The 57671-nt window shown below is 63.7% G+C and carries 24 protein-coding genes (2 of these 24 running past the window's edge); 11 read left to right on the top strand and 13 right to left on the bottom strand.

Going from position 1 to position 57671, the window contains the following annotated elements:
* Together CRO75_RS18440 and CRO75_RS18435 are read right to left on the bottom strand one after the other, a co-directional pair.
* Positions 1–2051: the 5' portion of a membrane-bound PQQ-dependent dehydrogenase, glucose/quinate/shikimate family gene (locus CRO75_RS18440; RefSeq protein ID WP_097137358.1), read on the bottom strand. Its footprint begins 406 nt before the window's first position; 2051 of the gene's 2457 nt are visible here — the first part of the coding sequence; the start codon lies at positions 2049–2051; the stop codon falls past the left edge of the window.
* Between the two features lie 228 nt (positions 2052–2279).
* Positions 2280–3179 (bottom strand): GntR family transcriptional regulator, encoded by a 900-nt coding sequence (locus CRO75_RS18435; protein ID WP_009044321.1) that lies wholly within the window; start codon positions 3177–3179, stop codon positions 2280–2282.
* Positions 3180–3330: 151 nt separating this feature from the next.
* On the opposite strand from CRO75_RS18435, the gene CRO75_RS18430 reads away from it, so the two are divergent.
* The 7 genes from CRO75_RS18430 (at position 3331) to CRO75_RS18400 (ending at position 11258) form a co-directional block, all read left to right on the top strand.
* Positions 3331–4038 (top strand): arylsulfatase, encoded by a 708-nt coding sequence (locus CRO75_RS18430; RefSeq protein WP_092420908.1) that lies wholly within the window; start codon positions 3331–3333, stop codon positions 4036–4038.
* Entirely contained in the window at positions 4025–4774 is a 750-nt protein-coding gene (locus CRO75_RS18425) for a TIM barrel protein (RefSeq protein ID WP_097137356.1), read from the top strand. Before CRO75_RS18430 ends, CRO75_RS18425 begins: the two co-directional genes overlap by 14 nt.
* Before the next feature lie 141 nt (positions 4775–4915).
* Complete coding sequence (locus CRO75_RS18420; protein ID WP_110402611.1) at positions 4916–5032, top strand: hypothetical protein; 117 nt, start codon at positions 4916–4918, stop codon at positions 5030–5032.
* Positions 5033–5493: 461 nt separating this feature from the next.
* Complete coding sequence (locus CRO75_RS18415; RefSeq protein WP_097137354.1) at positions 5494–7269, top strand: type I secretion system permease/ATPase; 1776 nt, start codon at positions 5494–5496, stop codon at positions 7267–7269.
* Positions 7262–8575: an HlyD family type I secretion periplasmic adaptor subunit gene (locus CRO75_RS18410; protein ID WP_097137352.1), complete on the top strand. Its 1314-nt coding sequence runs from the start codon at positions 7262–7264 to the stop codon at positions 8573–8575. Before CRO75_RS18415 ends, CRO75_RS18410 begins: the two co-directional genes overlap by 8 nt.
* A 2-nt stretch (positions 8576–8577) precedes the next feature.
* A complete protein-coding gene (locus CRO75_RS18405) occupies positions 8578–9975 on the top strand; it encodes a TolC family outer membrane protein (protein ID WP_177409764.1) in 1398 nt (465 codons plus the stop codon).
* A gap of 566 nt (positions 9976–10541) precedes the next feature.
* Complete coding sequence (locus CRO75_RS18400; protein WP_097137348.1) at positions 10542–11258, top strand: response regulator transcription factor; 717 nt, start codon at positions 10542–10544, stop codon at positions 11256–11258.
* Between the two features lie 244 nt (positions 11259–11502).
* On the opposite strand, the gene CRO75_RS18395 is transcribed toward CRO75_RS18400, so the two are convergent.
* The 4 genes from CRO75_RS18395 to CRO75_RS18380 form a co-directional block, all read right to left on the bottom strand.
* Positions 11503–20250, bottom strand: a complete 8748-nt coding sequence (locus CRO75_RS18395; protein WP_097137346.1) for a hypothetical protein — start codon at positions 20248–20250, stop codon at positions 11503–11505.
* A 343-nt stretch (positions 20251–20593) separates the two neighbouring features.
* Positions 20594–25183, bottom strand: a complete 4590-nt coding sequence (locus tag CRO75_RS18390) for a hypothetical protein (protein WP_097137344.1) — start codon at positions 25181–25183, stop codon at positions 20594–20596.
* A gap of 272 nt (positions 25184–25455) precedes the next feature.
* Positions 25456–28284, bottom strand: coding sequence for a hypothetical protein (locus tag CRO75_RS18385; protein WP_097137342.1), 2829 nt, complete (start codon positions 28282–28284; stop codon positions 25456–25458).
* 158 nt (positions 28285–28442) lie between these two features.
* Entirely contained in the window at positions 28443–28907 is a 465-nt protein-coding gene (locus CRO75_RS18380; protein WP_097137340.1) for a VOC family protein, read from the bottom strand.
* A 157-nt stretch (positions 28908–29064) separates the two neighbouring features.
* Between CRO75_RS18380 and CRO75_RS18375 the strand changes: the two genes are divergently transcribed.
* On the top strand, positions 29065–30090 hold the full coding sequence (locus tag CRO75_RS18375; protein ID WP_239990607.1) for a fimbrial protein: 1026 nt from the start codon (positions 29065–29067) through the stop codon (positions 30088–30090).
* A gap of 309 nt (positions 30091–30399) precedes the next feature.
* On the opposite strand, the gene CRO75_RS18370 is transcribed toward CRO75_RS18375, so the two are convergent.
* The 4 genes from CRO75_RS18370 to CRO75_RS18355 form a co-directional block, all read right to left on the bottom strand.
* Positions 30400–30789: a YkvA family protein gene (locus CRO75_RS18370; protein ID WP_097137338.1), complete on the bottom strand. Its 390-nt coding sequence runs from the start codon at positions 30787–30789 to the stop codon at positions 30400–30402.
* 75 nt (positions 30790–30864) lie between these two features.
* Positions 30865–32103 (bottom strand): HAMP domain-containing sensor histidine kinase, encoded by a 1239-nt coding sequence (locus CRO75_RS18365; protein ID WP_097137336.1) that lies wholly within the window; start codon positions 32101–32103, stop codon positions 30865–30867.
* A complete protein-coding gene (locus CRO75_RS18360) occupies positions 32090–32782 on the bottom strand; it encodes a response regulator transcription factor (protein WP_097137334.1) in 693 nt (230 codons plus the stop codon). The genes CRO75_RS18365 and CRO75_RS18360 overlap by 14 nt, the downstream gene beginning before the upstream one ends.
* An 84-nt stretch (positions 32783–32866) precedes the next feature.
* Complete coding sequence (locus CRO75_RS18355) at positions 32867–33406, bottom strand: ATP-dependent zinc protease (RefSeq protein WP_097137332.1); 540 nt, start codon at positions 33404–33406, stop codon at positions 32867–32869.
* 331 nt (positions 33407–33737) lie between these two features.
* Between CRO75_RS18355 and CRO75_RS18350 the strand changes: the two genes are divergently transcribed.
* Positions 33738–34406, top strand: a complete 669-nt coding sequence (locus CRO75_RS18350) for a histidine phosphatase family protein (protein WP_143503950.1) — start codon at positions 33738–33740, stop codon at positions 34404–34406.
* Positions 34407–34631: 225 nt separating this feature from the next.
* Here the strand turns inward: CRO75_RS18350 and CRO75_RS18345 are convergent, their stop codons facing one another.
* The 3 genes from CRO75_RS18345 to CRO75_RS18335 form a co-directional block, all read right to left on the bottom strand.
* A complete protein-coding gene (locus CRO75_RS18345; RefSeq protein WP_143503947.1) occupies positions 34632–35138 on the bottom strand; it encodes a hypothetical protein in 507 nt (168 codons plus the stop codon).
* 195 nt (positions 35139–35333) lie between these two features.
* Positions 35334–36767 (bottom strand): AdeC/AdeK/OprM family multidrug efflux complex outer membrane factor, encoded by a 1434-nt coding sequence (gene adeC, locus CRO75_RS18340; RefSeq protein ID WP_097137326.1) that lies wholly within the window; start codon positions 36765–36767, stop codon positions 35334–35336.
* Positions 36768–36837: 70 nt separating this feature from the next.
* Positions 36838–37644 carry a helix-turn-helix transcriptional regulator gene (locus CRO75_RS18335; RefSeq protein WP_097137324.1) on the bottom strand — a complete coding sequence of 269 codons (807 nt, stop codon included), beginning with the start codon at positions 37642–37644 and terminating at the stop codon, positions 36838–36840.
* A gap of 684 nt (positions 37645–38328) precedes the next feature.
* Between CRO75_RS18335 and CRO75_RS18330 the strand changes: the two genes are divergently transcribed.
* Positions 38329–44757 (top strand): non-ribosomal peptide synthetase, encoded by a 6429-nt coding sequence (locus tag CRO75_RS18330; protein ID WP_097137322.1) that lies wholly within the window; start codon positions 38329–38331, stop codon positions 44755–44757.
* Positions 44758–45071: 314 nt separating this feature from the next.
* Positions 45072–57671, top strand: the 5' portion of a protein-coding gene (locus CRO75_RS18325) for a non-ribosomal peptide synthetase (RefSeq protein WP_097137320.1). 546 nt of this gene lie beyond the right edge of the window; only the first 12600 of its 13146 coding nucleotides appear in the window; its start codon is at positions 45072–45074; its stop codon lies off the right edge, out of view.

The following is a 57671-nucleotide window of genomic DNA, read 5'->3' as shown; positions in this document are numbered from 1 at the left end:
AGGGAGGACATCCATGGATCTTTGATGGCGCCGTAAGGCAGCCCGGCCTGGACGCGGAAGCCTTGGCTGTTGCCCGGCGATTCCTGGAACGACTTGGCATTGAGGGCGTCGAGTTGTTCGCGGGGAACCAGCCCCTGCATATAAGGGAGCCGCTGGTTGTTGATGATCAGCAGGCCTCGCTTGAGGTCGACCATCACGCCTCCCCAGTTCAAACCGCCGTGATGGCCAGGGAAAATCAGGCTTTGCTGGCCTACGACCGGCGGGGTGAAGATCCCTTCGTAGCGTGCCTGGCGAAACTCGAGGCGACATTGCATCTGATCGAAAGGCGTCAGCCCCCAGGCATCGGCCTCGGTCAGTACTTCCGGGGTTTTCGATGGGCGCCCCATGGTGCTCGGCATATCGGGCGAAAGTGGCTGGGTGGCCGCGGTGTAGTCTCCGGGCGCGGTTCCCTGGGGCACGGGAGATTGCACGACATCCACCAGCGGTTCGCCGGTGGCGCGGTCAAGCACGAACAATTGGCCGGATTTGGTGGCTTGAATGACGGCCGGGCGTGGCCCCGTGGCGGTAGGGAAGTCAATCAGGCTGGGTTGAGGGCTCAGGTCGTAGTCCCACAGATCGTGGTGAACGGTCTGGAAATGCCATTTGACCTTGCCAGTGGCCGCATCCAGCGCGACCAGGGAGGAGCTGAACTTGTCCTCTTGTTCGGTGCGAGTACCGCCATAGAAGTCGCCGGCTGCGTTGCCGGTGGTGATATACACCAAGCCGAGTTCATCGTCGGCGGAAAGCGGTGCCCAGGAGTTGGGTGTGCTGAGGGTGTAGGTCTCGTCGTCGCGAGCGGGAGCATGGATGTCCGGGCGACCCAGGTCCCAGGCCCATTTCTGTTTGCCGGTGACAGCGTCGTAGCCGCGTACCACGCCCGAGGGGGCAGGGCGTACATCGGAGTCAAGGACTCGGCCTCCGGTGATCACCACTCCGCGAATGATGGTGGGGGCGGAGGTGATACCCGTCGAGCCTTTCCTGAAGGTACCCAGGCCGTCTTTCAAATCCGCAAAACCAGCGTTGCCGAAGTCGGGGCACGCCTGGCCCGTCAAGGCGTCTACCGCGCCCAGGCGAATATCGTTGGTGCCCCAGATGATGCGTGAGGCGCACAGGCCGCTGGCATTGGGCACTTCGAAATAGGAGACGCCACGGCAGTAGGCACCGCCATTGGCGAAGTAATCCGGGTCGACTTTGGAGTCGAACCGCCAGTTCTCCTTCCCGGTGGTGGCATCCAGGGAAATGATGATTTGCTTCGGGGTGCAGGTGTAGAGCGAGTTGCCCACCTTGATCGGCGTGGCCTCGTTCAGGTACTTGGTCTTTTCGCCGGGTTGCTTCACATCGCCGTGGTGGTACTCCCAGGCCTTCACCAGGCCCGACACATTCGAGGGGGTGATTTGCGATGCGGCGGAATAGTGGTTGCCCAGGTTGGAGCCTGCATAGGCGGTCCAGTTGGTCTCGTCGTGTGACGCGGCAATATTGCCGTCCGGTGAGGTCACCGTATTGCGACTGAAGGCTTGTCCGGGGCGCGTCGTGGCGAGCGTCGAGTCGGCAAGGTGAACGGTGTCCGGGAAGAACAGCGGCACCAGGATCGTGCCGCCCATGAGGATCGGCAACAGGCCCATGATGGTGAAGTAATGACTTCTGCTGACGTTGGCAAAGTCACGCCGCACCACCGGCCAGAAAGCCAGGAACGGAACGCTGAGAACGGCCAGCCAGGCCAGGCGTGGAATGAAGGCCCAGCCGTTGTACCCGGACTCCCAGATCGCCCAGGCGTAGGTGGCCAGAGCAGCTGCGCCATACAGGTAGAGGCCGAGGGGTTTTTTCAGGCCGATGAGGAGGGCCGATAGCAACAGGGCGGTGCCCATCATGGCGTAATAGGGTGATCCGCCAGCACTCACCAGGGCGCCGCCTTTATAGGCCAGTGTCACTCCAAGCAGGGCAACCAATACGGTGTACCCCCCGAACAGAAGGTTCGAGACTCCCGCCCCTCTACCCAACGTCCTTTCGTTCATTGCAATCATCCCTGTGTGATTCGATATGGCTACGTTTCCGAGCGGCGCGCATAATTGCTCATTGTGATAATGAAATACAATATGCGACGAAAAATTTAGCTGAATCGTCGGGATGAGCGATATTTTTGTATTTTGTATTGAGTTAAAACAATCGTGGTAAGCTGGCCGGCGGATGATTGGAGCGCTCCGACAAAGCCTCGATCAGTCATCGGGTGTCAGGGGTGCGCTCTATATCCCCTCATCTGGCATGACGTCCTGTTGAGTCTTGAGACGACCTACTTCGTCCAGATGCTTCCAGAGAAATTGCGCGGCTTCTTCGCGCCGATCAGATTCGATGAGGTCGAGCAAATGGATGTGTTCCTGGCATTGCGCCATAAGACGGGTGCGATCGACGTTGGCCTTGTAGCCGATGAAGCGCCTGAGCTGATTTTGCTGGCGTATGGCATCGATGAAAAAGACATTGCCGGAGCACTGCACGATCAGTTCGTGAAACTGGGCGCCCACCTGGAACAGCTGGGCACGGGACAAGGTCTGGATATCCCCGTCGAGCATGGCCTGCTGTTGTTGCCTGGCCTGGGCGAACGCGGCGTGATTGACCTGATAGCCAGGCTCGAGCAGGGCAGCCGGTTCGATGGCCATGCGAAAGCGGTAGCTCTGGATGTGCGCCTGGGCGTTATGCACGAAGTCCTTCAGACCCCATCCTTGCCCCGGCCTGCGTTCCACCATGGCTTCGCTGGCCAGCCTGTTCAAGACCTTGAGCAATTGCCCGCGCGGTACTTCGTAACGGCGCAGCAGCTGGGCTTCGAAAAAGTGCTCAGGTATCTCGCCACCCAGAATGTCGTCGACCACGCGAAGGTAAAAGTCTTCGAAAGGATCGCTGGCGAGCGGGAAGGTCGTTTCTTGAATCTGCCCGGCGTCTTGTTTCAGAAAGTAGCCTCGGTTGGGTTCCTGGATGGCGAGGTCCCATTCAGCGAGCAAGGCAAACACTCGCCGCACCGGCGAGCGCGAAACTCCCAGCGCTTGGGCAAACGTCTGCTCGCGCAACGGCTCACCGGCTTTCATCGAGCGCGCGCGAATCATCTCGATAACGCGGGGGGCCAACTGCAAGGCGAGGTCTTTCTTGATCACAGGCTCTCTCTCGGATGATTGATGTCAGTCCGTTTGCGCTGGGGCGGGTGCCCCCACCGGACTGGAGTTGGAAAATACCATACGAAGGTGTGGGGATCTGCACAAAGCGCACTGGCGGATGGGGCGAACAACCTGGTCGAGGTACATGAGCATGAAGGCTCCACGTATTTTCCTGATCCACGCGACTGCACTGGCGATCGATCCGATCGCGACGGCCTTTGCCCGGCATTGGCCCCAGGCACAGGTGATCAATCTGCTCGAAGACTCGTTGTCCCGGGACCGCGTGGAAGAGGGCGAATTGACCGCGAGCATGAAGGCGCGCTTTCTGACGCTGTCCCATTACGCCGTACAAAGCGCAGCGGACGCGATCCTGTTTACCTGCTCGGCTTTTGGCGATGCCATCGACCTGTGCAAGCCCGAGATTGCCATTCCACTACTCAAGCCGAACGAAGCCATGATCAACCTGGCTCTCACGCAAGCATCGCGTATTGCGGTGCTGGCGACGTTCGAGCCGACCATCCCCTCGATCATGGCCGAGTTCAGGCAAGCGGCTGAGCGCAGTGGCCGAGCGCCGGAGGTGGTGCCCTATTTTGTTCCAGGGGCAATGCAGGCGTTGAGTGAAGGGGACAAGGAAGGTCACGATAGCGCCATTGCACAAATGGCCGCTCAGGTCGACGCCTGCGACCTGATCTGTTTCGCCCAGTTTTCAATGACCAGTGCCGCAGGGCAGGCACAGGCCCGCTCGGGTCTGCCGGTACTGACCACGCCCGACAGTGCAGTGCTGGAGATGCGCAGGATGCTCCAGGCTGATGATTTCATTTCTTCCCAGGACGGATGTTTACCCCATGCTCAAGTTTAATGCTCATCTCGGTTTCCAATTCAATGAATGGCCTTTTCTGCAGCGCATCGAGGCCGCCGCCGCGGCGGGGTTTCGGGCGGTGGAGTTTCCGTCGCCCTATGAGTTCGATGCCAGTCTCTTGGCCGACCACTTGGCTCAGCACAGCCTGTCGCTGATTCAGTTCGCCGCACCGGCTGGGGTGACCAAAGGCATTGCTGCCTTGCAGGGCAAGGAAGAAGAATTTCGCGACGGCTTACGCCAGGCTGTGAGCTACGCCAAGGCGTTGGCTTGTTCGGATGTCCACATCATGTCAGGAGTGACGACACAGGATGAGGCGGCGCTTACCTTCGGGAGCAACCTGGAGTACGCAGTCAAATACTTCGAAGACCAGGGGGTACGGCCGCTTATCGAAGTGATCAGTGCGCAGGCGATGCCGGACTACTACATGTCTGACTTCAACAAGGCGCAGCAGGTGCTGGAGAGCTTTCCGAGTGTCGGGCTGATTCTCGATCTTTACCATGCCCAGCTTCTGACCGGAGATGCAGCCGAGGTTCTGGCCCGGTTTTATGACAGGACCGTCCATGTGCAAATCGCCGACTGCCCGGGCCGTCACGAGCCGGGAACGGGGAGCATGGATTTTGCTGTCTTGTTCGCGGCGCTGGAGCAGCGTGGCTACCCAGGATGGATCGGCTGTGAATACCGCCCCTCCGGCGCGACTGTCGCGAGCCTTGACTGGATCAAGCAGCTAAGTGCCTAGGTTCTGTACGAAACCCTTTGAAAAGCTGCATGGGTAGAATCGCCGCCATCAAAGGCAGAAGCCCCCGATGGCCGAGCGACACGAACCCAGCGAAGCGTCCTGGAAAATGAAATATCGAAGGCCAATCGCATCCAGCTCTACGTGGCGGAGCATCGCTTGATTTACGAAGCGATCGTCTCTGGCGACGAAGAGGCTGCGGCTTTCTACGTTGAAAACCACCTCAAGCGGGTGCAGCGCGGTATCAATACCCGCGAGTGACAGGCGGCTGATCGCAATCAGCCGCTTGCGCACGGAAGCACCCCCTCCCGCCTACCCGATATCCGCGAATGCACCGCTGGTCATCGCAAGATCGGCCGGCCAATTCAGTAACTAGACTCATCGGGATACCCCGGCGCGGCGTGCACTGCAGCTGTCGCTACCGACAATCGGATTCTTCTGTGCGAAGCAGGTGTGCGGCGAACCTTGTCATGTGCCTGGAAAGCCTGTCCCGGCCTCTCGCGGCGCCCCTGCGGCAGCCACCTTCCAACCGCCCACTATGGCGCTAAAAGCCCGTGCCAGAGCTCTCCGGCCTCCAAGCCAAGGGGCTCTTGCGCGTGCTCGCGCGCCGGGCCGTTGCCGGGGGCATGCCGGTTGTCCGGGGCGAACCGGCCAATGGCTGCGCGCAGCTGTCTGGCGTGATCTAAGCTCCACAAAGGCTGGCCTTTCGAGCAGAGGTTTCAATGCAAAGCACACCTGAAAACAGTCTGAAAAATGCGTTGAAGGTCTGTAGAGACAGCTTTGTTTTCGTCGGCTTTTTCAGTTTCTTCATCAATGCGCTGATGCTGGTCCCGACCTTCTACATGCTCCAGGTGTATGGGCGGGTGATGACCAGCGGCAGCCTGACCACCCTGGCCATGTTGACGTTGATCATGACCCTGCTGGTGATCACCCTCGGCTCCCTGGAATGGGTTCGTTCGCGCATCATGGTCCGGGTCAGTACCCGGCTGGATGTGCTGCTCAGTCGCCAGGTCTACAAGGCCAGTTTCAAACGGGCCCTGGACAGCGGCGGCATGGATGCCTCGGCCCAGTCGCTCAACGACCTGACGGGCTTGCGCCAGTTTCTTTCCAGCAGCGGTCTGTTCGCCTTTTTCGACGCGCCCTGGTTGCCGATCTATATCGCCGTGATGTTCCTGTTCCACCCCTGGTTCGGCTGGGTCGCGACGGGCAGCGCGCTGCTGTTGATAGTGCTCGCCTTCGTCAACGAGAAGCTCACGGGGCCGGTACTGGCCCAGGCCAACAGGGAACATATCGGCGCGACCCTCCATACCACCAAGAACCTGCGCAACGCCGAAGTCATCGAGTCCATGGGCATGCTGGACACCCTGATGGATCGCTGGGGACGCCGGCAGAGAAGCGTTCTGCTGCTGCAGTCCCTGGCGAGCGACCGGGGCGGCGTTGTCACCACGCTTTCGCGGACTTTCCGCCTGCTGGTGCAATCGCTGGTGCTGGGCCTGGGGGCCTACCTGGCGGTGGACCATCAGGTGGGGGCCGGCCTGGTGTTCGCCGGGGCCGTGCTGCTGGGCCGGGCACTGGCGCCCATCGACCTGATGATCGGCAGCTGGAAAGGCTTTATCGCCGCCCGTTCGCAGTACAACCGCCTGAACGACATCCTCGGCAAACAGCAGGCGCAACCCGAGCGTCTGTCCTTGCCGGCGCCTGAGGGCCAGGTGCAGGTCGAGAACCTGATTGTCACGGCACCTGGCTCGAGCACTCCAATCCTCAAGAACATCAGCTTCAGCGTACCGGCCGGTTGCGTGGTGGGCATCATCGGCCCGAGCGCCTCGGGCAAGTCGACCCTGGCCCGGGCGCTGATCGGCGTCTGGCCGCCGCAGCATGGGGTGGTCCGGCTGGATGGCGCGGACATCAGCACCTGGGACAAGCATGAGCTTGGCCCGTATATCGGTTACCTGCCCCAGGACATCGAATTGTTCGAGGGCAGCATCGGCGAGAACATCGCCCGCTTCGCCGAGATCGATTCGGCGAAGGTCATCCAGGCCGCCAGGATAGCTGGCGTCCACGAAATGATCCTGCTGTTGCCCGATGGCTACGACACCGTCATCGGCAGCGAGGGCTTCATGCTCTCGGCAGGGCAGCGCCAGCGCATCGGGCTGGCCCGTGCGCTGTACGGCAACCCGCGGCTGATCATTCTCGACGAACCCAATTCCAATCTCGACGAAGTCGGTGATCGCGCCCTGGCGGCCGCCATCGGGCAGATCAAGCACACCGGCGCGACCCTGTTCGTGATTACCCACCGCACCAATATCGTGTCGCAACTCGACCGGTTGCTGGTGATGAAAGCCGGGATGGTCGGCCTCTACGGGCCGCGCGAGGAAGTGCTGGCCGAACTCAGCGGGCAGCAACCGCCGGTACCGAAACACGCCGGGCCAGTACCGGTGGCTACCAATGTGGCGTCGATCGATGCCCGCAAGGACGATGGCGGTGAATCCTATGCCTAGTCGTCAAATCGAGAGCTTTTCCGACCTGCCGGTATCCGATCGCAAGGCCCACCGCCTGGGCATGGGCATTGTCGGCGTGACCTTCGGCCTGTTCGGCACCTGGGCGGCACTCGCGCCCCTGGATGGTGCCGCTTACGCGCCGGGGGTGGTCACCGTGCAGGCGTACCGCAAGACGGTCCAGCACCTGGAAGGCGGCATCGTCAAGTCGGTGCTGGCCCATGATGGTGACATCGTCAAGCGTGATGACCCGCTGATCATTCTGGACGATGCCCAGTTGCGCTCCGAATACGAGGCGACCCAAAGCCAGCTGATTGCGGCCAGGGCCATGGAGTCCAGGTTGATTGCCGAGCGCGATGGCTTGCCGGCGATCGACTTCGGGCCGGCGATCGATCCCGCCAGTGTGCGGGGAGAGGAAGCGCGCCAGGGCGAGACCCAGGTGTTCAACGCGCGGCGCGGCTCGCGGCTGGGCCAGATATCGGTGCTGCGCGAGCGTATCGGCCAATTGCACCAGCAGATCAAGGGCCTGGAGTCGATGATCGCGGTCAAGGTGCAACTCGAGAAATCCTACAGCGGTGAAATCGGCGATTTGTCCGACATGCTCAAGCAGGGGTTCGTCGACAAGCAACGCCTGCTCGAGCAGGACCGCAAGCTGGGGATGCTCAGGTCGGAGGTGGCCGACCATCGCTCCACCATCGACAGGACGCACCTGCAGATCAACGAAACCCAGCTGCAGATCCTCCAGGTCGATAAGGATTTCAACTCCGACGTGGCCAAGCAGCTGGCCGAGGTACAGACCAAGATCTTCGACCTGCAAGAGAAGACCTCGGCCCTGGAAGACCGCCTCAGCCGCATTGTCATCCGCGCCCCCGACGCGGGCATGGTGATTGGCATGACGGTGCACACCATTGGCGGTGTCGTGCGTTCGGCGACGCCCTTGCTGGACATCGTGCCCTCGGTGTCCGAACTGGTCATCGAGGCCCAGGTGGCGCCGGTGGACATCGATCGTGTCGCCATCGGCAAGCGCGCCGATATCCGTTTTGGCGCGTTCAAGAGCTCGACCACGCCGGTGATCGAAGGCGAGGTCAGCAGCGTCTCGGCCGACCGCCTGACCAACGAAAAGACCGGGGCTGGCTATTACCTGGCGCGGGTCCGGGTCACCGAGCACGGCGTGCGTACCTTGGGGGAGCGCAAGTTATTGCCGGGGATGCCGGCAGATGTGTTGATCGTCACCGGGCAGCGCACGCTGTTGCAGTACTTGATGCAGCCAGCCCGGGATGTGATGTCTCAATCAATGATCGAGGAGTGACTGTGGGAGCGTCGTCAGTTCTGCTAGGGAGTGCATTCATGCTTGCAGCGGGGGCCGCCTTGGCGCAAACCGCTGCAGGAACGTCAACCGGGGTCAGCGCCTCGACCTATTCCACCGACCTCATGCAGTTGTATCGCGAGGCACGGCTGGAAGATCCACAGGTCCTGGCTTCTTATGCGCAAGCGCAGGCCGGCAAGGAGCATCAACGCGAGGCCCTGGGGTCGCTGTTGCCGCAACTGTCGCTGAATGCCGGGGCGAATCGGATCCACCAGGAAAACGACCTGATACAGGAGCGCAGTTTCGATAGCGAAAGCTACAGCCTGGTGCTGCGCCAGTACCTCTACAACAAGGCTGCGTGGGAGAACTACCAGAAGTTCAAGAGCCTGGCCAAGCAGTCCGAGTCCGAAGCGCTGGATACCCAGGCCGAGGCCGCGGTGGAACTGGCGCGGCGTTACTTCACCGCGCTGGCGGCCGAAGATGAGCTGGAGCTGGTGCGGGCCGAGCGGCGAACCACGCAAAAGAGCCTGGACCGGGTCAATGCGCTGTACGCAAAACAGATGGCATTGATTACCGACCAGCTCGACCTCAAGGCCCGCGTGGACCTGCTCGCGGCCCAGGAACTGGATGCCCGCAACCAGGCCCGCATCAGCCGCGAGGCGCTGGCGGAACTCGTCGGCCGGCCGGTCAAGGAGAAGCTCAACCGGATTCGCGATGGCGCGCAACTGCGGGTTTCGGCGCAGAGCCTGGAGTCCTGGGTGCGCGATGGCATGGAGCTGAACCCGACCCTCAAGGCCAGCGAAAGCGGCGCCGAAGCCGCGAACGCAGCGTTGCGCAGTGGCAAGGGCGGGCACTATCCGACGGTGAGCCTGAACCTCAGCGCGCAACAGACCAACGAGGGCTACAACAATACCCTGGCGCCCCGCACCGACAGCTATGTCGCCGGCATCGGCGTCCAGGTGCCGCTGTACAGCGGCGGCTCGACCTCGGCGCGGGTCCGTGGGCTCTACCAGGACCAGCTGGTCGCCGAGCAGCAGCTGGAAGCGATCCGGCGCCGGGTGGTCAAGGAGATCACCAGCGCCTACCTGACCGCCAATTCGAACGGCGAGAAGATCGACGCCAGTCGTTCGGCCCTGGCCTCGGCCCAGCTGTCCCGGGTGGCGGCGGAGAAGGGGCTGAGCTACGGCATGGTCAATGCCGTCGATGTACTGACCAGCGTGCGCAACGAGTTCCGTGCCCGGCGCGACCTGCTCAAGACGCAGTACGAGTTCCTCAGCAATGTCTTCACCCTCAATCGTTGGGCGGGCAAACCGCCGGTGGAAAGTATCGAGAATGTGAATGCCTGGTTGAGTCCCGGTAGCGCCAGCCAGGCCATGGGCGGTGGCGTCGAGGACCAGGAGTAACGGTCGCCTGGCGATTCGACTGTCGCGCTCTGCAGCCCCGGAGCCGGCGTCGAGCCGCTGGTTTCATGGCACGGCCGGCTTCGTCGGTAAATTGACGTTCTTGTTCAGCACTGATTTATTCGCGCGCCACTCGTCTGTTAATTGACGAGCCTGGTTGGATCCGAGTCTGCCCGCAGGTGCCCACAGCGCGCCTAAGACTTTGATTTGCGGGGGGCAGGGCGCCTTGGGGGAGCATCGATCACGCGACCCACATCCGGCTTGAGTCGAAGACCGACGGATGGGTTGGCAGGCAGCACAGTGGGCTGGCCTAGACTCAATTGAGGGCTCGCGGATGCCCTGCAGCACATGCAAACTATTGATAGTTATTCTTATTTGTGCAGTTTCAATAGCTTTGCCCGGCTTCGGGAAACCTCCGCAACATCTGCCTGTACCCCGGGTCGCCAAGATCCGGGAAGGCACTTTCAGAGCCTGTCGGCGCTCGCATCCGTCCTTCAAGAGCGAGTGGCCGATCAAGGAAGGCCAACGCGTATGAAGGTCATCGTTTTTCAAGGGGAGGCAGCAAGATCATGCCAGACCAGAAAAAAACGATACGCGTGATGCTGATCGATTGCCGTCCCCTCGTTCTTATGGGGCTTCATGACTTGATCAATGCGAGGAAGCCCCGGATGGAGGTGAGTGGCCAGGCCACCACCTACACCAATGCGCTGGACCTTGCCGATCAGCTGCGTCCCAACGTGATTTTTTTCAGTTTCTTTCCGGATGCGCTGAACCCCCTGGAGGTCGTCGCGGGGCTGACCCGCAGCCCGGAAATGAAACTGCTGGTGCTCAAGGGCCTGTACGAGTCCGTTCCGGTTGCCCAGGCGATCGAGGCGGGCGCGCGCGGCATCGTGCTGGCGGAAGACCCGACGGACTCGATCGTCCGGGCCATCATCAAGGTCCACGATTACGATGTCGGACTGGACCGAGCCTGGTCCGGTGGGCTTTCCGGCTATGCCGCGACCCGGCATGTACCCGTGCGATGCAACCTGGAGCAGGCCAAGCAGGCGCGGCTGACGCTGCGCGAGCGGGAGCTGATTCGCGCCATCGTCGGCGACCCGTCCGCCAAATACATGAGCATCGCCGAGCGCCTGGGCATCAGTGAGCACACCGTGCACAACCACCTCAGCAACATTTATCAGAAGCTCAACCTGATCAACCGCATCGACTTGCTGATGTACGCGCTCAAGCACGGGCTCACCGACAACGAAGAACCGCCCGACTCCACGTGGGTGGAACTGAAATGAGCTGATCAAGACAAGCCAGCCCTGTGGCTGCCCTTGTCGCTGTCCAGGCTGCCCGGATCGAGGGTGATGCCGTTCTCGTCGTTTCCTGCCCCATGAATGCGCAGGCATGTCGCCGTGCTCTGTGAGCCTTGGGCTGCCTGGGCGTTTGTCGCGCGAGCGAGTGAGAGCGTTTCGGACGGTAGCGGCAAAAAAAAGCGAGGGTGGTTTCCAGGCCACCCTCGCTTTCATTCGCATGCGCGAGGTTTCAGACGCTGCCCATCACAATGTCGGTATTGAGCAGATCGACCCCGACCAGGGTAATGGTGGTTATCTGTCCACCGGTCTCGGCTACCGTGACGATGCTGTCGGCGCCGGCGTTGTTGATCGACTGCACAACGGCGCCCGCGTCACCAATGAGCACCAGCGCATCGTGCTGGCCTGCTCCAGCATCGAAACCGCTGACCTGGTACTTGTTCTCGGCGCCCGACAGGTCGATGTTGAAGGCATCGCGCTGACCCGTGGTGCCCACCAGCCTGAAGTCGAAGAGGGCATCGGTCGTGTCGTTGGCGAACAGGTTGGCGTTGAACGCACTGCTTGCCGTGTCGCCATCCTTGTCCGTCACCGTCGCGTTGAACGCCAGCTTGACGTCGCTGGCCAGGCTCTCGGTCTCGTGGCTGAACTCGATCGTCGGGATCTTGATCTCGCCCCGGGCCATCGTCAGCTGGACCGCATCGATCAACGATGTAGCCGATTGCTCGACGGTGAAGGACACCTGTCCACCGGCCTCTGGCGTCAGGGTGTTGACCTCGATCAGGTTGGAGAAGGTGCCATCTTCGTAGAAGACCCTGTAGTACAGGTCCTCGGTGGCCGTGTTGTAACCGCCCACGGAGTTGTCGATAAACACCTTCATGCTCGTCAGCAGGCTTTCAGGGTTGACCACGAAGCTTTCATCGGCTGCGCCGATTGCCGCCTGGTTGTCGCCCTGGAGCAGGTTGTTGGCGATGCCGATGCCAGCCGTGCTGACGTTCAAGGCCGCCGAGCCGATGTAGGACGGCAGCGGGTTGGTCTGCAACTGCGCTTCGGTAGGGTCGGACGCGCCAAGCCCGATGCCGGTCTGAATGCTGTTCGCGCCGCTTGCAGGAGCCAGCGGGTTGGCGCCGAAGAACACGATATGCTCGCTACCGATGGTCAGCGTACGCACCGGATCCGGGCCACCGGCATCCAGCGAGCCGTCGGCACTGCTGAGGACGATGGTCGAACGGAAGCCTTCCTCCAGGTCCAGGGCATAGGTGCCATTGGCGTTGGCGGTCAGCGTGTAGTGCACGGTGGTATTGGCCGTTGCCGCGTTGTTGTCGAAGTCACCGGTCAAGGTTCCTGCGAACTGATACGCACCATTGGCGTCCGGTGACGGCGACTGCTCGACCAGCGTACCGGTGCCGGTGGTGGTCGTGTCGTCCGGCCGGACCAGGGTGAACTGACCGTTCACTAGCGAGATGTCCAGCCCGGCCGCACCCAGCCCGTCGGCGCCGGCCGCCATGTCCCAGTAGCCTTGTTGCGCGTGGTCGGTCCCCGTACCGATCAGGTTGCCGAAGGCCAGGGTTGGCGTGTCGTCATCGACGATGATCACCAGCTTGTCGGCTGCGGCGGTCACTGTGTCGCCGTCCTTGTCGGTGGCCTGCAGCATCGTGCCCAGGTTGAGGGTGAGGTCGTTTTCGTCATTGCCCGCCGCGTGATCCAGGTGCTGGAGCAGGCTGAAGGTGTAGGCACCCGCTACCGTCAGGCTGAGGGTGAACACGTCAGTCGCGCCGGCCTTGGCGGTCAGGGTGTTGCCCAGGACGCTGTAGGTCAGTGCCACTCCACCGGAGCTCAGGGCTGGCAAGCCGCTGGTGTTGCTCGACAAGGAGTAGCTCAGCGGTACGTCGGCCCCGGACTGGAAGAGGCCGCTGACGTTGCCGCTGACCGTGGTGACCTCGCCAGGTACGTCGCCGATGCCACCGGCGATGCCGTTGGCCAGGCCGTCCTCGTCGACAGTGCCGGTCACGGCAGTGCCATTCGCCGTTGGCGTGTCGTCATCGACGGTGATCACCAGCTTGTTGGGCGCGGCGGTTACCGAGTCGCCGTCCCTGTCGGTGGCTTTCAGCAAGGTACCCAGGTTGAGGGTGATGTCGTTTTCATCGTTACCGGCTGGATGGTCCAGCGGCTGCAGCAGGCTGAAACTGTAGTCACCCGCAGCATTGAGGCTGAAGGTGAACACATCGACTGCGCCGGCCTTGGCCGTCAGGGTATCGCCCGCCACGCTGTAGACCAACGCCACCCCGCCCGAACTCAGGGCCGGCAGGCCACTGGTATCACTCGACAAGGAGTAAGTCAGCGGTACATCGGCACCCGATTGGAAGATACCGCTGATGCTGCCACTGGTCGTGGTGGCTTCACCGGGCACGTCACCGATACCACCGGCAATGCCGTTGGCCAGGCCGTCCTCATCGACGGTACCGGCCGCGGCGGTGCCATTTGCCGTTGGCGTGTCGTCATCGACCGTGATGACCAGTTTTTCCGCGGTGGCGGTTACCGAGTCGCCGTCCCTGTCGGTAGCCTTCAGCAAGCTTCCCAGGTTGAGGGTGATGTCGTTTTCATCATTGCCGGCTGGGTGATCCAGCGGCTGCAACAGGGTGAAGCTGTAGTCACCGGCGGCGCTGAGGCTGAAGGTGAAGACATCGACTGCGCCCGCTTTAGCCGTCAGGGTATCTCCCAGAACGCTGTAGACCAGCGCCACTCCGCCCGAACTCAGGACTGGCAAGCCGCTGGTGTCACTCGACAAGGCGTAAGTCAGCGGCACGTCGGCTCCCGACTGGAAGACACCGCTGACGCTGCCATTGGCCACGGTGGCTTCACCGGCCACGTCGCCGACACCACCGGCAATACCATTGGCCAGGCCATCTTCATCGACGGTGCCGGCCACCGCGGTGCCATTCGCGGTGGGCGTGTCGTCATCGACGGTAATCACCAGTTTCTCGGCGGCAGCCGTCACCGTATCGCCGTCCTTGTCGGTGGCTTTGAGCAAGGTACCCAGGTTGAGGGTGAGGTCGTTTTCGTCACTGTCGGCTGCGTGATCCAGTGGTCGCAGCAGGGTGAAGCTGTAGTCACCCGCGGCGCTGAGGCTGAAGGTGAAGACATCGACGGCACCGGCCTTGGCGGTCAGGGTATCGCCCGCAACGCTATACACCAGCGCCACCCCACCCGAACTCAGGGCCGGTAGGCCGCTGGTGTCACTCGACAAGCTATAGGTCAGCGGTACATCGGCACCGGACTGGAAGATACCGCTGACACTGCCGCTGGCCGTCGTTGCTTCGCCGGGTACATCGCCGACACCGCCGGCAATGCCATTGATCACCCCGTCTTCGTCGACAGTGCCGCTCACGGCGGTGCCATTCGCGGTGGGTGTGTCGTCATCGACGGTGATCACCAGTTTCTCGGCGGCAGCCGTCACCGTGTCGCCGTCCTTGTCGGTGGCCTTCAGCAGCGTGCCCAGGTTAAGGGTGAGGTCGTTCTCGTCGTTACCGGCCGGGTGATCCAGCGGCTGCAGCAGGGTGAAGCTGTAGTCCCCCGCGGCGCTGAGGCTGAAGGTGAAGACATCGACGGCACCCGCCTTGGCGGTGAGGGTATCGCCCGCCACGCTGTAGACCAGCGCCACCCCTCCCGAACTCAGGGCTGGCAGACCGCTGGTGTCACTCGACAAGCTATAGCTCAGCGGTACATCGGCACCGGACTGGAAGATACCGCTGACGCTGCCGCTGGCAGTCGTTGCTTCGCCGGGTACATCGCCGACACCACCGGCAATGCCATTGATCACCCCGTCTTCGTCGACGGTGCCGCTCACGGCGGTGCCGGTTGCGGTGGGTGTGTCGTCATCGACGGTAATCACCAGCTTGTTGGCGGCGGCCGTTACCGTGTCGCCGTCCTTGTCGGTGGCTTTCAGCAGGGTGCCCAGGTTGAGGGTGATGTCGTTCTCGTCGTTACCGGCCGGATGATCCAGCGGCTGCAGCAGGGTGAAGTTGTAGTCACCTGTAGCACTGAGGCTGAAGGTGAAGACATCGACGGCACCCGCCTTGGCGGTCAGGGTGTCGCCGGCGACGCTGTACACCAGCGCCACTCCGCCAGACGTCAGCGCAGGCAAGCCACTGGTATCACTCGACACGGAGTAAGTCAGCGGTACATCGGCACCGGACTGGAAGATACCCGTCACGCTACCGCTGGCCGTGGTGGCTTCGCCCGGTACGTCGCCGACACCACCAGCGATGCCGTTGGCCAGGCCGTCTTCATCGACGGTTCCGGCCGCAGCGGTTCCGGTTGCGGTGGGCGTATCGTCATCGACCGTGATCACCAGCTTCTCAGCCGCGGCGGTCACGGTGTCGCCGTCCTTATCCGTAGCCTGCAGCAGGGTGCCCAGGTTGAGGGTGATGTCGTTTTCATCGTTACCGGCCGGATGATCCAGCGGTTGCAGCAGGGTGAAGTTGTAGTCACCGGCGGCACTGAGGCTGAAGGTGAATACCTCGGCGCCACCCACGCCCGCATTGGCGGTCAGGGTATCGCCCACCACGCTGTAGGCCAGTGCGACTCCACCCGAGCTCAGGGCTGGCAGGCCACTGGTGTCGCTCGACAAGGCGTAAGTCAGCGGTACATCGGCCCCGGACTGGAAGATGCCGCTGACGCTGCCGCTGGCCGTGGTGGCTTCGCCAGGTACATCACCGACGCCACCGGCAATACCATTGGCCAGGCCGTCTTCATCGACGGTGCCCGCCTCGGCGGCTCCGGTTGCGGTGGGCGTGTCGTCATCGATGGTAATCACCAGTTTCTCGGCGGCAGCCGTCACGGTGTCGCCGTCTTTATCCGTGGCTTGCAGCAGGGTGCCCAGGTTGAGGGTGAGGTCGTTTTCATCGTTGCCGGCTGGGTGATCCAGCGGTTGCAACAGGGTGAAACTGTAGTCACCCGCGGCGTTGAGGCTGAAGGTGAAGACATCGACGGCACCCGCCTTGGCAGTCAGGGTATCGCCGGCCACGCTATAGACCAGCGCCACTCCACCGGACGACAGGGCCGGCAGGCCACTGGTATCGCTCGACAAGGCGTAAGTCAGCGGTACATCGGCACCGGACTGGAAGACGCCCGTCACACTACCGCTGGCCGTTGTGGCTTCGCCAGCCACGTCACCGACGCCCCCGGCGATGCCGTTGGCCAGGCCGTCTTCATCGACGGTGCCCGCCGCAGCGGTTCCGGTGGCGGTGGGCGTGTCGTCATCGACGGTGATCACCAGTTTCTCGGCGGTAGCCGTCACTGTATCGCCATCTTTATCCGTGGCTTGGAGCATTGTGCCCAGGTTGAGGGTGATGTCGTTTTCATCGTTACCGGCCGGGTGATCCAGCGGTTGCAACAGAGTGAAGCTGTAGGCACCGGTGGCACTGAAGCTGAAGGTGAATACCTCGGCGCCACCCACGCCCGCATTGGCGGTCAGGGTGTCACCTACGACGCTGTAGACCAGCGCCACTCCACCCGAACTCAGGGCTGGCAGGCCACTGGTATCGCTCGACAGGGAGTAAGTCAGTGGCACGTCGGCACCGGACTGGAAGATTGCCGTCACATTGCCGCTGGCCGTGGTGGCTTCTCCGGGCACATCGCCGATACCGCCGGCGATGCCATTGGCCAGGCCGTCTTCATCGACGGTGCCAGCCTCGGCGGTGCCGGTGGCGGTGGGCGTGTCGTCATCGACGGTAATCACCAGCTTGTTGGCGGCGGCCGTTACCGTGTCGCCGTCCTTGTCGGTGGCTTGCAGCATTGCACCCAGGTTAAGGCTGATATCGTTTTCATCGTTGCCGGCCGGATGATCCAGTGGTTGCAGCAGGGTAAAGCTGTAGTCACCGGCAGCATTGAGGCTGAAGGTGAAGACATCGACGCCGCCGGCCTTGGCGGTCAGGGTATCGCCGGTGACGCTGTAGACCAGCGCCACTCCGCCAGACGTCAGCGCAGGCAGGCCGCTGGTATCACTCGACAGGGCATAGCTCAGCGGTACATCGGCACCGGACTGGAAGACGCCCGTCACGCTGCCGCTGGCCGTTGTCGCTTCGCCCGGTACGTCGCCGACACCGCCGGCAATGCCGTTGGCCAGGCCGTCCTCGTCGACGGTTCCGGCCGCGGCGGTGCCATTCGCGGTGGGGGTATCGTCATCGACGGTAATCACCAGTTTCTCGGCGGCGGCGGTCACCGTATCGCCATCTTTATCCGTGGCCTTCAGCAAGGTGCCGAGGTTGAGGCTGATGTCGTTCTCGTCATTGCCCGCAGGATGATCCAGCGGTTGCAGCAGGGTAAAGCTGTAGGCGCCCGCCGCGCTGAGGCTGAAGGTGAACACATCGACGGCGCCGGCCTTGGCGGTCAGGGTGTCACCTACGACGCTATAGACCAGCGCCACTCCACCCGAACTCAATGCTGGCAGAGCGCTGGTGTCACTCGACACGGAGTAAGTCAGCGGTACATCGGCACCGGACTGGAAGACGCCCGTCACGCTGCCACTGGCCGTTGTCGCTTCGCCCGGCACGTCGCCGACACCACCGGCAATACCGTTGGCCAGGCCGTCTTCGTCGACAGTTCCGCTGGCAGCGGTTCCGGTCGCGGTGGGCGTATCGTCGTCGACGGTGATCACCAGCTTGTCGGCGGCGGCCGTCACCGAATCGCCGTCCTTGTCGGTGGCTTTCAGCAAGGTGCCCAGGTTGAGAGTGATGTCGTTTTCGTCGTTACCGGCTGGATGGTCCAGTGGCTGCAGCAGGGTAAAGCTGTAGGCACCCGTGGCGCTGAGGCTGAAGGTGAACACATCGACGGCGCCGGCCTTGGCGGTGAGGGTGTCGCCGACCACGCTATACACCAGCGCGACGCCACCGGAAGTCAGGGCAGGCAAGCCGCTGGTGTCGCTCGACAGGGAGTAAGTCAGCGGTACGTCGGCACCGGACTGGAAGATCCCGGTGACATTGCCGCTGGCCGTGGTGACCTCGCCAGGTACGTCGCCGACACCGCCGGCAATACCATTGGCCAGGCCATCCTCGTCGACAGTACCGCTGGCAGCGACGCCGGTCGCGGTGGGCGTATCGTCGTCGACGGTAATCACCAGTTTTTCGGCCGCAGCCGTCACCGAATCGCCATCCTTGTCGGTGGCTTTCAGCAAGGTCCCGAGGTTGAGGGTGATGTCGTTTTCGTCGTTACCGGCTGGGTGATCCAGCGGTTGCAGCAGGGTAAAGCTGTAGGCGCCCGTGGCGCTGAGGCTGAAGGTGAACACATCGACGGCGCCCGCCTTGGCGGTCAGGGTGTCGCCCACCACGCTGTAGACCAGCGCGACGCCGCCGGAAGTCAGGGCAGGCAGGCCGCTGGTATCACTCGACAAGGAGTACGTCAGCGGCACATCGACGCCGGACTGGAAGATAGCGGTCACGTTGCCGCTGACGCTGGTGACCTCGCCAGGTACGTCGCCGACACCGCCGGGAATACCATTGGCCAGGCCGTCCTCATCGACGATACCGGTCGCAGGGGCTCCGGCCGCGGTCGGTCCATCGTCCTCGAAGATCATCTTCGAGCCGATTTCGGTGGTGATCGTGGAGGGGTGGCGCAGCGAGAAACCACCGATGTCGAAGTCGGCGTGGTTATCGCCCCTGGCGTTGACGGCGGCTCCGTTTTCGATCAGCACACGGTTGTGATCGGCGCTGGTGGTGTATTCGATCTGGTAGCCGGCCTTGACGCCGGTGATGGTGGCCACGCCACCCGAGAAGCTGATGGCAATGTTCGGATCATTCACCGAGCCGTCGGAGTTCTCGATCACCAGCCCGGTGCTTTTATCGAAGATGCGCACATTGGTGATGGCCACCGATGCATCGTTCGCATAGCCGTTGATGAAATTCACGCCGCTTTCAACCGCCGTGCTGTAGGCACTGATTTTGACCATCGCGGTCTTGCCGCCTTGCAGCTGCACGACATCGAAACTGGCGGTCATCGTATTGAACATCGCGGTGTAGTTGATGTTGGCTTCGACATCGGCTTCGTTCTGGCTCAGGTTGGGCACGGTCACATCCAGCCGGGCGCCGGTGACGAAGGTCAGGCGGATGCCTTCCTGTTCCACGATCATCTGGTTGTTGGTACCAATGGTGGTCGGGCCACCGCCCTGGCTGGTGTTGATGGTGTCACCGGTGTTGATGTTGGCGCCCGATGACTGGTCCGCAGGGGCTTTACCGGTGGCGATGATCGTCGGATCGCTGACCCGCAACACACCGCCGTCGTTGACCACCGTCGGGTTCGACCCCGTGAACATCAGGAACAGGTTCTGCCCGGAGGGGGCGTTGGTCAGGTCGAATCCGTCCTTGAGGGTGCTGATGAACACCTTGTTCAGCAGGCTGAGGGCATCGTCCGGGTTACTGGCGTCCGGGTGTTTGAGCGGTTGGTATTCCACGGTCCAGATCTTGCCGCCGCTGACCGGCGATCCGGTTTCCTCGATATAGGCCGCGAACACGATCGCGCCGGCAGGGCCACCGGCCCGACCCACAAGGATGTTGTTGTTGGTATCGGTGTACAGCAGGATGCTGGTGCCATCGAGGGTATCCAGACCGCTGTCCAGGCCGTTGAGCGCCGCGCCCAGGCTGTCGGTGAACTTGATATCGAGGATGTTGGTGCCGGGCGTCAGGTTGAGGGTGAAGGCATTGCTGCCCGTGTTGCCCGGAGCACCGGTGTAGCCACTCAAGGCCGCGTCCATGGCGGTACCTGCCCCAAGGGCGGTCAACCGGGTGGCGAAGGCCGAGGGCAGGGCGGACAACAGGATGTCATTGTCGTTAGCGTCTCCCGCGGGGCTTGGCGTGGCGGTGGCGTTCTGCAACCCGCTGGTTTCGTCCAGGGTCACGCTATCGCCGAACACCAGGAAGGGGGGATCGCAGTCCGAATGGGCGGTGGTCAGGTCGTTCGTGGGGGATGCGGTTTTTCTTAGAATAGCCATGACATTCTCCTGAGCAATTCCAGTCGTAGAGACCGGGGCGTGAGCCCTCCGCGGGCATATTTCATAACTATGGAGATGCCACGCAGATTGCGCATTGGCCGATACTCCCAGGCCGGATGGGAGTTTCAGCCCATGCGGCAGGGGACGCGGGAGGAGGTAAGACAGCGATCGCGCAAAGGCCCTCGGGGGGACATTTGGGTTAGCCCGCGTTGGCCGGCGACAGGCCGTCGTCGAGCGGTTCGACGGGCTGCTTGAGCGTTCGCCGCAGCGCTTGTATCGATGCGCAAAAAAAAGCGAGGGTGGTTTCCAGGCCACCCTCGCTTTCATTCGCCTGCGCGAGGTTTCAGACGCTGGCCATCACAATGTCGGTATTGAGCAGGTCGACCCCGAGCAGGGTGATGGTCGTCAGTTGGCCGCCGGTCTCGGCAATCGTCACGATGCTGTCGGCGCCGGCGTTGTTGATCGACTGCACAGTGGCGCCGGGGTCACCAATGAGCACCACCGCATCGCGCTGGCCTGCACCCGCATCGAAGCCGCTGACCTGGTACTGGTTCTCGGCCACCGACAGGTCGATATTGAAGGCATCCCGTTCACCGGCGGTGCCCACCAGCCTGAAATCGAAGGTCTGGTCGCTCGGGTCGTTGGCGAACAGGTTGGCGTCGAACGCGCTGGTGGCGGTATCCCCATCCTTGTCCGTGGTCGTGGCGTTGAACGACAGCTGGATATCGCTGGCCAGGTTCTGGGTCTCCTGAATGAACTGGATCACCGGGATCTTGACCGTGCCCTTGCCCATGGTGAGCTGGACCGCATCGATCAGGTGGGAATCGTCCCACTCCACGAGGAAGGACTTCTGTCCTCCCGCTTCCGCGTGCAGGTCGGCGGCCAGCACCTTGATGGGCGCGCCCGAGGTCGTGCCGTTGTCGTAGTAGATCGTGTAGTACAGCTCTTCCGTGGCCGGGTCGTAGCCCTGCACCGAGTTGTCGATAAAGATCTTCATGGCCGTCAGCAGCGTCTCGGGGTTGACCACGAAACTCTCGTCACCGGCGTTGATGCCCGCCGTGGTGTTGCCCTCCAGGTTGTTGTTGGCGATACCGATGCCCGAGGTGCTGACGTTCATGGCCGCCGAGCCGATGAACGACGGCAGGGGGTTGGTCTGCAACTGCGCTTCGGTAGGGTCGGGCGCGCCGAGCCCGATACCGGTCAGGATGCTGTTATCGCCGGTCTGCGGTGCCAGCGGATTGGCGGCGAAGAACACCACATCCTCGGTGCCGATCATCAGCGTGCGCACCGGGTCCGGACCGCCGGCAGCCAGCGAGCCATCGGCACTGCTGAGGACCACGGTCGAGCGGAAGCCTTCCTGCAGGTCCAGGGCATAGGTGCCGTTGGCATAGGCGCTCAGGGTGTAATGGACGGTGGTATCGGCAGTTGCCGCGTTGTTGTCGAAGTCACCGGTCAGGGTGCCGGCGAACTGGTAGGCGCCATTGCCATCCGGCGAAGGCGACTGCTCGACCAGCGTGCCGGTCCCGGTGGTGGTCGTATCGTCCGGCCGGACCAGGGTGAACTGGTCGTTCACCAGCGAGATGTCCAGGCCGTTGGCACCCAGCCCGTCGGCGCCAGGCCCCAGGTTCCAGTAGCCTTGTTGCGCCAGCTGGGTCCCGGTGCCGATCAGGTTGCCGAAGGCCAGGGTCGGGGTGTCGTCATCGACAGTGATCACCAGTTTGTCGGCCGCGGCGGTCACCGTGTCGCCGTCCTTGTCGGTGGCTTGCAGCAAGCTACCCAGGTTAAGGGTGAGGTCGTTCTCGTCGTTGCCCGCCGCATGATCCAGGGGCTGCAGCAAGGTGAAAGCGTAGGCCCCCACGGCATTGAGGCTGAAGGTGAACACATTGACCGCGCCGGCCTTGGCGGTGAGGGTATCGCCGGCAACACTGTAGGTCAGCGCCACCCCGCCCGAACTCAGGGCCGGCAGGCCGCTGGTATCGCTCGACAAGGCGTAAGTCAGCGGTACGTCGGCACCGGACTGGAAGATCCCGGTCACGCTGCCATTGGCGGTGGTGGACTCACCCGCCACATCCCCGACACCTCCGGCAATGCCATTGGCCAGGCCGTCCTCATCGACGGTTCCGGCCGCGGCGCTGCCATTGGCGGTAGGCGTGTCGTCATCGACGGTGATCACCAGCTTCTCGGGCGCGGCGGTTACCGTGTCGCCATCTTTATCCGTGGCTTGCAGCAGGGTGCCGAGGTTGAGGGTGATGTCGTTTTCATCATTGCCGGCCGGATGGTCCAGCGGTTGCAGCAGGGTGAAGCTGTAGGCACCGGCGGCGCTAAGGCTGAAGGTGAATACATCGACGGCGCCGGCCTTGGCGGTCAGGGTATCGCCGGCGACGCTATAGACCAGCGCCACCCCGCCCGAACTGAGGGCCGGCAGGCCACTGGTGTCACTCGACAGGGAATAGCTCAGCGGTACATCGGCACCCGACTGGAAGATCCCCGTGACGCTGCCGCTGGCGGTGGTGGCTTCGCCCGCCACATCACCGACACCACCGGCAATACCATTGGCCAATCCGTCTTCATCGACGGTTCCGGCCGCGGCGGTTCCGGTTGCGGTGGGTGTGTCGTCATCGACGGTAATCACCAGTTTCTCGGCGGCGGCCGTTACCGTATCGCCGTCCTTGTCGGTGGCTTGCAGCAAGGTGCCCAGGTTGATCGTGATGTCGTTCTCGTCGTTGCCGGCTGGATGATCCAGCGGCTGGAGCAGGGTGAAGCTGTAGTCACCTGCGGCATTGAGGCTGAAGGTGAAGACATCGACGGCGCCGGCCTTGGCGGTGAGGGTGTCACCCGCGACGCTGTAGACCAGCGCCACTCCGCCCGAACTGAGGGCCGGCAGGCCGCTGGTGTCACTCGACAAGGCGTAAGTCAGCGGCACGTCGGCACCGGACTGGAAGATGCCCGTGACGTTGCCGCCGGCAGTAGTGAGTTCCCCCGGCACATCGCCGACACCACCGGCAATACCATTGGCCAGGCCATCCTCGTCGACGGTGCCGGCCCCAGCGGTGCCATTTGCGGTGGGCGTGTCGTCATCGACGGTGATCACCAGCTTCTCGGCGGCGGCCGTCACTGTGTCGCCGTCCTTGTCGGTGGCCTGCAGCAGGCTACCCAGATTGATCGTGATGTCGTTTTCATCGTTGCCAGCTGGATGGTCCAGCGGTTGCAGCAGGGTAAAGCTGTAGGCGCCCGTGGCACTGAGGCTGAAGGTGAACACATCGACCGCGCCGGCCTTGGCGGTGAGGGTATCGCCGACCACGCTGTAGACCAGCGCCACTCCGCCCGAGCTCAATGCCGGCAGGCCGCTGGTGTCGGTGGACAAGGCATAGCTCAGCGGTACATCGACGCCGGACTGGAAGATGCCCGTCACGTTGCCGCTGGCGGTGGTGGATTCGCCAGGCACGTCGCCGACACCGCCGGGGATGCCATTGGCCAGGCCGTCTTCGTCGACGGTGCCGGCCTCAGCGGTTCCGGCCGCGGCCGGCCCATCGTCCTCGAAGATCATCTTCGAGCCGATTTCGGCGGTCGCGGTGGAGGCCTGGCGCAGGGTGAAGGCACCAATGTCGAAGTCGGCGTGGTTATCGCCCCTGGCGTCCACGGCTGCGCCATTCTCGACCAGCACGCGGTTGTGGTCCGCACTGGTGGTGTATTCGATCTGGTAGCCGGCCTTGACGCCGGTGACAGTGGCCACGCCGCCATCAAAGCTGATGGCAATGTTGGCATCGTTCACCGAGCCGTCGGAGTTTTCGATCACCAGCCCGGTGCTTTTATCGATGACCTGGACATTGGTGATCGCTACCGAGGTGTCGTTCGCATAGCCGTTGATGAAGTCCGCGCCGCTTTCAACCGCGGTGTTGAAGGCACTGATCTTGACCACGGCAGTCTTGCCGCCTTGCAGTTGCACCACATCGAAACTGGCCGTCGTCGCATTAAAGACCGCGGTGTAGTCGATATTGGCTTCGACGTCCGCTTCGTTCTGATCCAGGTTGGGCACGGTCACGTCCTGCCGGGCGCCGGTGACGAAGGTAAATCGAATGCCTTCCTGTTCCACGATCATCTGGTTGTTGGTGCCGAAGGTGGTCGGGCCACCGCCCTGGCTGGTGTTGATGGTGTCACCGGTATTGATATTGACCCCCGTCGACTGGTCGGCGGGGTCCTTGCCGGTGGCGATGATCGTCGGATCGCTGATCCGCAGGACACCGCCGTCATCGACCACCATCGGGTTGGCCTTGGTGAACATCAGGAACAGGTTCTGCCCGGAAGGCGCATTGGTCAGGCTGAACGTCAAGTCCTGGCTGGCGCCGATAAACACCTTGTCCAGCAGGTTGAGGGCATCGTCCGGGTTACTGGCGTCCGGATGCTGGAGCGGTTGGTATTCCACGGTCCAGATCTTGCCGCCCGACAGCGGCGACCCGGTTTCCTCGATATAGGCGGCGAACACGATCGCGCCATCAGGGCCGCCGGCCCGGCCCAGCAGGATGTTGTTGTCGGTATCGGTATACAGAAGGATGTCGATGCCATCGAGGGTATCCAGGCCGCTGTCCAGGCCATCGAGCGGAGCGCCCAGGCTGTCGGTGAAGCCGATATCGACATTGATCGCGCCGGGCGCCAGGTTGAGGGTGAAGGCATTGCTGCCGGTGTCGCCCACGGCACCGGTGTAGCCACTCAAGGCGGCGTCCGTCGCGGTGCCGGCGCCGAGGGCGGTCAAGCGGGTGGCGAAGGTCGAGGGCAGGGCGGCCAGCAGGATGTCATTGTCGTCGGCGTCTCCCGCAGGGGCTGGTGTGGCGGTAGCGTTCTGCAGCCCGGTGGTTTCGTCCAGCGCAACGTTGACGCCGGTTGCTACCACGAGCGGGTCGCTCGTGAGGGATAGGTTTTCTTGCAGGGTGGTCATGACATTCTCCTGGGCAGTTCCAGTCATTGGGGCCGCACCCGGACCCTCTGCTGGCAGATGTCACAACTATGGGGATGCCTGGGAGGTTGCGCATTGGCCGATACTCCCGGGCGGCCTGGGAGTTTCAGCCTATCTGGGAGGGAAATTGGGGGGAGGCGAAGGCGCCGATACATTGCGTGTTCTTCAAACCCTGTGCGCTTGAGCGTTCGGCGCGGCAAAAAAAGCGAGGGTGGTTTCCAGGCCACCCTCGCACGGGTTTGATGCGCCAGGTTTCAGACGCTGGCCATCACAATGTCGGTATTGAGCAGGTCGACCCCGAGCAGGGTGATGGTCGTCAGTTGGCCGCCGGTCTCGGCAATCGTCACGATGCTGTCGGCGCCGGCGTTGTTGATCGACTGCACAGTGGCGCCGGGGTCACCAATGAGCACCACCGCATCGCGCTGGCCTGCACCCGCATCGAAGCCGCTGACCTGGTACTGGTTCTCGGCCACCGACAGGTCGATGTTGAAGGCATCCCGTTCACCGGCGGTGCCCACCAGCCTGAAATCGAAGCTCTGGTCGCTCGGGTCGTTGGCGAACAGGTTGGCGTCGAACGCGCTGGTGGCGGTATCCCCATCCTTGTCCGTGGTCGTGGCGTTGAACGACAGCTGGATATCGTTGGCCAGGCTCTGGGTCTCCTTGATGAACTGGATCACCGGGATCTTGACCGTGCCCAGTCCCATCGTCAGCTGGACGGCATCGATCAAGTGACTGCCATCCCACTGGACGGTGAAGGATTTCTGGCCACCCGTCTCTGTGTGCAGGTCGGCGGCCTGCACCTTGATGGGCGTGCCCGAGGTCGTGCCGTTGTCGTAGTAGATCGTGTAGTACAGCTCTTCGGTGGCCGGGTTGTAGCCCTGCACCGAGTTGTCGATAAAGATCTTCATGCTGGTCAACAAGGTCTCGGGGTTGACCACGAAACTCTCGTCGCCGGCATTGATGCCGGCGGTGGTGTTGCCCTCCAGGTTGTTGTTGGCGATGCCGATGCCGGAGGTGCTGACGTTCATGGCCGCCGAGCCGATGTAGGACGGCAGGGGGTTGGTCTGCAACTGCGCTTCGGTAGGGTCGGGCGCGCCGAGCCCGATACCGGTCAGGATGCTGTTATCGCCGGTCTGCGGTGCCAGCGGATTGGCGGCGAAGAACACCACATCCTCGCTGCCGATCATCAGTGTGCGCACCGGGTCCGGGCCGCCGGCAGCCAGCGAGCCGTCGGCACTGCTGAGGACCACGGTCGAGCGGAAGCCTTCTTCCAGGTCCAGGGCATAGGTGCCGTTGGCGTAGGCGCTCAGGGTGTAATGGACGGTGGTATCGGCAGTTGCCGCGTTGTTGTCGAAGTCACCGGTCAGGGTGCCGGCGAACTGGTAGGCGCCATTGCCATCCGGCGAAGGCGACTGCTCGACCAGCGTACCGGTGCCGATGGTGGTGGTGTTGTCCGGCCGGACCAGGGTGAACTGGTCGTTCACCAGCGAGATATCCAGGCCGTTGGCATCCAGCCCGTCGGCGCCAGCCCCCATGTTCCAGTAGCCTTGTTGCGCCAGTTGGGTCCCGGTGCCGATCAGGTTGCCGAAGGCGAGGGTCGGTCCATCGTCCTCGAAGATCATCTGCGAGCCGATTTCGGCGGTCGTGGTGGAGGCCTGGCGCAAGGTGAAGCCACCGATATCGAAGTCGGCGTGGGTATTGCCCTTGGCGTCGAGCGCCGCGCCGTTCTCGACCAGTACGCGGTTGTGGTCCGAGGCCGTGGTGTATTCGATCTTGTAGCCGGCCTTGATGCCGGTGACGGTGGCCACGCCGCTGGCAAAGCTGATGACAATGCTCGGATCATTCACCGAGCCGTCCGAATTTTCGATCACCAGCCCGGTGGCGTTGTTGATCACGCGAACATTGGTAATGGCCACCGACGTATCGTTCGCATAGCCATTGACGAAACTCGCGCCACTTTCAACCGCGGTGTTGAAGGCACTGATCTTGACCACCGCACTCTTGCCGCTTTGCAGCTGCACCACATCGAAATTGGCGGCCTTGGCATTGAACATCGCGGTGAAGTCGATGTTGGCTTCGACATCGGCTTCGTTCTGATCCAGGTTGGGAATGGTCATGTCCTGCCGGGCGCCGGTGACGAAGGTAAAACGGATGCCTTCCTGTTCCGTGATCATCTGGCTGTTGGTGCCGAAGGTGGTCGGGCCACCGGCCTGGCTGGTGTTGATGGTATCGCCGGTGTTGATGCTGGCGCCCGATGACTGGTCGGCGGGGTCCTTGCCGGTGGCGATGATCGTCGGGTCGCTGATCCGCAGGACACCACCGTCGTTGACCACCGTCGGGCTGGTCTTGGTGAACATCAGGAACAGGTTCTGCCCGGAAGGCGCATTGGCCAGGTTGAACGTCAGGTCCTGGCTGGTGCCGATGAATACTTTATTCAGCAGGTTGAGGACATCGTCCGGGTTGTTGGCGTCCGGATGCTTGAGTGGCTGGTATTCCACGGTCCAGATCTTGCCGCCGCTGACCGGCGATCCGGTTTCCTCGATGTAGGCGGCGAACACAATCGCGCCGGCAGGGCCTCCGGCCCGGCCCAGCAGGATGTTGTTGTTGGTATCGGTATACAGCAGGATGTCGATGCCATCGAGGGTATCCAGCCCGCTGTCCAGGCCATTGAGCGCCGCGCCCAGGCTGTCGGTGAAGCTGATATCGACATTGATCGCGCCAGGCGCCAGGTTGAGGGTGAAGGCATTGCTGCCGGTGTCGCCCACGGCACCGGTGTAGCCACTCAAGGCCGCGTCTGTCGCGGTACCGGCGCCGAGGGCGGTCAAGCGGGTGGCGAAGGTCGAGGGCAGGGCGGTCAGCAGGATGTCATTGTCATCGGCGTCCCCCGTTGGGCTGGCCGTGGCCGTCGCGTTCTGCAATCCGCTGGTTTCGTCCAGGGCAACGTTGGTGCCGGTCGCTCCCACGAGTGGAGCGCCATCCGCCAGGGCGGTGAGGGTCAGTGTGTCGTTGCTGGGGAAGACGGGGTACAGATCGGGAGGGGTATCAGCGGTCAGGTCGGTGGTGGGGGATTGGGGTGTGGTCATGACAGGCTCCTAGGCAGTTCCAGTCGTTGAGGCCGCACCTGGGCCCCTCTGCTGGCAGATGTCACAACTATGGGGATGCGCAGGAGGTTGCGCATTGGCCGATACTCCCAGGCGGCCTGGGAGTTTCAGCCTATACGGCAGGAGAAACGCCTGTCGTTTTACCTGTCCTCGGCGAATGCTTTCTCGATGAAGGCCTCCAGCTCCGCCTCTTCAAGCAGCTCGATGGAGAAATGCCCAAAGCGTTTCGGCAGCCAGAGGATGCGTGTGCCGCTGGGGGACTGGAGATTGTCGCGCGACAGGGGGTTGCCGTTCTCGTCTTCCGGCTGCACTCCCGCGGCCAGCAACTCGTCGTAGGCGGCCTCGATGTCCGGGGTGCTATAGCAGTGACGGTAGATCGTGCCTTCGCCGTTGCTGTCCATCAGCGCCTTGAGATTTCCGGCAAAGGGTTGCACCAGCATCAGGCGCTCCGTGCCAAACCTGACGATCGCATAACGCACATGCAGACCGTCGCGCTGCCAATCCAGGGTCCTGGAAATCCTTGCGCTGAAGACCCGGGCGTAATACGCACACGCTTGCTCGAGGTCTTTGACGAGCACATCCACGTGGCTGAACTTTAATTTCAATGGTTTCTCCTGACGAAAAAGGCAGCAGGTGCTGCACCGATTTTGAGAATCCTCTGATTTATCCCTTGTAGTTGCCCCACATAGACTGCCGCCCCACGCCGATTCCCAGCCAAGGAAGTTGCGACGCCACTGCGAACTCATATCGAGGGGAAATGCTTTGAAGATTCAACAACCGGCGGGGCTGCTGGCACTGACCCTGGGATGCATCATGGGAACTTCTGCCTACGCAGCAAGTTACTGCGGCAGGACTAACTTAGACGATCCATTGAACCCGTCGATCATTACCAGTCTTCCCGCCATTACAACCTTGAAATACGCCTCCATGGGTGGGGTAATGACGTCCTACGACGTAGCGGTCGGACGCCGTTCTGGAGGATGGGCATGGTGCGGTGACTCTCAATGGGGATTGACCGAAGTGGTTACCAGCCTTGTATCAAGAGGCAGTCCAGGGCTTTACGACTCTGGTGTGCCTGGGGTCGGCATTCGTATTGGACACCTTGCCACCAGTAACTGGTACACCCCCAGTTATCCACCTTTTACCATAACCGGAGTATTCGGGAGCACCCTCTATTTTTCCGATAAATTGAGGATAGAGTTTGTGCGTACCGACATCGGTGTCGGAAAGGGCGATATGCCTTCCTTCAACTACAAGATAAGTTTTTTTATTGACACCGATTACACCACTCCGGCACGAGCGGTTTTCCCCATCGAAGGCACGGGCCTTAAAACCAGGTTTGAACATAATGCCTTCTTCACCACTTGCCACACACCCAAGAACAGTACCGAGGTCAATATGGGGCGTCCCGCGGTAGAGCAAGTAAAACGCGGGTCGGTCCAGGAATTTCCATTCGCCCTGGATGTTGTGTGCGAAGGCCTCAATCCCACGGTCAAGCCACCGGTGAAGGTCTACTTCGAGGGCAACTCCGTTCGTGATGGCTTGTTGAATCTGAACGGTTCCGGACAATCTGGCGTCGCCAAAGGCGTTGCCATCTCGCTGACCAGCGACAAAAACGTGGCACTCCCCTTCAGCAAAGCCAAGGCGGTGGCCCTGGATTGGCAAGCCAGTGGCCCCAGCATCGAGATGTACCGCTTTGCCGCAAAGGCACGCTACGTCACTACAGGCGCAGAAGTCGTCGCCGGCAAAGCCGATGCCACGCTGACCTATGTACTGGAATACAACTGATCACGTTTCCTGCCCTGGGACGCAGAAAAAAGCCACTCAATCAGTGGCTTTTTTTGTGCCCGGAATTTGCGTCCTGCAGCGCATCAACCAGGCTGCGAGGCCGCATCGGCTCAAGGTTTTGGCGGTGGGGTAAAGGTGTCTGGGCAATAGGCCGCCTCCCCATAGCCCTGGGTTCGCTTGACGACTTCAGCCAGGTCCGCCTGAACAAGAACCTCGCCATGGCGGCGCGATGACCGGTGTCGTGGTCGGGGCGGCGCGCGCTACCCCATCGGCAATCCCGAAGGATCGCCGCCATTCGGGGTAGCAGGCTCAACGTATGTAAAACCACCAGACACCCGCAACGACAGCCAGCCAGATCAATACGATGAGCGCTGCCGCGACTCTGTTCACGGGGCGCTTCGCATGGTTTTTCTCCCATTCGTTGGCCTTCAGATGACATTCCTCAAGCACCAAGGGGGGCATCAATCGAATAGCCAGCAGAATACCCAGCGGCAAGATGATGACGTCGTCCAGATATCCCAGAACCGGAATGAAATCTGGAATGAGGTCGATCGGGCTCAGCGCATAAGCAACGACAACGACGGAAACCCACTTGGGCAGCCATGGCGTTTGTGGATGCCGATAACAAAACCAGAGGACCATGGTTTGCCGCTTGAGATGCTTGGCCCAGCGACGTAGCTGTTCGAGGATGCCTTTCATTCGGTGCTCTTGCCTAGGGTGGTGAGTAGGGACCGTGTGTGCGTGCGGTGGGTCAATTTTGTGGTCGCTGGAAGATCACCCAACATCGGGAAACTGCAAGGTGAAGCGGCTGCCTCCATTGGGGTTGGGCGCATGCCGAACATCCCACCCCAGGTGATCTGCAACACGTTTGACGATGGACAGGCCCAAGCCCGAGCCGCCATTAAAATCATCATCACCCCGGACAAACCGGTCAAAGAGCCGGGCTTGTACCGCATCGGGTAACCCCGTACCGCTGTCCTCCACAACAATTTTCGAGGCGTTCAAGTATAGGGTGATGATGCCTTGCTCCGTGTGCTGACAAGCATTACGCAGTAGGTTGCTGACGGCGATAGTGACCAGCTCGGGTATCGCCTTGATGGTCACGTCATGGCTGGCGACAAGTCTGAGCTCGAGAGGCTTGCCTCGGAGCAATGGCTGGCAGCGCGCCACTTCATGTTCAATAAGCGGTCTCAAATCGACTAAGACGTGGTTGGTATTTTCCGGGGCTCGTGCCAATCGCAACAAGGCGCCGACCTGTTGCGCGGTTTCAGCAGCGTTACGCCTGATGCGCTCAGTCATCACGAGAAGATCTGGACGGTCCTGCAGTCGACTGGTGAGCACTTCCGCCGCGCCCAGCATGATCGTAAGAGGGGTTCGCAACTCATGACTGACGTCGGCGGTGAACCAACGTTCCCGTTGGAGTGCGAGACTCAATTGATTCGTTCGGTCATCAATGGCCCTTGCCAATACACCAATTTCGTCAGTCGCATCCAAGCCAGGCAACGAGCCTGCCACAGGCTCGTTCTGAACGGAGGAGGCTAGCTTGGTCAATGGCAGAATGACCCGGTTTGCAGTGGCCCTACCCATCAGGATGGCCAAGCCGATTCCTCCCAGGAATGCGATGCCTAGGGTGATGTAGGAGGATGACTCGATAGACTCGAAGTCGCTTTGGTCATCAACCACCGCATAACGTTCTCCATTGGCCTCGCCCAGCAGGACATGCAGCGCTCGCCCATTCAATTTCAGCTCGTGAGTACCAGGCTCCAACAGTTGGAGGGGAGGAGGAATCAGGGAACCTTTGAAAAAACTGAGGTCCAGGGTTTGTGACTGGACGGCGCTGTACGAGTCTGCTGCCCATAACTGCGCGGCGTGGGCCAATCGCTTATCGATAAGCTCCTTCTCGATTTTTCCGACAACGAAGAAAGCTGCCCCGGCAAAAAAACCTACGATGATGACGGCAAGCAGCACATAGGCTGCGACCATTCGACCGCGTAACGAATCACTGTGAAACATGATGGTCGACCAGGCGGTATCCGATGCCGGATACGGTCAGCAACATCGGCGGGGAAAGAGGAAAGGATTTGTCGATGACTTGCCTCAGCGCATGAATATGACTGCGTAAAGCGTCGCTGAGCGGAGGGTCATCCTTCCAGAGCTCCTGCTCAAGTTCCTCCCGAGTGACCAACCTTGGCGCAGCCCTAAGTAACGCCGCCAGCATCTTGTAACCAAAGGGGGTGAGTTCCAGCCGTTGTCCTGCTCGGCGAGCCTCGAAGGTGCCGGTGTCGAACTCCAACTCACCAAAACGCAGGATCTGGCCAGTAGCCGATGCTCCGGCTCGCCTGACCAAGGCATGCAGGCGGGCTTCCAGTTCGATCAAGGAGTAAGGCTTGACCAAATAATCATCAGCCCCCGCTTGCAGGCCGTCGACTTTGTCATGAACGGTATCGCGTGCGGTAAGCATCAGCACTGGAGTCTCACATCGAATCTCCTCGCGTAAGCGTCGGCACACTTCCAGGCCATCCAGGCCGGGCAGCCTGCCATCCAGCACGATGACGTCAAAGCGTTGTTCCGCGATGCGAGCCAGGCCGCCGTGTCCGGTACGCGCTTTATCCAGTTCATGGCCAAGAGGTTCAAAATACTCATACAGATTGGCCACGATGTCTGGGTTGTCTTCGATGATCAGGATTCGCATGGCCTTTTTACCTATTGCGCACAGGGCCGCTGTAGAACAGCTGGCATAGTGAATTTCCCTGGAGTACCCATTCTTTGTGTCGACTTACTTGGAGGCTGTATCGCTGCTGCATTTAGGCTCCATGGTGAAGGTCCGTGAGGCATCCACCGCCCCCAGGTTCTCCAAGGTACGCCGTCCGATAAGCACGGGATAATTCATCTTGCCTCGGTTTTTCAGTGAAAACTGTTCGCTATAGATATGGTTGCCGATGCATATGCTCATCACCACCACAGGCCGTCGCTCTGCACCCCCCGCACCTCGAACCTTGATTCTGCGTTCAACCTTACGTTCGAACGCTGTACTGACCTGCTTTCCCGTTTCAGTGTCTTTAACCTCGACATTGAATCGAACCCACTTCTCACCATCCTTTTCAAAGGACTCAAGATCCTTGGCGTCCAAAGAGGAGGTCAGTGCCCCCGTGTCGAGCTTGAGCTTCACCGAGATGTTCTCAGGCACCAGCACGCCTTCTTCAACCCATCCAAATACCTGCGTCGGGGTTTCAGGTCTCGACGCCGAGAAAGCGGGTTGTATCAGTAGTAGCCCAAGAAAACCTGCTGCCAGCCATTTTTCGATTGAGTGAGCCATGCCGCTGTCCTCCAGAATTCGAGGACCCAGTCTGTATCAAGCGCCGTCAAGAACCCGTTAACCCCGCTTTTGACAGTTCATCGTCCTAAGGCAACGGTTTCTTCACGCCGCTTAGGGCAAGCTCAATCTGGAGTGAGCAAGGCACTGACCCTGATCTGACGGCATGTGCTTGTTGGTGGCATTGCTGTTCAACCTGACGGTTATTTTTACCGCGTTCTCATTCATATTTTAATGCTGTTGAAGCGTGTGCCTGGCCATCAAGTCGACAGCATGAAGTTGTTCATACTTTAAATGCTTGGCAGTTTAAAAGCTGCTTGGGAGCAATGCGCCTGTGGAAAAGAGCTTCAATGCCTCTCAGAAAAAATTGCGAGTCCAGATAACAGGGTTGGTTGGCGTAAAAAGCCTCTTGATTGTTATGGTCTTGATCCTGTTGTTTCTTATTGGGTACGTTATATTCAGAGCGCCCAGAGTCCCCGGTTTTGCTCACGGCTCAGCCTTGGAAGTTGCACAGCTAAAGTCAGAGTGGGCGAGCGGAAACCTGATCATTCTTGTTCGCCACGCCGAACGGTGTGACCAGTCGACAGCGGTCTGTCTAGATGCTCTGGATGGAATAACAGAGAGGGGGAAAGAGGTCGCTGTTAACCTGGGTGCTCAATATAAGAAGCTTGGGCTGAATGAAACAGATATTTTTACCAGCCCTCTTACAAGAACCCAACAAACGGCAGACTATATGTTCAGCCGGAAAGTGAAAGATCAGGAATGGTTAGCCAACTGCAAAGACACTATGTTGCAAAGCGCGATCAGCCACAAAGCCAATGGGCGCAACCTTATACTTGTTACACACAGTGACTGCATGAAGGACCTTGAGAAGAGCATGTTTTTCTCAACATCAAAAAAACCAGGCTACAGCTCGTCTCTTATCATTTCCCTTGATAAAAGAACGCAGGCTCCCCAACTGCTTGGAATCATTAATTCTGAGGATTGGCAGGGACTACTGTAAAACCACTCTCGCCTAATCAAGGCGGAATGGTTCAGGCTCCAGGAGGGGCATTACTCATGCTCCAGTGTCTCGATAAGCCGATACAACGCTGACCTATGTACTGAAATACAACTGATCGCGTTTCCCGCCCCGGGACGCAGAAAAAAGCCACTCGATCAGTGGCTTTTTTTGTGCCCGGAAATTGCGTCCTGCAGCGCATCAACCACGCTGCGAGGCCGCATCGGCTCAAGGTTTTGGCGGTGGGGTAAAGGTGCCTGGGCAATAGGCCGCCTCCCCATAGCCCTGGGTTCGCCTGACGACTTCAACCAGGTCCGCCTGGCTGTTGAAGTCATAGGCATAGATCCCCAGCTCGGGGTCGAAGAAGAACAGGTTGGTGGTGTTCTTGTAGATGCCTATCGCATGCCCGCCGGCGGTCACACTCTGGCCCTGGGCGGAAACGAAGAGGAAGTTCCCGGTCTTCAGGGCCTTCAGCGAATCCACGGTGGTCGGCACCGGGTTGAAGGGGGAGAAGCTCGAGGTGGAAAGCAGCAGGGGAGGCAGCAGAAAAACGAACGTCTCGCCGTCTTCCACCTGATCCTGCAGGTCGTCGCATTGCTGTGGTGTCAGCTTCATGGCCTGGGCCAGGCCGTTGTTGTCGATCGCCGCCAGCCACTTCATCACGGCCGCCTCGCAGACACCCTTGGGGTGCCGGTCGGTTCTGTTGACCCATTTGACTAATAGTTTTCCGCTCATGACCGCTCCTTGGTGATGCCACTGTCCAGTTGTCCGGTTGGTTGAATACCTGGCTTGCCATGCAGGCGGCGAAGCCCGGGTTGTTTGCGCCGTTACAAATAGCCTGTTGAGGTATAGATCGGCTCTTTTGCCTTAACAAGAACCTCGCCATGGCGGCGCGATGACCGGTGTCGCGGCCGGGGCGGCGCGCGGTTGTCAGGGCGCGCGCTGCGCCAACGCCGGGTTTGACTCCGCCTTCCAGGACCCGCCCAGCGCGGTGTACAGGTTGACCTCGGCGATCAGTTGCGCCAGCCGGTCGTTGATCAGCCCCTGTTGCGCGCTGAACAGCGAGCGTTGCGCGTCGAGGAACGTAAGGTTGCTGTCGACGCCGGTGCGGTAGCGGTGTTCCGCCATCCGGTAATAGTCCTGGGTGGCTGCCACCAGGCTGCGCTGGGCATCGAGCTGATCGCTGTAGGTCTGGCGCGCGGCGAGGCCGTCGGCGACTTCCTGGAAGGCGGTCTGGATCGACTTTTCGTACTGGGCGATGGTGATGTCCTTCTGCAGCTTCGCGTAGTCGAGGCTGGCCCGCAGGCTGCCGGCATTGAAGATCGGCAGGTTGATCTGCGGCTGGAAGGTCCAGCTGCCGGAGCCGCCCTTGAACAGCACGGCCAGTTCCAGGCTGGAGGTGCCGGCGTTGGCCGTCAGGCTGACGCTGGGGAAGAAGGCGGCGCGCGCCGCGCCGATATTGGCGTTGGCGGCCTTGAGCTGGTACTCGGCCTGGAGAATGTCCGGGCGCCGTTGCAGCAGGTCCGAGGGCAACCCGGCCGGGACCTGGGCGATCAGGTCGCTGGCCAGCGGCCGGGCCGGCAGCGAGTCGGCGACCTGGGTGCCCACCAGCAGGGTCAGGTTGTTGAGGTCCTGGGCCACCTGGCGCTGGTAGCGGGCCAGGTTGGCGCGGGCGGTTTCGACGCTGGTCCGGGCCTGGCTCACATCCAGGGCCGAGACCTTGCCCGCCTCGGCGCTGCGGGCGGTCAGGCGCAGGCTTTCTTCGTCGGCGACCAGGGTCTTGGCGGTCAGCGCCAGCAGTTCCTGGTCGGCGCGCCAGGTCAGGTAGGCGCCCGCGACGTTCGCCACCAGGCTGAGCTGGGCGCTGCGCCGGGCTTCTTCGGTGGCCAGGTAGCTCATCATGGTCTGCTCCGTGAGGCTGCGCACCCGGCCGAAGAAGTCCAGTTCATAGGCGCTGACCCCCAGGGTCGCCGAGTAGGACGACTTGATCGCCCCCTTGCCGGTGCCGGTCACATTCCCCGGCACGCGCTGGCGTGAGCCGGCGGCGGTGGCGGACACCGCGGGAAACAGGTCGGCGCGCTGGATCCGGTACTGGGCCTGGAAGGCCTCGACATTCAAGGCCGCGACCCGCAGGTCGCGGTTGTTGACCAGGGCGCTGCGGATCAGTGTTTGCAGCTCCGGGTCATGGAACAGGCTTTGCCAGTCCGCTCCCTGTTCTGCAGATTGTTGGGTTGGTGTGGCATAGCCCGGGCCCTGTGGGTACTGGGAGCCAACCGGCGCCGCGGGCTGCTGGTAGTCCGGTATCAGCGAGCAACCGCCCAGTACCAACGCAAGGCTCACCAGGGACAGCGGGGACTTACTCATTGAACAGCCTCATGTGCAAAAGCCACGGCGGCGTCGCCCCGGGCGGGTTGAAAAGCGGGCAGGGCGCAGCTCAGGCGCCGACCATCCATTTCGCCAGGCCGTGCCGGCCGCTGACCCCGAGCTTGGCGGCGGCGCGCTTGAGGTAGGTTTCCACCGAGCTGTTCTTGACGCTGAGGCGCTCGGCCACTTCCGGCACCGTGCCGCCGGTCAGCAGGCCCAGGCAAACCTCTTTCTCCCGCGCCGACAAGGTGATGTCGCCCAGGCACAGCCGCTCGTTGAATTCCCGTTGCAGTGGCGATTGCTCGACCGCCGTCAGCGGGCTGGCGGGTACGTGGCCGAGGTTGTTCTGGCAGGCCTGGCGGTCGATCTGGGCATGGCGCTCCACCAGCGGCAGCAGGGTTTCCGAGAGACTCTTGAGAAACGACAGCTCGGCCAGGGAAAAGGGCCGTTGCGCAGGGGGGCGCAGGAAGGTGATGACACAGCGGCGATTGGCTTTGCGTGACACCAGATGGCACTGGTGGGAGAGGTAACGCGGGTGTTTGCTGGTGCTCTGGGCGTTCATCTGGATCAGCAGCGAGTCGTTCATTTCGATCATCTTTTCCAACAGCGGATGATCGTCCTGGTACTGCGAGGGCTGGGCGGGCGGCAGTTCCTCCTCGAGCCCGACACTGCCCAGCGGCTTGATCTCGAGAGTGCTCGCCTGGCGTTCGTCGAGGGTCCATTCGGCGAGTTCGACTCGCTGCACAGGCACCAGCTTGTCCACCAGATGCAGCATCTTCGCCGCAAACAACCCATGGCCGGTGCTGGAAATCAGCTCGCCCAATTGGTTGTAGAAATGCGCACTGTCTATGTTTCGAATACTGCTGGTCAGACTCATATCCCTATCATCCCTGATGTAGACAGATCGTCGAACGGTTGGCGTCGGCGGCCACCACCCGTCCTTGCAACGAATGTCCGTGGCCGAGATTTTTCATTTAATCCCGCGGGTTTACCCAGCGTCTGTAGCTGAAAGCGGGGACACAAGCTGCCATAAAGTCCGCGTTGTTAATTTGGCGAATTTCGCCCAAAAGGGCGGTTTTGCCAGAGGTACGGATGCTCGGATTTTTAAGATAGTTCTTTGATATTCATAGGATTTATCTGATCTTGCGGTACTTTTTACCCTGGGCGCCGTCCGGAACCTGTGGTGGATTTCCTACACACTTTTAAGTTTTTGAATCGAGAATTATTAGCTAGTACGTGCGCGCAGATCGGTCCCGGAACTGGCGGGAAGTCAATTTTCGACTACCCAATCATCCCGGCCTGAACCACTCGGTCGCGGGGTGGGCTGTCCGGGTTTCAGGTGACATACAGGTCGCCAGGGCGATGGTTAAATCCGTGGATGCCTCCGATAACAGGCGCTGCCGGGCTCTGCTCAGGGCATGGTTCAAGGTATGGACACCTCACATGAGAAGGATCTTATGAAGCTTTTTTTCGCAGCCGCCCCGGGCGCGTTTGTCGCGATCGAGAACCCTTGCCGCCAGCCCGGCCGCTCGACTGCCGCGTGCGTCCGGGAGGGCCGGCCATGAACCCGTCCAAGCTTGCGCCGCCGGCCTTTGCCCTGACCGCCGCCCAGCGCGATATCTGGCTCGACCAGCTGAGCCGGGGCGATTCGCCGCTGTACAACATCGGCGGCTACGTCGAACTCGCCGGGCCTTTCAGCGCCGAGCTGATACAGCAGGCCATCGAGTTGCTGGTGCGCAAGCACGACGCCCTGCGCACCGTGCTGCTGGCCGACGCCGGTAGCGATGGCCTGCCTTTGCAGCGCTTTGCCCAGAGCATGCCGGTCGAGGTTCCGCTGGAGGACCTCAGCGCCCACCCTGAGCCGCTGGCGGCCGCCCAAGCCTTGATCCGGCAACGCATGGAACAGCCGTACCGCTTCGATGGCGGCCCGTTGTTCCGGTTTTTCCTGGTCCGTCTGGATGCTCGCCATCACCTGCTGGGCACCCAGGCCCACCACCTGATTATCGACGGCTGGGGGTTTGGCCAGATGCTGCAATCCCTGGGTGGGATCTACAGCGCGCTGCAGGCCGGGCGCCGCCCCGAACTGTCGGCGCCGTCCTATGTCGAGTTCATTCGCGACGATGTCCGTTACCACGATTCGCCGCGTTACCTGCGCGACCGGGCGTACTGGCAGGACAAATACCGCACGCTGCCCGAACCGCTGCTGATGCCGCGTTATCGCGAACGCTTCGCCAGGGAGGCCGCGGCGAGCGGTGACACTCCGAGCAGTAATCTGGTACAGCCGTTCCCCACGCATTTGCACGAGCGCATGAAACAGTGGGCGAAAACCTGCCAGGCCTCGGCCTTCCACGTGCTGCTGGCGGCCCTGTACCTGTATTTCACCCGCACCGCGCAGCGCGACGAGTGGGTGGTGGGGCTGCCGATTCTCAACCGTTCCAATGCCCGCTTCAAAAACACCCTGGGGCTGTTCACCCAGGTCAGCGCGGTGCGTTTCTGTTTCAGCCAGGACCTGCCGTTCGGCGAGCTGGTGCGGGCGGTGCGCGATGTGCTCAAGCAGGATTTCCGCCATCAGCGCTTCCCGCTGAGCGAGATGAACCGCTCCCTCGGCCTGCTGCGCGAGGACCGCGGGCAGTTGTTCGACCTGTCGCTGTCCTACGAGCAGGACGATCACGATTACCGCTACGGCGAGGCGCTGGGGCATTCGGTCAAGGTCTGCAACGGGCACGAGCCGCTGCCCCTGGCCATCCACCTGCGCAGCAACAGCTACAACGACAAGGCGTGGATGCATTACCTCTACAACGAGGCGTATTTCCAGGGCGGGGAAATAGAGGCCCTGGCCGAGCGCCTGGTGCATGTGCTGGAACAGGGGCTGGCCGACACCCGCCTGCCGATCGCCGAGTTCTCGCTGCTCAGCGCCCGCGACACGGCCCGGTTGCAAGAATGGAACGCCAGCGGCCGGGCGCCGGACTGCACCCAGCCGTTGCATGCGCGTATCGAAGCCCAGGCGGCCACGCGGCCCCAGGCATTGGCGGCGATCTGCCTGGGGCAGTCGCTGACCTATGCCGAGTTGAACCGCAAGGCCAACGCTTTGGCCCATCACTTGCGGTCGCTGGGTGTGCAGCCCGATGACCGGGTGGCCGTCGTCGCCCGTCGTGGCCTCGACACCCTGGTCGGCCTGCTGGCGATCCTCAAGGCCGGGGCCGCCTATGTGCCGATCGACCCGGCCCATCCCGCCGAACGCCTGAACTATCTGCTGGAGGACTGCGCGCCGCTGGCGGTGCTGACCCAGGCTGAGTTGCTGGTGCGTCTGCCGACCCTGAGCGTGCCAGTGATCGATCTTGGCTCGGGCGACTGGCGGGAGCAGCCGCAGAGCAATCCGCAGGTCCCCGGGCTGACCCCGGCGCACTTGGCCTATGTGATCTACACCTCAGGTTCCACCGGCTTGCCCAAGGGGGTGATGGTCGAGCACCGGACCCTGGCCAACCTGGTGGACTGGCACTGTGCTGCCTTCGACCTGGGGCCGGGCGGCCAGACCAGCAGCCTCGCCGGCTTCGGTTTCGACGCCATGGCCTGGGAGGTCTGGCCGGCCCTGTGCAGCGGCGCGACCCTGCACCTGCCGCCGGCCCACGACGGCAACGAGGACATCGAGGCGCTGCTCGACTGGTGGCGCGCCCAGCCTCTGGACGTGAGCTTTCTGCCGACCCCGGTGGCCGAGTACGCCTTCAACCAGCGCCGGGGCCATCCGACCCTGCGCACCTTGCTGATTGGCGGCGATCGCCTGCGCCAGTTCGCCGAGGATCCGGGGTTTGCCGTGATCAACAACTACGGCCCCACCGAAGCCACGGTGGTCGCCACCTCGGGGCGGGTCGCGGTCGGGCAGGGCCTGCATATCGGCCGCCCCATCGACCACACCCGGGTCTATCTGTTGGATGAGCAGCGGCGCCCGGTGCCGGTAGGCGTGGCGGGGGAGCTGTATGTGGCCGGCGCCGGGGTGGCGCGGGGGTATCTGAACCGTCCCGAGCTGACCGCCGAACGTTTCCTCGATGATCCATTCAGTGACGAGCCGGTCATTGCAGGGCAGCGCGCGCGCATGTACCGCACCGGCGACCTGGCGCGCCGGCTGGCGGACGGCAGCCTCGAGTACCTGGGGCGCAACGACGACCAGGTGAAGATCCGCGGCATGCGTATAGAATTGGGGGAGATCGAAAGCGCCCTGGCGGCCCTGAGCGGCGTGCAAGAGGCCGTGGTCCAGGCCCGCGACGGACGCCTGCTGGCGTATTTCACCGAGCAGTCCACCTCGCCGCAACCGCTGGAAACCAACCTGCTGCATGCCCAGCTGCAAAGCCGCCTGCCGGACTACATGCTGCCCGCGGCCTATGTGCGGCTGGCGGCGCTGCCGCTGACCGCCAATGGCAAGCTCGACCGCCGGGCCTTGCCGGTGCCGGGGCAGGAGGCCTTTATCAGTCGTGGCTACGAGGCGCCCCAGGACGCGGTGGAAACCCGGCTGGCCGCGATCTGGGCTGAACTGCTGCAGGTCGAGCGGGTCGGGCGCCAGGATCATTTCTTCGAGCTGGGCGGGCATTCGCTGTTGGCGGTGACCCTGGTGGAACTCATGCGCCAGGCCGGGTTGCAGGCCGATGTGCGGGTGCTGTTCGATCAGCCGACCCTGGCCAGTCTCGCGGCGGCGGTCGGCGGCACCCGGGAAGTCGAGGTGCCGGCCAACCGCATCGTCCCGGACTGCCTGCGCATCACCCCGGATATGCTGGTGTTGGCGCAGCTGGAGCAGGCGAGCATCGAGCGCATAGTCGCCACGGTGCCCGGCGGCGCGGCCAATGTGCAGGAGATCTATGCCCTGGCGCCGTTGCAGGAAGGGCTGCTCTATCACCATATGACCGAGGCGCGCGATCCCTACCAGCAGCATGCAATGTTCGCCTTCGACAGCCTGCAGCGCCTGGATGCCTTTGCCCAGGCCCTGCAACAGGTGATCGCGCGGCACGACATCCTGCGCACCAGCCTGGTCTGGGACTGGCTAGAGCAACCCATGCAAGTGGTCTGGCGCCAGGCCCGGCTGCAACTCGAGGAAGTGCTGCTGGACTCGCAGGCCGGCGATATCGCCGAGCAGTTGCGTGAACGCCTGGACCCGGGCCTGCGTCCGCTGGACCTGGGGCGGGCGCCGATGATGGCCCTGGCCTACAGCGAAGACCCGCGGAACCAGCGTTGGGTCGGCATGCTGCGCTTCCATCATCTGGTCAACGACGCCACCTCCACCGGCGTGCTGCTGGAGGAAATCCACGCTCATTTGCAGGGGCGGGCCGAGCAGTTGCCGGAGGCGGTGCCTTATCGCCGTTATGTGGCGCAGACCCGCCTGGGCAGCCGCCACGAGGAGCACGAAGCCTTCTTCCGCGAATGGCTGGCGGACGTCGACGAGCCGAGCCTGGCCTTCGGCCGGCTGGAGCGCAAGACCGTGGGCGACGAGCACGAAAAAGTCGAGTGCCTGCTGGCGCCGACCCTGGCCCGGCGCCTGCGCGGCCAGGCCCGGGCCCGGGGGGTGAGCGCGGCGAGTGTCTTCCACCTGGCCTGGGCGCTGGTCCTGGGGCGCCTGTGCGGGCGCGAGGATGTGGTGTTCGGCACGGTGCTGCTGGGGCGCTTGCAGGCCGGTGCCGGGGCGGACCGCGCCCTGGGCATGTTTATCAATACCTTGCCGCTGCGCCTCGACCTGGCCGGGCAGAATGCGGCGGATGCCGTCCGCGAAACCCACAGGCGCTTGAGCGCCTTGCTCGCCCACGAACACGCGCCGCTGGCGCTGGCCCAGCGGTGCAGTGGCGTGGCCGCGCCGACGCCGCTGTTCAACAGCCTGCTCAATTACCGTCATGCGCCGGCTGCGGATGGACAGGACTTACTACGCGATTTGCCAGGCATCCAGTTGCTCGGCAGCGAAGACATCCTCAGCTACCCGCTGATGTTGTCGGTGGACGACCTGGACGAGGGTTTCAAGCTGAGCGCCATGGCGCCCCGCAGCCTGGGGCCGCAGCGCTTGCTGGACGCCCTGCGGACCGTGCTCGATGGCCTGGTGCAGGCCCTGGAGCAATCGCCACAGAGTGCGTTGCGCCAACTGCCGGTATTGCCGCCGGCCCAGCTGCACCAGTTGCTGGTGGAGTTCAACGCCACCGAGGTTGACTACCCGCGCGAACAGACTTTGCACGGGCTGTTCGAGGCGCAAGTGCGGCGTACGCCGGACGCCGTGGCCTTGCAGGCCGGCGAACAACAATTGACCTATGCCCAGCTCAACCAGCGCGCCAATCAGCTGGCCCATCACCTGCGCGAACGCGGCGTGCAGCCCGATACCCGGGTCGGCATCTGCGTCGAGCGCAGCCTGGAACTAGTGATAGGCCTGTTGGCGATTCTCAAGGCTGGCGGCGCCTATGTGCCGCTGGCCCCGGGTTATCCGCAGGAACGCCTCCACTACATGCTGCAGGACAGCGCGCCGCTGGCGGTGCTGGTGCATGGCGCGACCCGCGAGCTGCTGGCCGGGGTGCCGGCCGAGCTGATCGACTTCGACCGCTGCACCTGGCAACAGCAACCCGCGGACAATCCGCAGGTGCCCGGGCTCAACGTCGGGCACCTGGCCTACGTGATCTACACCTCCGGCTCCACCGGCCTGCCCAAGGGCGTGATGATCGAGCACCGCGGCCTCGGCAACCTGATGCACTGGGGCTCGCAGATCTGCCCGAATGCGCAGCGCGGAGTGTTGTTGCAGCGCGCGCCGTTCAGCTTCGACGGTTCGGTCTGGGAGCTGTTCTGGCCGCTGACCACGGGCATGCGCCTGGTGCTGGCGCGGCCCGACGGGCACCGCGAGCCGGCCTACCTGGCGCAGACCATCCGCGAACAGGGCATCACGGTGATCCAGTTCGTCCCGGCGCTGCTCCAGCAGTTCCTCGAACTCGACGAGGTCAGCCAGTGCAGCAGCCTGACCGACGTGTTCAGCGGTGGCGGCGAACTCACCGCGGCCATGGCTCGGCGCTTCCAGCAACGGTTGCCACAGGCGCGGCTGCACAACGTCTATGGTCCCACCGAAGCCACGGTGGACAGCACCGCCTGGACCCTCGAACCCGGGGCGCCGGTGCCGGACATCCAGCTGCCGATCGGCCGGCCCATCGGCAACACCCGGCTCTACGTACTGGACGCGCACGACCAGCCGGTGCCGCTGGGCGTCAGCGGCCACCTGCATATCGGCGGGGTGGGGGTGGCCCGGGGTTACCTGGGGCTGCCACAACTGCAGGCCGAGCGGTTTATCGACAGCCCCTTCGTCGCCGGCGACCGCCTGTATCGCTGCGGCGACCTGGCGCGCTACCGCGCCGACGGCTGCCTGGAGTTCCTCGGGCGCAACGACTTCCAGGTCAAGCTGCGCGGCCTGCGGGTCGAGCTGGGGGAGGTCGAGGCGCGCCTGGCCAGCCACTCGGCCCTGCGTGAAGTGGTGGTGCTGATGCGCGACGAGCGCCTGGTGGCTTACTTCACCCTGCGCGATGCCGCGACGGCGCCGGGCATCGAAGGCCTGCGCGGGCATCTGCTGGCCCAGGTGCCGGAGTACATGGTGCCCTCGGCCTTCGTCCAGCTCGACCGCCTGCCGTTGAGCCCCAACGGCAAGCTGGACCGCAAGGCCCTGCCGGCGCCTGGGCAGGACGCGGTGCTTAGCCGCAGCTTCGAGGCGCCCCAGGGCGAAGTGGAGACCGCCCTGGCGCAGATCTGGGCCGAGGTGTTGAAGATCGAGCGGGTGGGGCGCCATGACCACTTCTTCGAACTCGGCGGGCATTCGTTGCTGGCGGTCAGCTTGGTGGCGCGCATGCGCCAGGCCGGCCTCGATGCCGACGCGCGGGTGCTGTTCAGCCGGCCGACCCTGGCGGAGCTGGCGGCCAGGACCGTGGGCCATGTGCAGCGGCTGGCCATTCCGGCGACCACCATCCCCACCCTCAATCGCAAGCGCCGTCTCTGACGGCGAAACATTTCCTCAAACCAGAACGCGGCGGCCCGAGGGCCGCCGCTGTTGCTTGCGCCAGGCCCAGGGCCGCGGCCTCGGGCCTTGTCCCGGCTTCCCGTGTCAGACAGCCCCGAGCGGATGTTTTAGCTTTCCAGGCCTGCGGCACAGCGCCGTCGGGCTCGCTGCCCCTGTCACTTCTGAACATGCCGGCAGAGCCGTCACAGCGCTGGATCCTGGTGGACGTAGCGGGCCGTCGTGCGGGCGTCAGGTTGCAGCTGAAACCGGATTTTCTCATCAACCGTTTCCGAATTTGAAAGCAGGTCACTTACATGCAGTTCAGCGAATTGATGGCAATTATTTCCACCCAGCCGATCCGTCTCCAACAGGAAGAAGGCGACCTGGTCGTGCTGGGTGACGATGAGGGGCTGGACGACGCGCTGTGGGACAGCCTGGTCAAGCACAAGTCGCGCCTGCTGGAACTGGTGGCCCGCCATGACGGCGACTGGTTGAGCCCGGCCTACCGCATCACCCCGGACATGCTGCCGCTGGTCAAGCTCGACCAACCGGCCATCGAGCGCATAGTCGCCAGCGTGCCGGGCGGCGCGGCCAACGTGCAGGACATCTACCCGCTGGCGCCCCTGCAGGAAGGCATGCTCTACCACCACCTGTCGGCCCGGCAGGGCGACCCCTACGTGCTGCACGCGCAGTTCGCCTTCGCCAGCCGCGAGCGCCTGCAGGGCTTTGCCGAGGCCCTGCAATGGGTGATCGAACGCCACGATATCCTGCGCACCGCGATGTTCTGGGAGCGTCTCGACGAGCCAGTGCAGGTGGTCTGGCGCCAGGCCCGGCTGGCCTGCGAAGAGCTGAGCTTCGATACCGCCGACGGCGACGTGCTGGCGCAATTGCAGGCGCGCTTCGATGCCCGCCATTATCGCCTCGACCTGCGCCAGGCACCGCTGCTGCGCCTGGTCTTCGCCGAAGACCCAAGCCAGCAGCGGGTAGTGGGCATGCTGCTGTTTCATCACACGGTCATGGACCATACCGCGCTGGATCTGGTGCGCGAGGAAATCCAGGCGCACCTGCTCGGCCAATGCCAGCAGGTGGCGCCGGCGGTGCCGTTTCGCGATTACCTGGCCCAGGCGCGGCTGGGGGCCGACGAGCAGGCGCACGAGGTGTTCTTCCGCCAGATGCTCGGCGATATCGACGAGCCGACCCTGCCGTTCGGCCTGCGGGATGTGCAGGGCGACGGCCGCGGTATCGAGGAGCTGCGCATCGATCTCGACGATGCCCTGAGCCTGAGCCTGCGTGGCCAGTCCCGGCAGCTGGGGGTGAGCGCCGCGAGCCTGATGCACCTGGCGCTGGCCCTGGTCCTGGGCAAGGCCTCGGGGCGCCGCGCGGTGGTGTTCGGCACCGTGCTGCTGGGAAGGATGGACGCCGGCGAAGGGGCCGAGCGCGCCCTGGGCATGTTTATCAATACCTTGCCGCTGCGGGTGGATGTCGACGGGCAAAGCGTGCGCGCCGCGGTGCAGGCCACCCACCAGCGCCTGACCGCACTGCTCGGGCATGAACAGGCCTCGCTGGCCCTGGCCCAGCGCTGCAGCGCGGTGAGCGCGCCGACGCCGCTGTTCAGCGCCATGCTCAACTACCGGCACAGCGCCGCCGGCGACGCCGCGGCGGTGATCGATATCGCCGAGGGCATCCAGGTGCTGGGCGCCGAGGAGCGCACCAACTACCCGCTGACGGTCAACGTCGACGACCTTGGCCAAGGTTTGCGCCTGACCCTGATGGTCGCCGCCGAGATCGGCGCCGTGCGCCTGGGCGGTTACCTGCAAACGGCCCTGGAAAGCCTGGTTGCGGCCCTGGAACACAACCCGCAAGCGTCGCTGCAAAACCTGAACATTCTGCCGGCGGCCGAACGCCAGCAACTGCTGTTCGGCCTGAACCCGGTCCGGCAACCATTCCCCGACAACGAATTGATCCACCAGCAGGTGGAGGCCCAGGCCGTGGCTCAACCCGACGCCACGGCGCTGATCTATGAGGGGCGGCAACTGAGCTACGGCGAGTTGAACCGCCGCGCCAACCAGCTGGCGCACCGCCTGATGGCCCTGGGCGTGCGCCCGGACGACCGGGTGGCGATCTGTGTCGAGCGCGGCCTGGAAATGATCGTCGGCCTGCTGGGCATCCTCAAGGCGGGCGCCGGTTATGTGCCCATCGACCCGGCCTATCCCCAGGAGCGCATCAGCTACACCCTGCGCGACAGCGAACCGCTGGTTCTGCTGGCCCAGGCCGGTACCCGGCAGCTACTGGGCGAACTGGCGGTGCCGCTGCTCGACCTCGACGACCCAGAGCTGAATCGGCAGCCCTCGGGCAATCCCCAGGTGCCGGGGCTGAGCAGCGCGAACCTGGCCTATGTGATCTACACCTCAGGCTCCACCGGCCTGCCCAAGGGCGTGATGATCGAGCACCGCAACGTGGCGCGGCTGTTCTCGGCGACCCAGGACTGGTTCGCCTTCAACCGCCAGGACGTGTGGGCGCTGTTCCATTCCTTCGCCTTCGACTTCTCGGTCTGGGAAATCTGGGGCGCGCTGATCCACGGCGGCCGGTTGCTGGTGGTGCCGCAACTGGTCAGCCGTTCGCCGGACGACTGCTATGTATTGCTGTGCGAGGCTTCGGTGAGCATTCTCAACCAGACCCCGAGCGCCTTCCGCCAGTTGATCGCGGCCCAGGAGCGCAGCCTGCTCAAGCACTCCCTGCGCCAGGTGATCTTTGGTGGCGAAGCCTTGGAGCCGGGCATTCTCAAGCCCTGGTATGGCCGCGTGGAAAACGCCGGCACGCGCCTGGTGAACATGTACGGCATCACCGAGACCACGGTGCACGTGACCTACCGCGCCCTGCAGGCACAGGATGCCCAGCGCCTGGGGGCCAGCCCGATTGGCGGGGCGATTCCCGACCTGCAGCTGTATGTGCTGGATGAGCGGCACGAGCCGCTGCCGCTGGGAGTGGTGGGCGAGCTGTATGTCGGCGGCGCCGGGGTGGCGCGGGGTTACCTGAACCGCGAGGCACTGACCGCCGAGCGCTTCATTGACGATCCGTTTCGCGCGGACAGCGGGCAGCGCCTGTACAAGACCGGCGACCTGGCGCGCTGGAACGCTCAGGGCGAGCTGGAGTACCTGGGGCGTAACGACGATCAGGTGAAGATCCGCGGGTTCCGTATCGAACTGGGGGAAATCGAGGCGCGGCTGGCGGCCTGCGCCGGCGTGCGCGAGGCGATGGTGATCGCCCGCGAGGACGAGCCCGGCGACCAGCGTCTGGTGGCCTACCTGATCGGCTCCGAAGGAGTCGAGCTGCAGGTCGCGGCGCTGCGTGACCAGTTGCTGCTGTCCCTGGCCGACTACATGGTGCCCAGCGCCTTCGTGCAGCTCGACGCCTTGCCGCTGACCACCCACGGCAAGCTCGACCGCAAGGCGCTGCCGGCACCGGACAGCACCGCCCTGGCTCGCCGTGGTTTCGAGGCGCCGCAGGGCGAGGTGGAACAACGCATCGCGGCGATCTGGCAGGAGCTGCTCAAGGTCGAGCGGGTCGGCCGTCACGACAACTTCTTCGAGTTGGGCGGGCATTCGCTGCTGGCGGTGAAGCTGATCGAGCGCATGCGTCAGCTGGAACTGGGCGCCGATGTGCGGGTGCTGTTCGGCCAGCCGACCCTGGCGGCGCTGGCCGCCGCGGTCGATGGCCAGCATCAGGTAGCGGTGCCGGCCAATCGTATCGGCGTTGATTGCTGCCATATCACCCCGGACCTGCTGCCGCTGGCGGACCTCGACCAGACGGCCATCGAGCGCATAGTCGCCGAGATCCCCGGTGGCGTCGCCAATGTGCAGGACATCTACGGCCTGGCGCCGTTGCAGGCGGGCATCCTCTATCACCACCTGGCCAGCGCCGAAGGCGATCCCTATGTGCTGCAGGTGCAGTGCGGCTTCAGCGACCTGTCGCGGGTCGAGGCCTTTGTCCGCGCCCTCGACAGCGTGATCGCGCGCCACGACATCCTGCGCAGCAGCGTGCATTGGCAGGGCCTCGACGAGCCGGTGCAGGTGGTCTGGCGCCAGGCGCCGCTGAGGGTGGAGCAGGTGGACGTCGAAACCGCGGACGGCGATGTGCTGCAACAATTGCAGCAACGCTTCGACCCACGGCATTACCGGCTGGACCTGAACCGCGCCGCGCTGATGCGCTTTGCCTACGCCCGGGACGAGCGCAACCAGCGCTGGCTGGGCATCCTGCTGCTGCACCATATCCTCCTGGACCACACCGCGCTGGCCGGGCTGGTGGCGGAAATGAGCGCCAGCCTGAGCGGGCTTGCCCGCTCCCTGGATGCAGCCGGCCACGTCCAGCCCCTGGGCGAGGCCGTGCAGTACCGCAACTACGTGGCCCAGGCCCGGCTCGGGGTCAGTGAGCAGGAACACGAAGCCTTCTTCCGCGAGATGCTCGGCGACATCGACGAGCCGACCCTGGCCTTCGGCCTGAGGGACGTCAACCGTGACGGCAGTGGCGTGGAAGAGGCGCGCCTGCCCCTGGACGCGGCCCTGGCCCGGCGCCTGCGCGAACACGCGCGCCAGCTCGGGGTCAGCGCCGCCAGCCTGGTGCACCTGGCCTGGGCCCAGGTACTGGGACAGGTCTCGGGCCGCGAGGAGGTGGTGTTCGGCACCGTGCTGCTGGGGCGGATGCAGGGCGGCGAGGGTGCCGACCGCGCCCTGGGCATGTTTATCAATACCTTGCCGCTGCGGGTCAGCCTCGGTGCCGTGGGCGTGCGCGACGCGGTGCGCGCCACCCACGGGCGGCTCTCGCAGTTGCTCGGGCATGAACACGCGTCCCTGTCCCTGGCCCAGCGTTGCAGCAGCGTTCCGGCTTCGCTGCCGCTGTTCAGCAGCCTGCTCAACTACCGCCACAGCGCCGGCGAAGAAGTGGCCGCGGTGGACGATATGGCCTGGGATGGCATCCAGATTCTCAGCTCGCAGGAGCGCAGCAACTACCCGCTGGTGCTCAACGTCGACGACCGTGGCGAAGCCTTCGAACTGGTGGTGCAGACCCTGGCCGAGGTCGGTGGCCAGCGGGTCGCCGGTTATATGCAGAGCGCCTTGCGGGGCCTGGTGGAGGCCCTGGAGCAGGCGCCGGCCCGGCCGTTGCTCGAGCTGAGCATCCTGCCGGCGGAAGAACGCCAGCGCCTGTTGGTGACCTTCAATGCCACCCAGCGCGACTATCCCCACACCCAGACCCTGCACGCCTTGTTCGAGACCCAGGCGCGGCAGCACCCGCAGGCCACGGCGGCGGTGCAGGGCGGCCGTGGCCTGAGTTACGACGCCTTGAACCGCCGCGCCAACCAGCTGGCCCACCACCTGATCGGCCTGGGAGTGAATCCGGGGGACAGCGTGGCGATCCTCCTGGAGCGTTCCCTGGACCTGCTGGCCAGCCAGTTGGCGGTGAGCAAGTGCGCAGCGGTCTATGTGCCGCTGGATATCAATGCGCCGGCCGAGCGCCAGGCGTTCATGGTCGAAGACAGCGCCGCGCGGGTGCTGCTCAGCGACAGCCGCCAGGCAACTTCTCACAGTGTCGCGCGGGTCGATCTGGATCGCCTGACCTTCGACGGCTTGCCGGAGCAAGACCCACAGCTGGCGCAGTCCTCCGAGGCGCTGGCGTACATCATGTACACCTCCGGCTCCACCGGTACGCCCAAGGGCGTGCTGGTGCCGCACCGGGCGATCACACGGCTGGTGATCAACAACGGCTATGCCGATTTCAACCGCGACGACCGGGTGGCCTTTGCCTCGAACCCGGCGTTCGACGCCAGCACCCTGGAGGTCTGGGCGCCCTTGCTCAACGGCGGCTGCGTGGTGGTGGTCGAGCAGGACGTGCTGCTGTCCCGCGAGGCCTTTGGCCAACTGTTGCAGGCACAGCAGGTCAGCGTGCTGTGGCTGACCGCCGGGCTGTTCCACCAGTACGCCGATGGCCTGATGCCGACGTTCAGCCGCCTGCGTTACCTGATCGTCGGCGGCGACGTGCTCGACCCGGCGGTAATCGGCCGGGTCCTGCGCCAGGGCGCGCCGCGGCACCTGCTCAACGGCTATGGCCCGACCGAGGCCACGACCTTCTCCACCACCTTCGAAATCACTGAGGCAGGCGAGGGCGGCATCCCCATCGGCCGGCCGGTCGGCAACAGCCGGGCCTATGTGCTCGATGCCCAACAGCGCCCGCTGCCGATCAGCGCGGTAGGCGAGCTGTATATCGGCGGTGCCGGGGTGGCCAAGGGGTACCTGAACCAGCCAGAGCTGACCGCCCAGGCGTTTATCGCCGATCCCTTCACTGATCATGCTGCCGGCGAACCCCAGGCCCTGCTGTATCGCACCGGCGACCTGGCGTCCTGGCGCGCTGACGGCACCTTGCTGTACCAGGGTCGCAACGACCAGCAGGTGAAGCTGCGTGGCTTCCGCATCGAGCTGGGCGAAATCGAGACCCGGCTGGCGGCCTGCCCGGGCGTCCAGGACACGGTGGTGCTGGCCCGCGAGGATGAGCCCGGCGACAAGCGCCTGGTGGCTTACTTCACCGCCACGGCCGATGAGTCGGCGCCGGAGCTCGACAGCCTGCGCGCCCAGCTGCAAGGCCAGCTCCCTGATTACATGGTGCCGTCGGCCTATGTTCGGCTCGACCGCCTGCCGCTGACCGCCAACGGCAAGGTGGACCGCAAGGCCTTGCCGGTACCGGATCAGGCGGCCTTGCTCAGCCGTGGTTTCGAGGCGCCGCAGGGGGAGGTGGAAATCGCCCTGGCGCGGATCTGGAGCGAGCTGCTCAAGGTCGAGCAGGTTGGCCGCCATGATCATTTCTTCGAGCTGGGCGGGCATTCGCTGCTGGCGGTGAGCCTGATCGAGCGCATGCGCCAGATTGGCCTGAGCGCCGATGTGCGGGCGTTGTTCAGCCAGCCAAGCCTGGCAGCCCTGGCCGCGGCGGTGGGCAGCGGCCGGGAGATCCAGGTGCCGGCCAACCGCATTGGCGCGGGCTGCCAGCGCATCACCCCGGACCTGTTGCCGTTGGTGGAACTGCAGCAGGCCGAGATCGACCGGATAGTCGCCCAGGTGCCCGGCGGCGTGGCCAATGTGCAGGACATCTACCCGCTGGCGCCATTGCAGGAGGGCATTCTTTATCACCACCTGAGTGCCGGGCAGGGCGACCCCTACCTGCTGCAATCGCGCATGGCCTTCGACAGCCTGGAGCGTTTGCAGGCCTTTGCCGGCGCCTTGCGGCAGGTGATCGAGCGCCACGACATCTTGCGCACTGCTGTGCTCTGGGAAGGCTTGAAACAGCCGGTGCAGGTGGTGTTGCGTAGGGCCGATCTGGTGCTGCAACAGGTGCCGCTGAATGCGGCCGACGGCGAGGTGCTGGAGCAGTTGCACGCTTGCTTCGATGCCCGCCACTACCGCCTCGACCTGACCCAGGCGCCGCTGCTGCGCATGGTCTATGCCCAGGATCCGGCCCGGCAGCGGGTGGTGGCGATCCTGCTGTTCCATCACCTGGCCCTGGACCACACGGCCATGGCCGTGGTCGGCGAGGAGATGCGCGCTTTCCTGTTCGGCGAGGCCGAGCGCCTGGGCATACCTGTGCCTTATCGCAACTACGTGGCCCAGGCGCGCCTGGGGGCGGCGGAGCAGGAGCACGAAGCGTTCTTCCGCGAGATGCTCGGCGATATCGACGAGCCGACCCTGCCGTTCGGCTTGCAGGATGTGCAGGGCGACGGCCGTGATATCGAAGAGGCCGAGCTGGCCCTGGACGCCGCCCTGAGCCTGCGCCTGCGGGCCCTGGCCCGGCGCCTGGGGGTGAGCGCGGCGAGCCTGATACACCTGGCCTGGGCCCAGGTCCTGGGCCAGGTGTCGAACTGTCGGGACGTGGTGTTCGGCACCGTGCTGATGGGCCGCATGCAAGGCGGCGAGGGCGCCGACCGCGCCCTGGGCATGTTTATCAATACCTTACCGTTGCGGGTCGATCGCGGCCTGGGGGTACAGGCCGCGGTCAAGGCCACCCACGGCCGGCTGACCGCGCTGCTGGGGCACGAGCATGCGTCCCTGGCCCTGGCCCAGCGTTGCAGTGGCGTGGCCGCCGGCGCGCCGCTGTTCAGCGCCTTGCTCAACTATCGCCACAGCGCGCCGCAGGAGATGGCCCGATCCGGCCAGGGAATCTGGCAGGGCGTCGAACTGCTTGGCGGCGAAGAGCGCAGCAACTACCCGCTGACCTTGAGCGTCGACGACCTGGGCGAGGGTTTTGGCCTGAACGTACTGACGCTGTCGAGCATCGGCGCGCAGCGCATCGGCCAGTACATGCAGCAGGCGCTGGAACAGTTGGCCCAGGCCCTGGAGCAGGACCCCGAGCTGGCGCTGCAACGTCTGCCGATCCTGCCGCAGGCGGAGTGGCAACGCCTGCTGTCGAGCTTCAACGCCAGCGCCGCGAACTACCCGCGCGGGCAGACCGTCCACGGCCTGTTCGAAGCCCGGGCCGCACGCACCCCGGACGCCTTCGCGCTGTTGCAGGGCGAGCAGCGCCTGACCTATCGCCAGCTCAACCAGCATGCCAACCAGCTGGCCTGGCACCTGCTGGCCCAGGGCGTGCAGCCGGACGAACGGGTGGCGATCTGCGTGCGCCGCGGCCCGCAGATGCTGATCGGCCTGCTGGCGGTTCTCAAGGCCGGGGCCGGTTATGTGCCGATCGATCCGGCCTACCCGGTAGAACGCATCGCCTACCTGTTGCAGGACAGCGCGCCGGTGGCGGTGCTGGCGCAACAGGAGACTCGTGGGTTGCTGGGGGACAGCCTGCCGCTGATCGACCTGGCGGCCACCGACTGGCAATACCGTCCGGTGACCAACCCCAGCCCGGCGCTGACCGCGGCGCACCTGGCCTATGTGATCTACACCTCCGGCTCCACCGGTTTGCCCAAGGGGGTGATGGTCGAGCACCAGACCCTGGAGAACCTGGTGCACTGGCACTGCGCGGCCTTCGACCTGAAGCCGGGCAGCCAAACCTCCAGCGTTGCCGGCTTTGGCTTTGACGCCATGGCCTGGGAGGTCTGGCCGGCCTTGTGCGGCGGCGCGACCCTGCACCTGCCGCCGGCCGAGGTCGGCAATGAACACATCGACGACCTGCTGCACTGGTGGCGCGGGCAGCCGCTGGACGTCAGCTTCCTGCCGACCCCGGTGGCCGAGTACGCCTTCAGCCAGGACCTGGAACATCCGACCCTGCGCACGCTGCTGATCGGTGGCGACCGCTTGCGCCACTTCACTCGCAACCAGCGTTTCCAGGTGATCAACAACTACGGCCCGACCGAGGCCACGGTGGTGGCCACCTCCGGAAGGATCGAGGCCGGGCGGCCGTTGCATATCGGCAAGCCCATGGCCAATGCCCGTATCTACCTGCTGGACGAGCAACTGCAACCGGTGCCGGTCGGCGTAGCGGGCGAGCTATATGTGGGTGGCGCCGGCGTGGCCCGGGGTTACCTGAACCGTGCGCAGCTGACCGCCGAGCGTTTCCTCGACGACCCGTTCAGCGCCGGTTCTGTCAACGGCGGCCCGGCAGCACGGATGTACCGCACCGGCGACCTGGCGCGCTGGCTGGCTGACGGCAGCATCGAGTACCTGGGGCGTAATGACGATCAGGTCAAGGTGCGGGGCATGCGCATCGAGCCGGGGGAAATCGAAGCCGCCCTGGCCCGCCACGAGGCGCTGCGCGAATGCGTGGTGCTGGTGCGCGACGGGCGCCTGGTGGCCTGGTTCAGCGAGCACCGGCCGCTGGATATCGAGGAGCTGCGGACTTATCTGCAAGGGCGTTTGCCCGAGTACATGCTGCCGGCGGCTTATGTGCGCCTGGACAGCCTGCCGCTGACCGCCAACGGCAAGCTCGACCGCAAGGCCTTGCCGGAGCCGGATCAGGCGGCCTTGCTCAGCCGCGAGTACGAGGCGCCCCAGGGCGAGGTCGAAGTGACCCTGGCCGGGATCTGGGCCGAGGTGCTCAAGGTCGAGCGGGTCGGTCGCCACGATCACTTCTTCGAGCTGGGCGGGCATTCGCTGCTGGCGGTGAGCCTGATCGAGCGCATGCGCCAGCTGGGCCTGAGCGCCGATGTGCGCATCCTGTTCAGCCAGCCGACCCTGGCGGCGCTGGCCGCGGCGGTCGGCAGCGGCCGGGAAATCGAGGTGCCGGCCAACCTGATTCCCGTAGGCTGCCGGCACATCACCCCGCAGTTGCTGCCCCTGGTGGAGCTGGAGCAGGCGGATATCGAGCGGATAGTCGCCCAGGTGCCCGGCGGCGCGGCCAATGTGCAGGACATCTATCCCCTGGCGCCGTTGCAGGAGGGCATCCTGTATCACCACATCATGGCGGAGCAGGGCGACCCCTACCTGCTGCAATCGCGCATGGCCTTCGACAGCCTGGCGCGTTTGCAGGCCTTCGCCGGTGCCTTGCGGCAGGTGATCGAGCGCCACGACATCCTGCGCACCGCTGTGCTCTGGGAGGGGCTGCAACAGCCGCTGCAAGTGGTCTGGCGCGAGGCGCCGCTGGTGGTGCGCGAGGTGGCCTGCGACACGGCCGCCGGCGAGGTGCTGGCCCAGTTGCTCCAGCGTTTCGATGCCCGGCGTTACCGCCTGGAGCTGACCCAGGCGCCACTGATCCAACTGATGTACGCCGCCGACCCGGCGCGCCAGCGCGTGGTGGCGGTGTTGCTGTTCCACCACCTGGCCATGGACCACAGCGCCCTGGAAGTGGTGCGCCACGAACTTCAGGCCTTGCTGTTGGGCCAGGCCCGGCAGCTGGGGCCGGCGGTGCCGTTTCGCAACTATGTGGCCCAGGCGCGCCTGGGTACCGGCGAGCAGGAACATGAAGCCTTCTTCCGCGAGATGCTCGGCGATATCGACGAGCCAACCCTGGCCTTCGGCTTGCAGGATGTGCAGGGCGATGGGCACGGGATCGAGGAACGGCAGCTGCGTCTGCCGGCGTCCCTCAACCAGCGTCTGAGAAGCCAGGCGCGGCAACTGGGGGTAAGCGCCGCCAGCCTGTTCCACCTGGCCTGGGCCCAGGTGCTGGCGGCGGCTTCGGGCAAGCGCGGCGTGGTGTTCGGCACCGTGCTGGTAGGCAGGATGCAGGGCGGCGCCGGCGCCGACCGGGCGCTGGGGGTGTTTATCAATACCCTGCCGTTGCGGGTCGATATCGACGGGCAGGATGTGCGTGCAGGCGTGCGCGCCACCCATGCCCGGTTGACGGCGTTGCTGGGCCACGAACACGCGTCCCTGGCCCTGGCGCAACGTTGCAGTGGCGTCGCCGCCGGCGCGCCGCTGTTCAGCGCCATGCTCAACTACCGCCACAGCGTTACCCCGCACCAGGCGCTGCAACACGCCTGGCAGGGGATCGAAACCCTGGCCAGCGAAGAGCGCACAAACTATCCGCTGACCCTCAATGTCGACGACCTGGGCGATGGCTACCAGCTCACCGCGCTGGTTGCCGCCGGAGTGGGCGCGCAGCGGGTTTGCGACTTTATGCAGACCGCGCTGCAGGGGCTGGTGGACGCCCTGGAACAGTCGCCGCAAACCGCCCTGAACCGCCTGCCGGTGATCACCGCCGAGGAACGCCGGCAACTGCTGGTGGCGTTCAACGATACCGAGGTGCCTTACGACCTTGAGCAGAGCATTCATGGGCTGTTCGAGGCCCAGGTCGAGCGCACGCCCGAGGCGCTGGCGGTCAAGGCCGGCGAGCTGTCGCTGACGTACCGCGTCCTGAATGAGCGGGCCAACCAGTTGGCGCATTACCTGCGTCAGCAGGGGGTGGGGCCGGACTCGCGGGTGGCGATCTGTGTCGAGCGCGGGCTGGAGATGGTGGTGGGGCTGCTGGCGATTCTCAAGGCCGGCGGTGGGTATGTGCCGCTGGACCCGGCGTATCCGCTGGAGCGGATCGCCTACATGCTGGAAGACAGCGCGCCGGTAGTGGTCTTGGCTCAAGGCGCGACCCGGGAGCTGTTGGGGGATGCGCCGGTAATCGATCTGGATCAGCCGGTCTGGCTGGACCAGCCGCTCGACAATCCAGTCATCGCCGAGCTGACTCCACGGCATCTGGTCTATGTGATCTACACCTCGGGTTCCACTGGTAAACCCAAGGGTGTGATGAATGAACACCGCGCTGTGGTCAACCGCTTGCTGTGGATGCAGGACCAATATGGCCTCTGCGCCGAGGATACGGTGCTGCAAAAAACGCCGTTCAGTTTCGACGTCTCGGTCTGGGAGTTTTTCTGGCCGTTGATGACGGGCGCGAAGCTGGTGATGGCTCGTCCGGAAGGCCATAAAGACCCGGCCTACCTGTGCGACGTGATCCAGGCCGAATGCATCACCACCGTGCACTTCGTGCCGTCGATGCTCGATGTGTTCCTCGCCCATGGCGATACCGCTCGCTGCACTGCACTGCTGCGTGTGCTGTGCAGCGGCGAGGCGCTGCCGGGCAGCCTGGTACGACGCTTCAAGGCGCAACTACCGGGCAGCCAATTGCACAACCTCTACGGCCCGACCGAGGCCGCGGTGGACGTGACCGCCTGGCACTGTGCGGGGCCTGTGGAGCAGGTCCCGGACAATACGCCGATCGGCAAACCCATTGCCAACACCCGCCTGTACCTGCTGGATGAACAGTTGCAACCGGTGCCTTTGGGGGTGGTGGGCGAGCTGTATATCGGCGGGGTGCAGGTGGCGCGCGGTTATCTGCATCGCCCGGAGCTGACCGCCGAACGTTTCCTCAAGGACCCGTTCAGCGCCGATTCTGTTAACGGCGGCCCCCAGGCCCGCATGTATCGCACCGGCGACCTTGGCCGGTATCTGGCGGACGGCACCATCGAGTACCTGGGGCGCAACGACGACCAAGTGAAGATCCGCGGC

This window comes from Pseudomonas sp. LAMO17WK12:I10 (assembly GCF_900215185.1).
Classification (GTDB): Bacteria; Pseudomonadota; Gammaproteobacteria; order Pseudomonadales; family Pseudomonadaceae; genus Aquipseudomonas; species Aquipseudomonas chlororaphis.
Note: the sequence above shows the minus strand (reverse complement) of the source record. Positions and strands in the feature narration are given on the sequence as shown.

Excerpts from the sequence above, each read along its gene's own strand:
- CRO75_RS18365 (WP_097137336.1), bottom strand. The coding sequence starts at position 32,103 with ATGTTTCACAGTGATTCGTTACGCGGTCGAATGGTCGCAGCCTATGTG.
- CRO75_RS18395 (WP_097137346.1), bottom strand. The coding sequence starts at position 20,250 with ATGGCTATTCTAAGAAAAACCGCATCCCCCACGAACGACCTGACCACC.
- CRO75_RS18390 (WP_097137344.1), bottom strand. The coding sequence starts at position 25,183 with ATGACCACCCTGCAAGAAAACCTATCCCTCACGAGCGACCCGCTCGTG.
- CRO75_RS18410 (WP_097137352.1), top strand. The coding sequence starts at position 7,262 with ATGCCTAGTCGTCAAATCGAGAGCTTTTCCGACCTGCCGGTATCCGAT.
- CRO75_RS18370 (WP_097137338.1), bottom strand. The coding sequence starts at position 30,789 with ATGAAAGGCATCCTCGAACAGCTACGTCGCTGGGCCAAGCATCTCAAG.
- adeC (WP_097137326.1), bottom strand. The coding sequence starts at position 36,767 with ATGAGTAAGTCCCCGCTGTCCCTGGTGAGCCTTGCGTTGGTACTGGGC.
- CRO75_RS18430 (WP_092420908.1), top strand. The coding sequence starts at position 3,331 with ATGAAGGCTCCACGTATTTTCCTGATCCACGCGACTGCACTGGCGATC.
- CRO75_RS18335 (WP_097137324.1), bottom strand. The coding sequence starts at position 37,644 with ATGAGTCTGACCAGCAGTATTCGAAACATAGACAGTGCGCATTTCTAC.
- CRO75_RS18415 (WP_097137354.1), top strand. The coding sequence starts at position 5,494 with ATGCAAAGCACACCTGAAAACAGTCTGAAAAATGCGTTGAAGGTCTGT.
- CRO75_RS18425 (WP_097137356.1), top strand. The coding sequence starts at position 4,025 with ATGCTCAAGTTTAATGCTCATCTCGGTTTCCAATTCAATGAATGGCCT.
- CRO75_RS18355 (WP_097137332.1), bottom strand. The coding sequence starts at position 33,406 with ATGGCTCACTCAATCGAAAAATGGCTGGCAGCAGGTTTTCTTGGGCTA.
- CRO75_RS18360 (WP_097137334.1), bottom strand. The coding sequence starts at position 32,782 with ATGCGAATCCTGATCATCGAAGACAACCCAGACATCGTGGCCAATCTG.
- CRO75_RS18400 (WP_097137348.1), top strand. The coding sequence starts at position 10,542 with ATGCCAGACCAGAAAAAAACGATACGCGTGATGCTGATCGATTGCCGT.
- CRO75_RS18330 (WP_097137322.1), top strand. The coding sequence starts at position 38,329 with ATGAACCCGTCCAAGCTTGCGCCGCCGGCCTTTGCCCTGACCGCCGCC.
- CRO75_RS18385 (WP_097137342.1), bottom strand. The coding sequence starts at position 28,284 with ATGACCACACCCCAATCCCCCACCACCGACCTGACCGCTGATACCCCT.
- CRO75_RS18345 (WP_143503947.1), bottom strand. The coding sequence starts at position 35,138 with ATGAGCGGAAAACTATTAGTCAAATGGGTCAACAGAACCGACCGGCAC.